This window comes from Vibrio sp. J2-3(2022) (assembly GCF_021725735.1).
In the GTDB taxonomy this organism is placed as follows: Bacteria; Pseudomonadota; Gammaproteobacteria; order Enterobacterales; family Vibrionaceae; genus Vibrio; species Vibrio diabolicus.
The window spans coordinates 807403-865073 of sequence record NZ_JAKKCK010000001.1 but is presented as its reverse complement, the minus strand read 5'-3'; the positions used below and the strand labels follow the sequence as shown (position 1 = coordinate 865073).

At 42.0% G+C, this 57671-nt stretch carries 53 protein-coding genes and 3 pseudogenes (2 of these 56 only partly in view); 39 read left to right on the top strand and 17 right to left on the bottom strand.

The window, feature by feature from the left end; genetic code table 11:
- The 5 genes in view from L3V27_RS03745 to L3V27_RS03725 are tightly spaced (at most 11 nt apart) and all read left to right on the top strand, a layout consistent with a single transcriptional unit that may run on beyond the window.
- On the top strand, positions 1-2042 hold the 3' portion of the coding sequence (locus L3V27_RS03745) for a DNA methyltransferase (RefSeq protein WP_193280004.1). The gene continues 1339 nt to the left of window position 1, outside the view; 2042 of the gene's 3381 nt are visible here — the last part of the coding sequence; the start codon falls outside the window, past its left edge; its stop codon occupies positions 2040-2042.
- Positions 2035-3840: a DUF262 domain-containing protein gene (locus L3V27_RS03740; protein WP_065090482.1), complete on the top strand. Its 1806-nt coding sequence runs from the start codon at positions 2035-2037 to the stop codon at positions 3838-3840. The genes L3V27_RS03745 and L3V27_RS03740 overlap by 8 nt, the downstream gene beginning before the upstream one ends.
- A complete protein-coding gene (gene pglZ, locus L3V27_RS03735) occupies positions 3840-5882 on the top strand; it encodes a BREX-1 system phosphatase PglZ type B (protein WP_180208767.1) in 2043 nt (680 codons plus the stop codon). The genes L3V27_RS03740 and pglZ overlap by 1 nt, the downstream gene beginning before the upstream one ends.
- Entirely contained in the window at positions 5882-6598 is a 717-nt protein-coding gene (locus L3V27_RS03730) for a zeta toxin family protein (RefSeq protein WP_005376178.1), read from the top strand. Before pglZ ends, L3V27_RS03730 begins: the two co-directional genes overlap by 1 nt.
- An 11-nt stretch (positions 6599-6609) precedes the next feature.
- A complete protein-coding gene (locus L3V27_RS03725) occupies positions 6610-6777 on the top strand; it encodes a hypothetical protein (protein WP_005376180.1) in 168 nt (55 codons plus the stop codon).
- Between the two features lie 58 nt (positions 6778-6835).
- On the opposite strand, the gene L3V27_RS03720 is transcribed toward L3V27_RS03725, so the two are convergent.
- The 4 genes from L3V27_RS03720 to L3V27_RS03705 all read right to left on the bottom strand — a co-directional run bounded on the left by L3V27_RS03720 (position 6836) and on the right by L3V27_RS03705 (position 12074).
- Complete coding sequence (locus L3V27_RS03720) at positions 6836-8695, bottom strand: DEAD/DEAH box helicase family protein (protein ID WP_180208768.1); 1860 nt, start codon at positions 8693-8695, stop codon at positions 6836-6838.
- Between the two features lie 56 nt (positions 8696-8751).
- Positions 8752-10737, bottom strand: coding sequence for a DEAD/DEAH box helicase family protein (locus tag L3V27_RS03715; protein WP_218955777.1), 1986 nt, complete (start codon positions 10735-10737; stop codon positions 8752-8754).
- A gap of 237 nt (positions 10738-10974) precedes the next feature.
- Positions 10975-11412: a hypothetical protein gene (locus L3V27_RS03710; RefSeq protein ID WP_180208769.1), complete on the bottom strand. Its 438-nt coding sequence runs from the start codon at positions 11410-11412 to the stop codon at positions 10975-10977.
- Positions 11413-11588: 176 nt separating this feature from the next.
- The gene (locus tag L3V27_RS03705) at positions 11589-12074 is read right to left on the bottom strand and encodes a hypothetical protein (RefSeq protein WP_180208779.1); all 486 of its coding nucleotides are present in this window, start codon (positions 12072-12074) and stop codon (positions 11589-11591) included.
- A 277-nt stretch (positions 12075-12351) separates the two neighbouring features.
- On the opposite strand from L3V27_RS03705, the gene L3V27_RS03700 reads away from it, so the two are divergent.
- Positions 12352-12681, top strand: a complete 330-nt coding sequence (locus tag L3V27_RS03700; protein WP_180208770.1) for a hypothetical protein — start codon at positions 12352-12354, stop codon at positions 12679-12681.
- Between the two features lie 33 nt (positions 12682-12714).
- Positions 12715-12984 (top strand): hypothetical protein, encoded by a 270-nt coding sequence (locus L3V27_RS03695; protein ID WP_086715067.1) that lies wholly within the window; start codon positions 12715-12717, stop codon positions 12982-12984.
- 115 nt (positions 12985-13099) lie between these two features.
- Here L3V27_RS03695 and L3V27_RS03690 read toward each other — a convergent pair whose 3' ends face one another.
- On the bottom strand, positions 13100-13891 hold the full coding sequence (locus tag L3V27_RS03690; protein ID WP_180208771.1) for a metallophosphoesterase: 792 nt from the start codon (positions 13889-13891) through the stop codon (positions 13100-13102).
- 597 nt (positions 13892-14488) lie between these two features.
- On the opposite strand from L3V27_RS03690, the gene L3V27_RS03685 reads away from it, so the two are divergent.
- The 4 genes and pseudogenes from L3V27_RS03685 to L3V27_RS03670 all read left to right on the top strand — a co-directional run bounded on the left by L3V27_RS03685 (position 14489) and on the right by L3V27_RS03670 (position 18368).
- A complete protein-coding gene (locus L3V27_RS03685) occupies positions 14489-16828 on the top strand; it encodes a hypothetical protein (RefSeq protein WP_193280002.1) in 2340 nt (779 codons plus the stop codon).
- Between the two features lie 253 nt (positions 16829-17081).
- Positions 17082-17196 (top strand): annotated as a pseudogene (locus L3V27_RS23410) (IS5/IS1182 family transposase); the annotation flags it as partial.
- A gap of 95 nt (positions 17197-17291) precedes the next feature.
- The gene (locus tag L3V27_RS03675; RefSeq protein WP_005376200.1) at positions 17292-17432 is read left to right on the top strand and encodes a hypothetical protein; all 141 of its coding nucleotides are present in this window, start codon (positions 17292-17294) and stop codon (positions 17430-17432) included.
- 168 nt (positions 17433-17600) lie between these two features.
- A pseudogene (locus tag L3V27_RS03670) lies at positions 17601-18368 on the top strand (IS5 family transposase).
- Positions 18369-18547: 179 nt separating this feature from the next.
- On the opposite strand, the gene L3V27_RS03665 reads toward L3V27_RS03670, so the two are convergent.
- The 3 genes and pseudogenes from L3V27_RS03665 to L3V27_RS03655 all read right to left on the bottom strand — a co-directional run bounded on the left by L3V27_RS03665 (position 18548) and on the right by L3V27_RS03655 (position 20760).
- Entirely contained in the window at positions 18548-20251 is a 1704-nt protein-coding gene (locus L3V27_RS03665; protein ID WP_237311048.1) for an FAD-dependent oxidoreductase, read from the bottom strand.
- A gap of 123 nt (positions 20252-20374) precedes the next feature.
- Positions 20375-20503, bottom strand: a pseudogene (locus L3V27_RS03660) (pyridine nucleotide-disulfide oxidoreductase); the annotation flags it as partial.
- Between the two features lie 71 nt (positions 20504-20574).
- Complete coding sequence (locus L3V27_RS03655; RefSeq protein WP_012842250.1) at positions 20575-20760, bottom strand: DUF2892 domain-containing protein; 186 nt, start codon at positions 20758-20760, stop codon at positions 20575-20577.
- 178 nt (positions 20761-20938) lie between these two features.
- Between L3V27_RS03655 and L3V27_RS03650 the strand changes: the two genes are divergently transcribed.
- The 5 genes from L3V27_RS03650 to L3V27_RS03630 are packed head-to-tail and all read left to right on the top strand — an operon-like array spanning position 20939 to position 26553.
- Positions 20939-21247: a metalloregulator ArsR/SmtB family transcription factor gene (locus tag L3V27_RS03650; RefSeq protein ID WP_012842251.1), complete on the top strand. Its 309-nt coding sequence runs from the start codon at positions 20939-20941 to the stop codon at positions 21245-21247.
- Between the two features lie 28 nt (positions 21248-21275).
- Positions 21276-21695, top strand: a complete 420-nt coding sequence (locus L3V27_RS03645; protein ID WP_005394547.1) for a YeeE/YedE family protein — start codon at positions 21276-21278, stop codon at positions 21693-21695.
- A gap of 10 nt (positions 21696-21705) precedes the next feature.
- Entirely contained in the window at positions 21706-22164 is a 459-nt protein-coding gene (locus L3V27_RS03640; protein WP_237311046.1) for a YeeE/YedE family protein, read from the top strand.
- A gap of 28 nt (positions 22165-22192) precedes the next feature.
- Entirely contained in the window at positions 22193-25501 is a 3309-nt protein-coding gene (locus L3V27_RS03635; RefSeq protein ID WP_237311045.1) for an efflux RND transporter permease subunit, read from the top strand.
- Positions 25498-26553, top strand: a complete 1056-nt coding sequence (locus L3V27_RS03630) for an efflux RND transporter periplasmic adaptor subunit (protein WP_012842254.1) — start codon at positions 25498-25500, stop codon at positions 26551-26553. The genes L3V27_RS03635 and L3V27_RS03630 overlap by 4 nt, the downstream gene beginning before the upstream one ends.
- Positions 26554-26638: 85 nt before the next feature.
- On the opposite strand, the gene L3V27_RS03625 is transcribed toward L3V27_RS03630, so the two are convergent.
- Positions 26639-27505 carry an endonuclease/exonuclease/phosphatase family protein gene (locus L3V27_RS03625; protein ID WP_176319484.1) on the bottom strand — a complete coding sequence of 289 codons (867 nt, stop codon included), beginning with the start codon at positions 27503-27505 and terminating at the stop codon, positions 26639-26641.
- 309 nt (positions 27506-27814) lie between these two features.
- On the opposite strand from L3V27_RS03625, the gene nrdD reads away from it, so the two are divergent.
- Both nrdD and nrdG read left to right on the top strand, forming a co-directional pair.
- Complete coding sequence (gene nrdD / locus L3V27_RS03620; protein ID WP_176319483.1) at positions 27815-29935, top strand: anaerobic ribonucleoside-triphosphate reductase; 2121 nt, start codon at positions 27815-27817, stop codon at positions 29933-29935.
- Positions 29936-30019: 84 nt separating this feature from the next.
- Positions 30020-30490: an anaerobic ribonucleoside-triphosphate reductase-activating protein gene (nrdG, locus tag L3V27_RS03615; RefSeq protein ID WP_005394529.1), complete on the top strand. Its 471-nt coding sequence runs from the start codon at positions 30020-30022 to the stop codon at positions 30488-30490.
- A gap of 84 nt (positions 30491-30574) precedes the next feature.
- Here the strand turns inward: nrdG and L3V27_RS03610 are convergent, their stop codons facing one another.
- Positions 30575-31960, bottom strand: a complete 1386-nt coding sequence (locus tag L3V27_RS03610; RefSeq protein WP_237311043.1) for an MATE family efflux transporter — start codon at positions 31958-31960, stop codon at positions 30575-30577.
- 120 nt (positions 31961-32080) lie between these two features.
- Between L3V27_RS03610 and L3V27_RS03605 the strand changes: the two genes are divergently transcribed.
- From L3V27_RS03605 to L3V27_RS03595, 3 genes are all read left to right on the top strand, one after another.
- Positions 32081-32938: an AraC family transcriptional regulator gene (locus L3V27_RS03605; RefSeq protein ID WP_029802109.1), complete on the top strand. Its 858-nt coding sequence runs from the start codon at positions 32081-32083 to the stop codon at positions 32936-32938.
- 155 nt (positions 32939-33093) lie between these two features.
- Positions 33094-34281 (top strand): amino acid aminotransferase, encoded by a 1188-nt coding sequence (locus L3V27_RS03600; RefSeq protein ID WP_168187765.1) that lies wholly within the window; start codon positions 33094-33096, stop codon positions 34279-34281.
- A gap of 11 nt (positions 34282-34292) precedes the next feature.
- Positions 34293-34976 carry an ATP-dependent zinc protease gene (locus L3V27_RS03595; protein ID WP_167427514.1) on the top strand — a complete coding sequence of 228 codons (684 nt, stop codon included), beginning with the start codon at positions 34293-34295 and terminating at the stop codon, positions 34974-34976.
- A 113-nt stretch (positions 34977-35089) separates the two neighbouring features.
- Here the strand turns inward: L3V27_RS03595 and L3V27_RS03590 are convergent, their stop codons facing one another.
- Both L3V27_RS03590 and L3V27_RS03585 read right to left on the bottom strand, forming a co-directional pair.
- Positions 35090-35626, bottom strand: coding sequence for a hypothetical protein (locus tag L3V27_RS03590; RefSeq protein WP_005394515.1), 537 nt, complete (start codon positions 35624-35626; stop codon positions 35090-35092).
- Positions 35627-35779: 153 nt separating this feature from the next.
- Positions 35780-36154 (bottom strand): NirD/YgiW/YdeI family stress tolerance protein, encoded by a 375-nt coding sequence (locus L3V27_RS03585; RefSeq protein WP_237311041.1) that lies wholly within the window; start codon positions 36152-36154, stop codon positions 35780-35782.
- A gap of 155 nt (positions 36155-36309) precedes the next feature.
- On the opposite strand from L3V27_RS03585, the gene L3V27_RS03580 reads away from it, so the two are divergent.
- From L3V27_RS03580 to modC, 4 genes are all read left to right on the top strand, one after another.
- Positions 36310-37761: a cobyric acid synthase gene (locus tag L3V27_RS03580; protein ID WP_237311039.1), complete on the top strand. Its 1452-nt coding sequence runs from the start codon at positions 36310-36312 to the stop codon at positions 37759-37761.
- Positions 37762-37830: 69 nt separating this feature from the next.
- Positions 37831-38586, top strand: coding sequence for a molybdate ABC transporter substrate-binding protein (gene modA, locus L3V27_RS03575; RefSeq protein ID WP_085343792.1), 756 nt, complete (start codon positions 37831-37833; stop codon positions 38584-38586).
- A 27-nt stretch (positions 38587-38613) separates the two neighbouring features.
- A complete protein-coding gene (gene modB / locus L3V27_RS03570; RefSeq protein ID WP_046875453.1) occupies positions 38614-39300 on the top strand; it encodes a molybdate ABC transporter permease subunit in 687 nt (228 codons plus the stop codon).
- Positions 39300-40406: a molybdenum ABC transporter ATP-binding protein ModC gene (gene modC, locus L3V27_RS03565; protein WP_237285139.1), complete on the top strand. Its 1107-nt coding sequence runs from the start codon at positions 39300-39302 to the stop codon at positions 40404-40406. Before modB ends, modC begins: the two co-directional genes overlap by 1 nt.
- A gap of 71 nt (positions 40407-40477) precedes the next feature.
- On the opposite strand, the gene L3V27_RS03560 is transcribed toward modC, so the two are convergent.
- Complete coding sequence (locus L3V27_RS03560) at positions 40478-40915, bottom strand: DUF3069 domain-containing protein (RefSeq protein ID WP_005394495.1); 438 nt, start codon at positions 40913-40915, stop codon at positions 40478-40480.
- Positions 40916-41188: 273 nt separating this feature from the next.
- On the opposite strand from L3V27_RS03560, the gene L3V27_RS03555 reads away from it, so the two are divergent.
- Positions 41189-42148, top strand: a complete 960-nt coding sequence (locus tag L3V27_RS03555; protein WP_167427511.1) for a diguanylate cyclase — start codon at positions 41189-41191, stop codon at positions 42146-42148.
- A complete protein-coding gene (locus L3V27_RS03550; protein WP_047009190.1) occupies positions 42145-43137 on the top strand; it encodes a Solitary outer membrane autotransporter beta-barrel domain in 993 nt (330 codons plus the stop codon). Before L3V27_RS03555 ends, L3V27_RS03550 begins: the two co-directional genes overlap by 4 nt.
- 24 nt (positions 43138-43161) lie before the next feature.
- Here the strand turns inward: L3V27_RS03550 and L3V27_RS03545 are convergent, their stop codons facing one another.
- Positions 43162-44400: a GGDEF domain-containing protein gene (locus L3V27_RS03545; protein WP_237311038.1), complete on the bottom strand. Its 1239-nt coding sequence runs from the start codon at positions 44398-44400 to the stop codon at positions 43162-43164.
- 254 nt (positions 44401-44654) lie between these two features.
- Here L3V27_RS03545 and L3V27_RS03540 point away from each other — a divergent pair, with 254 nt between their 5' ends.
- From L3V27_RS03540 to L3V27_RS03495, 10 genes are all read left to right on the top strand, one after another.
- Positions 44655-45023 carry a late competence development ComFB family protein gene (locus L3V27_RS03540; protein ID WP_005394489.1) on the top strand — a complete coding sequence of 123 codons (369 nt, stop codon included), beginning with the start codon at positions 44655-44657 and terminating at the stop codon, positions 45021-45023.
- A 41-nt stretch (positions 45024-45064) separates the two neighbouring features.
- Entirely contained in the window at positions 45065-45346 is a 282-nt protein-coding gene (locus L3V27_RS03535; RefSeq protein WP_005394488.1) for an HlyU family transcriptional regulator, read from the top strand.
- A 435-nt stretch (positions 45347-45781) separates the two neighbouring features.
- The gene (locus L3V27_RS03530) at positions 45782-47338 is read left to right on the top strand and encodes a Re/Si-specific NAD(P)(+) transhydrogenase subunit alpha (RefSeq protein WP_005394487.1); all 1557 of its coding nucleotides are present in this window, start codon (positions 45782-45784) and stop codon (positions 47336-47338) included.
- Between the two features lie 8 nt (positions 47339-47346).
- Complete coding sequence (pntB, locus tag L3V27_RS03525; protein WP_005394484.1) at positions 47347-48723, top strand: Re/Si-specific NAD(P)(+) transhydrogenase subunit beta; 1377 nt, start codon at positions 47347-47349, stop codon at positions 48721-48723.
- 155 nt (positions 48724-48878) lie between these two features.
- Entirely contained in the window at positions 48879-50333 is a 1455-nt protein-coding gene (gene vxrA, locus L3V27_RS03520) for a sensor histidine kinase VxrA (RefSeq protein WP_005394482.1), read from the top strand.
- On the top strand, positions 50308-50970 hold the full coding sequence (vxrB, locus tag L3V27_RS03515) for a response regulator transcription factor VxrB (protein WP_005394480.1): 663 nt from the start codon (positions 50308-50310) through the stop codon (positions 50968-50970). The genes vxrA and vxrB overlap by 26 nt, the downstream gene beginning before the upstream one ends.
- A gap of 6 nt (positions 50971-50976) precedes the next feature.
- Entirely contained in the window at positions 50977-51858 is an 882-nt protein-coding gene (locus tag L3V27_RS03510) for a DUF2861 family protein (protein WP_005394478.1), read from the top strand.
- A 60-nt stretch (positions 51859-51918) separates the two neighbouring features.
- Positions 51919-53040, top strand: a complete 1122-nt coding sequence (locus L3V27_RS03505; protein WP_046875459.1) for a conjugal transfer protein TraF — start codon at positions 51919-51921, stop codon at positions 53038-53040.
- 42 nt (positions 53041-53082) lie between these two features.
- Entirely contained in the window at positions 53083-53244 is a 162-nt protein-coding gene (locus L3V27_RS03500; protein ID WP_005394474.1) for a YoaH family protein, read from the top strand.
- 929 nt (positions 53245-54173) lie between these two features.
- Positions 54174-54563, top strand: a complete 390-nt coding sequence (locus L3V27_RS03495) for a universal stress protein (RefSeq protein WP_046875460.1) — start codon at positions 54174-54176, stop codon at positions 54561-54563.
- A gap of 102 nt (positions 54564-54665) precedes the next feature.
- On the opposite strand, the gene L3V27_RS03490 is transcribed toward L3V27_RS03495, so the two are convergent.
- Both L3V27_RS03490 and L3V27_RS03485 read right to left on the bottom strand, forming a co-directional pair.
- A complete protein-coding gene (locus tag L3V27_RS03490; RefSeq protein WP_012842272.1) occupies positions 54666-54878 on the bottom strand; it encodes a hypothetical protein in 213 nt (70 codons plus the stop codon).
- A 306-nt stretch (positions 54879-55184) separates the two neighbouring features.
- Positions 55185-56024: a LysR family transcriptional regulator gene (locus tag L3V27_RS03485; protein WP_226420670.1), complete on the bottom strand. Its 840-nt coding sequence runs from the start codon at positions 56022-56024 to the stop codon at positions 55185-55187.
- Positions 56025-56105: 81 nt separating this feature from the next.
- Between L3V27_RS03485 and L3V27_RS03480 the strand changes: the two genes are divergently transcribed.
- Positions 56106-56462 carry a hypothetical protein gene (locus tag L3V27_RS03480; protein ID WP_203342491.1) on the top strand — a complete coding sequence of 119 codons (357 nt, stop codon included), beginning with the start codon at positions 56106-56108 and terminating at the stop codon, positions 56460-56462.
- A gap of 459 nt (positions 56463-56921) precedes the next feature.
- Entirely contained in the window at positions 56922-57092 is a 171-nt protein-coding gene (locus L3V27_RS03475) for a hypothetical protein (RefSeq protein WP_237311036.1), read from the top strand.
- A 359-nt stretch (positions 57093-57451) separates the two neighbouring features.
- Here the strand turns inward: L3V27_RS03475 and yciH are convergent, their stop codons facing one another.
- Positions 57452-57671, bottom strand: the 3' portion of a protein-coding gene (yciH, locus tag L3V27_RS03470) for a stress response translation initiation inhibitor YciH (protein ID WP_012842285.1). The gene runs 92 nt beyond the window's last position; the window shows 220 of its 312 coding nt (coding positions 93-312); its start codon lies beyond the right edge, outside the window — the gene reads right to left on this strand; it ends in the stop codon at positions 57452-57454.

The following is a 57671-nucleotide window of genomic DNA, read 5'->3' as shown; positions in this document are numbered from 1 at the left end:
AAGCGAGTGTCGAAGCAAAGGCTACCGCCCAAGGCTTAGCTTTAGCTGCTGGTTTACTTTCAGGTTCCTATCACTGGGTGGTGACTAATGTTCCTTACTTGGCCAGTGGTAAACAAAGCAAAGAACTTAAAAGTCATTGTGAATCAAATTACCCTTTAGCGAAGACTGACCTAGCGACTGTATTCCAGCAACGATGCTTAGAGTTGGCTTTGCTGACTTCGGTAGTTATTCCTCAGAGTTGGATGTTTCTTGCTAGCTTCAAAAATTTACGAGAACTTTGGCTCAAAAATGCTCAATTCGAATCTATTGCACGACTAGGTAATCGAGCTTTTGAAACTATTGGTGGTGAAGTTGTAAACGTTGCTTTAGTCACTATGAGTAACGAACCATCCAATAAAGGTCATCGATTTTTAGCGCTCGATGCTTCGTCCGAAGCTAATCCAACAAGCAAAGCTACTTACCAAAAGCTGGGCGATATATTACTGCTAGCCCAAGTTGAACAGCTAAACAATCCAGATAATATTATTCGCTTAGAAAGTAGTGATGAAATTAGTTATCTGTCCGAATATGTGGATTCTTATAAGGGGTTGGATACTGGTGATATGCCTCTGTTTATTCGCCAGTTTTGGGAAGGTAATGTTGGCTTTGGTTGGGAGTTTTTTGGAGACACCGTAACAGAGTCAATCCACTTTGGTGGAATGGATAAGGTGATTCTTTGGGAGAATGGTGAAGGGAAGCTATGTTCATATGAAAAAGCAAATATCAGAGGTAAAAATGCATGGACGCAACTAGGTGTCAATGTTGCTCAGATGGGGGAGCTAGGTGGCTCACGATATATGGGGTGGCTGTATGGGGTCAATTCGGCTTCCTTGATACCGAAAAAAGATGCTTTCTACCCTGCAGTTTATAGTTTTATTCAGTCTGATGAATATAAGCTTGAGGTGAGAAAGATAGATCAGTCCTTAAAAGTTACAAATGCTACGCTAGTTAAGGTTCCATTTGATTATGAACTATGGGAAGGAAGAGCAAGAAGTAAATATCCTAAAGGCTTACCTAGTCCATTTACAAATGACCCAACTCAATGGATTTTCCATGGTCACCCCTGCGCATCAGTCATTTGGGATGAAGAGTCTAAAACGACTGCCGTAGCTAAACTGCGCGAAGATGACACTGTACTCCAAGTTGCTGTCGCTCGTTTACTCGGTTACCAATGGCCTGCTGAACTTGATTCTGAAATGGAACTTGCACCAGAAATGCGTGAAGTAATGAAGAAGAACACAGACTTTGCTGGCTTGATTGATGATGACGGCATTGTTTGTATTCCAGCTGTACGTGGTGAGAAAACAGCGGCTAAGCGTTTAGAAGCTATCTTACACAAAGCCTACGGTGACGAGTGGACAAGTTCAGTCGAGCAAAACCTACTTAAAGCAGTAAAAGCGAAAGATCTTGAAAGCTGGTTGCGAGACAAGTTCTTTGACCAACACTGTAAGTTGTTTCAACACCGCCCATTTATTTGGCAAGTTTGGGACGGGTTAAAAGATGGCTTCTCAGCACTGGTTAACTACCACAAGCTTGATTACAAAGGGCTTGAGCGCCTGATCTACACTTATCTAGATGACTGGATCAGTACCCAAAAACGCGACATCGCTGACGGCAAAGATGGTGCCGACATTCGTTTAACTGCGGCCGAAAACCTCAAAAAACAACTGGAAGCTATCCTAGAAGGTGAAAAGGGCTTGGATATATTCGTGCGCTGGAAACCATTAGCAGAGCAACCGATTGGTTGGAACCCAGATTTGAATGATGGGGTACGCCTTAACATCCGTCCATTTATGCTAGCGAAAGACGTGGGCAAAAAAGGCGCAGGTGTACTCCGTGGCAAGCCAAACATCCACTGGAAAAAAGACCGAGGCACAGATGTCGCTTCCGCTCCATGGTTTGACCTTGGGCCAGTCTACGGTGAGAAAGAGGGTAGTCGTATTAACGATCATCATTTAACGCTGGCAGAGAAGAAAGCGGCTAGGAAACAAGCGAATGATTAAGTCGGTAGAAAACTACGCGGTTTCTGCCTTGTTTAGCGTAGATGAGAAAGTCATCTACGCTATCCCTAGGTATCAGCGTGAATACACCTGGGGTAAATGGCAGTGGGATACATTATTTGAGGATTTGCTCGACAATGATCCAAGTTACTTTTTAGGTTCTATTATCTGTATCAACCAAAGTACTGACGCACTAGCCGTACAATCATTGGAGCTGGTTGATGGTCAACAGAGAATGACTACTCTGTCATTGCTTAAAGCAGCCATATACTCGTGCTTCAAGAATCTTGACGTAGAACTTGAATTTGAACAACAACTCGAACTTCATAACTTGAAGCACAAGTTGATTTTGAAAAGCAACGCAGATCAGACTCGTATTGTGCCGCAGGTTCAAAATAGCAATCAGCAGGATTATTTCTGGGTATTAAATCAAGCGGGCGTACTGAAAGAAGCCGACTACCCATCAAATGCGGGTAATCGGAGAATTGTTCGAGCTTTCCGACATTTCTGCTCTCGAATTGAGGAATATCTTCAAGAATCAAGCGATAGAGTGTCAGCGCTAACATCTCTAATAGAAAAAGTGAATACTGCAACTTTAGTCAAGATTGAGGTGGCAAGTCATTCTGATGCGTACACATTGTTTGAATCATTGAACAATAGAGGTGTACCACTTACCGCGATTGATCTTATTAAAAACAAGCTCCTAGCTAAGCTTGAAAGTGATGATGAAGGCCAAATTGACAAGCATTTCAATAATTGGATGAAGGTATTAGGTTACCTCGGTGATGATTATGGCGTTCAGGAGCGCTTTTTTAGGCAATACTACAATGCGTTTAAGCCTAAGTTGAAAGACATAGTTAGTGTTCCTGTTGCGACTAAGTCGAACCTGATGCAAGTCTATGAGAAGCTTATCTCACATGACGCAGAGACATTTCTTGCTAAGATGATTAAGCATTCTGAGCTGTATGCACAGATCATTTGCCATAACCAGGTTCCAGAGCAACCAAGGCTTTCTTATTTGCTTGAAGATTTAGAACGTGTTCAAGGGGTGCCTTCTTATCTGCTTCTGATGCTGCTTTTTGCTAAGCAAGAAAAGCTAGGGTTGTCATTTGATCATTTAGAAAACATCACCAAGTTATTGATTGCTTTCTTTGTTAGACGTAATACAACCGACAGACCTGCCACTCGCGACCTTACTCGAATCTTTATGGATTTGACTGGGGTAATACCAACCCTTCAGGGTGATGAAATTGTTGATGCGGTGGCGATGAACTTAAGCCGAGTTAGTGCTGATGACGAAACATTTAAACGTGATTTGTCAGGCAATTTATACGCAGATAATAAGTCTGTGTGTCGTTACGTGTTGTGTGCTCTAGAGCAGGGGCGGATGACACGAGAGACGGAGCGCAATTTGTGGGCTGTTAAAGGTAAGCAGTTTGTCTGGACTATTGAGCATATCTTCCCGCAAGGAGAAAATATTCCTCAGTGCTGGGTCGATATGATCGCACAAGGTGATGAGGCTTTGGCGAAGCAGTATTTGGAAACACACGCTCATAAACTCGGCAATCTGACTATTTCTGGGTACAACAGTACGCTTGGAAACAAAAGCTTTATTGAAAAGCGAGATAGACAGGACAAGAAAGGCAGCCCTGTGGGATACAATAATGGTTTGTACCTCAATGCTGAGCTTGCTAAAGCTGATTCATGGTCGGTCGAGCAAATCGACAGTCGAACGCAAGATCTTGTGCAACAGATTTTACAGATGTACCCGTTACCAATTTCGAACAAAGAAAGGCTTTAATGTTAGTCGTTAATTATTTAATCGAGCAGTTACGAAACTCAGCAACTTTTAATAAGTCAGTTCAAGTAGCACCAGCCGCTATTTTGTGGACAGACATTGATTGCCAATGGCAATCTGCAATGCCATACATCAAACAGCAATTGCCTGAATTAATTGAACTCGGTGAATACAAACCAGAAGAGCGTACAGGCCCAGCGATTTGGGTTAAGTGTGCGATTGCTGCAAAACTAGAAGAGTGCAAACTACCAGAAGATAAAACGCCAATCATTTATCTTCCTGGCGTTGGGCGAAAAGATTTGCGAGCTATTGAGCAATGCCCTGAGTATTTACAGCCGTTGGCTGAGCTGCAATACCGTGGTTGCTGGTGGGCGTATAACACGGCTGGACGTGACTGGTCTGTTGGCTCGTTTCTAACTAACCCTAAAGTAGGTCTAGAACTCGACCTTGCAAAAGATACTAAAACCCAAGAAGCAATACTGAAGGTTTTGCCCGATCTACTAGAAACCCCAGCAACGAAGTTGATGGGTAAAAAGTTAGAAGCGGAAGATTTCTACTCTATTGTTCTAGATGATCCTATCAAAGACATTTTGGGATGGTTAAACAACCCAACCGAAAAAGCTGAGCAATGGCAAGGCAGTAAGTGGGATATTTTCAGCCAGTCCTGTATATCAAGGTACGGTTTTGAACCGAGCGAAGCGAATACAGCACTTGCTCTAGAGTTGCTCTGTGATGCTCAAGGTGAGTGGCAAGGCGTATGGGAGCGATTTGAAGAGACAGCAAGTAACCTCCCTGCACTGGTGGACCGTTTAAAAACAGTAGTACCATCGGGACTTGCTTTTGAAGCACAAAATTATCTATCCGAAAATTTGCGTGATGAGTCCGTTATTGAAGACGCATTTAAGCAAATAGCGGGCAGTAATCGTGATAACCTGAAGCAGACGTTTACCACATTGTGGAATAACCAACAATCTCGACAAGATTGGATCTGGTCTCAACTAGGCTTTTCACCTTGGTTAGACATTTTAGAACAAGTTATGATTGTTCTTGAGCATACAGATATTCCATTCACTTCGGGTTCTCCTATGGGCATGGCGGAGTTGTATACCAGCCGCTTTTGGCAGGCTGATGCGGCTGTGCTGAATGCGATGGCAAAAGCAAAAGATATTCACCATCAGAAGTTGGTTGCAGATGTGCTGGCTGTCATTTATACACCGTGGTTGGAAAGGGTGGCGCTTAACTTCCAAGATAAAGTCCGATTGAATGGTTACCCTGGAGATAAACAGTTAAAAGAAACATCAGCAAACTACTCTGTTGGTAGCCAAGTGATTTTCTTTGTTGATGGCCTACGTTTCGATACTGCTAAGCAACTGGAGAACAAACTTTCAGCTATTGATGTAAATACCGATCTCACTTCTCAATGGTCTGCGCTCCCGTCATTGACAGCAACAGCCAAAGCCGCAGTAACACCGCTGGCTGATTTGCTCACGGGTTTAGAGGATAACGATGACTTCATTCCAGCGTTAGCGAGCACACAAGCGTCTTTTAGTAGTCACTACCTTAAGAAGTTACTTGCTGAGCGAGGCTGGCAATACTTAGATGGCCTTGAAACAGGAGAACCGAATGGTTATGCCTGGGTGCAAACAGGAGACCTAGATAACTTAGGTCACAAGCAACAGTTAAAGATGCCACAGTACATCGAGCAGGTGCTGGATGATGTGGTGGCACGAATCCGAGGTCTATTGGACGCAGGGTGGAAGCGAATCAAAATCGTAACTGACCACGGCTGGCTATGGGTGCCAGATGGCTTGCCAAAAGGTGAAATTCACAAGTCATTAGGAACAAACCGCCAACGTCGCTGTGCGATATTGAAGAGTAATGCTCAATACGATGGTTTAGTCGTACCTTGGTTCTGGAATCCGAGTGTTTCTATCGCGATGGCTCCTGGCATCTCAGGCTATGTGTCGGGTGATCACTATAATCACGGTGGTCTGTCATTACAGGAGTGCTTGACGCCTGTATTAAACGTTAGGAACGCTCAGTAATGTCATTTCAAGAAGAGCAGATCACAGAAAAAGCGATTAAAGAAGCCAAGAAGCTCAAAAAGAAGCTAGCAAAAGAAATGGTCGATCACTTACCTCAGGAGGAGTCTGCTGTGTCGGTTTTCATGGCGGGTTCTCCTGGTGCAGGTAAGACCGAAACGGCTCGCAACATGATTAAGACCTTCAAGAAGGAGTCTGGCGTAGATCTTGTTCATATAGAAAATGATGAGTTACGCAAGGTGTTTGAGGATTACGACGGAATAAATTCTCCCTTATTTCAAAGGCCTGCTACTCTTTTAGTAGAAGCGATTCATGATAGAGCATTAAAAAGGGATGTGAGTTTTATATTAGACTCTACGCTCTCTAGTCTTGAAAAAGCCAAAGATAACATCCAGCGTTCTTTAAAACGTAATCGCTATGTTCTTATAATCTTTGTTTATCAAGAGCCAGAGCAGGCTTGGTGTTTAGTTAAAGCAAGAGAGATCGTCGAGGGAAGAAGGGTTCCTGAAGAAGTATTTGTGAATCAGTTTATGGAGTCACAAAGAGTAGTCAGTGAGTTGAAAAAGCTTTTCCAAGATCAAGTTGATATCATTTTCATTGAGAAAAACATTGACGGAAGGAACGAAAGGCCTCATTTTAATGTAAGTGATATTGACGCACTTCTGCGTAAAAAGTACAATCGCGAGTCCTTAGAAGCCATCGTTGGCTTAAATAAGTAATGGAGGGTAGGATGTTCACTACAAAGCGTGAAAAGGTAAAATCAACCCCTTTCTCTGAGTTTGTGCGTAACGCTTCTTCAGGTGAGAAACGTAAGTTTTTTGATAAGGTGGTTAAAGAAACCATCGAAGAGCAGAAAACAATGATAGCGAAAGCTAAGCAGCACGATTGTCACTGTTAGGCAATACTTCAACTAGTGTATTTAAAACAAAGCCGCGAACATCGCGGCTTTGTTGTACCTAGAAGACACTGTTATGTCGTATGCGGGAGGTTTGGACTTCGTGGTTAATAGGTTGGTTATCATCAAAAACCTCTGATAATGCTCCTCTTTGGTAAAGTACGATCAGGGTGTTGTTATCATGTTCTGCACCTAGTAGCCCACAAATTTCTTCCAGATCATCCGAATCTAAAGAACGCTTGAAAGCGTCCATCTGACCAGAAAGGTTATAAGTACTAAATATACTCGCCATAACTCGCTTATCTTCAGTTTTTTCGCCTCCACCAGGGTTTACTATCTGGTTAAATGCCACTTTCTCACCAGAATTTAACCGAGAAATAAAGTTTAATGTTCTCGATTTTGCACAGCTTTGAGTGCCATCGTCATAAGTGGCACCGTTTACCCACTGCGCCTTTATCCAGTTCTGGTGTTCGCCACGCAAAGCGCGGTTTTTCTTTCTGTAAGGCCCATCTTCACCGATTAGCTCTTTACGGATTAATTTGATGGCGTCTAAGAGTTCTTGATCAGTTGTATACACAGAAAAATCGAAGTCAGGCTCTTTTAGTTTTCCTGGAACGACCAAATAACGTTTTGTTAAATAAGACTTGGTATCGATAACCTTCTTTTTTACTTTAGTTTCGCATGTGGGGGCTATTATGGTGCCACGATCAAAGCCCTTGACGTCATAGCGAGAGCAAATTTGTTCGAATAGCTGATGCAGCCCATCAAACTCGTGGCTATTGTGGTTTGACTCTAAGTGATCAAGTAGCTCACCATAGGCTCTGACAGCATCTAGGTTAGTGTAGTGCTTTGCTGTTGTATTCTTGTGGTAGCCACAAGCACGACCAATATTAGCTTGTACAACCGCTGCAATATTAGCAATCGTGCTATCCCAAGAGTTGATAAGTGTTTCTTTCATCTCTTGACCGAAGTTAACGCCAGCCCTAAATCCCGCGACAGTGATTGCTATCAGCTTATCATCAAATAATGCAGCAGTTTCGTATTCACGCTTAAAGTCATCAATAGAGCAGAGTTCATGATCTTCGAGACCTACTAGTTTTTGACCAATAATATGTATTTGATGTGGCTCAATACCATTAGAGAGCAAAACATCTCTTGCAATTTTTGCCTGACTGCTAGGTACTCGAATTAATGACCAACCAGAGCCTTCATGTTCTTTGATTTGCCGAATAAAACGATTTCTCAGTAAAGAGCTTTCACAAAAGTCTCGTGAGTTTTCATCAAGCTTAATGATCTGGTTGCTCCGATGCATTTGCCTAATACCATGGTACTCGTCACTTGTTTTGTGAAAGACTAATGAAGTATTAAAGTTGTGGCGGAGTATCGAGTCCGCACCAGCCGCATATAGCGCACTAAACGGAGTTGCAGAGACAAAGGCAACATTGCAGTGGCGGTTGTCATGCTCAAGGTAATTGAAAACCTTGTCGTATCGCACGCTATCACTGCTTGAACCATAGTGGCACTCATCAATAATGATCAGTTTAGGAGCTTGAAACTTGAAGTGTGTCTTTAGTGCGGATTCAAAATTTGTAAAATTACTGACGACCACGTTTTTGCTAGCAGACAGGTCTTGTTTGGCCTGCTCTTGAAGCGCAAGGTCCGCCATGGTTACTAAATATAACGTGTCTTTCAGACATTTCCTGTCGATTATCACTTCATCTGAAAGCGAAAGTCTTTGCATGCAAGATAGGGCAAGTGCAACCCCTGATTTACCAGATTGCATTTCCGCAGCAATGACGACTGCTCTAGATCCTGCCTTAAACTGGTTGAATGCTTGTTGTGCCGCTTCACGCTGATGTAGATACGTATTATTTGAGATTGTATGCTCAGTAAGTTTGCGGTGCTTATCAGAATTATTCATGGTTAGTACCGAAAATGGGAGCTAACAAGCCCCCACTAAGATTAGTTGTGTACAGGTTAGGTTTTATCTGAAAAATGAGATTCATCGCTTAGATCTCCAGATTTTTCAGGCAATTCATTATGCTGTTTCTTTGCGATAGAACGCTCGATATCGTATTCACCACGCTTGTAGAGTACAAACATAGTGTCGTCTCGCTCGATATCGAAATAATCGCACATGTCATAAACCTCTTCTAAGGTCATGATTTTTTTTTCAACCTGGCGACGAGAAATGTTGTATATGCTGAATATGGTCGCTGTAACTAGCTTGTTTTCTGATAGTTCGCCTGAACCAGGAGCGACAACACGGTTAAACTCAAGATACTCACCGTTGTCGAGCATTGTCGTGTAGAGCTTTGCTTTCTCTTCCTGAGTACCGTCTGCATGAGCTTTTTCAGGATTATTGTAGCTATCACCATTTACCCATTGAGCTTTTATCCAGTTCTTCTTTTTACCACGCATCGCTCTATTGCCTTTGACACTTGGCGCTCCTTTGGCAGTAAACTCATTGCGAATTATGTCAATAGCTTGAAGAAGGTGTTTGTCTCTGGTGTATTGCGTAAAGTCCGCTTCGTCATCCAATAGTTTGGCTGGTACAGCGATATAACTGTCTGTTCGATAGGTTTCAACATCACCGATAGGTCGTCTACGCTTGTATTTGATCGTTAAACCAACATCTAACCCATTGACTTGATACTCTTGACACACATCTTCAAAGAACTCTTTTAGTCCATCAAAGTCAGATGCAGCTTCCTCAGAACAAGTTTTCTCTAAGTGATCCAAAATAGATGCATAGGCTTCTGTTGCATTTAGGTTCGTAAAGTGTAGTGATGAATTATTACCGTGGTAACCACAGGCACGACCTATGTTGGCTTGTACGACTGCTGCAACGCTAGCAACAGTGCTATCCCAAGTCGAGATTAAATTGTTTTTCATCATAGCACCAAAGTTGATGCCAGCTCTTGCTCCAGCAACCGTGATTGCAATTAGCTTATCCTCAAAGATAAGAGCATCATCAAACTCACGTTTAAAACGTTCAATACTGCAATGCTCATCTTCAGGGACGCCTGAAAGAGAGTTTCCCAGAATATAGACAGAACTCTCGTCGATGCCTTGGCTGATCAAAAACTTTTTTGCATCCATTGCGAATCCAGCGGGAACTCGGACTAAAGACCACCCCATACCTTCGTGAGATTTAAATTGCTGGATAAACTCGTTACGTTCTGGTGAGTCAACTAGGAAGTTTTTAGTGTCTTGCTCGAGACCTTTAACTTTGCCACTTTTCAGCATTTCACGGACACCATAATATTCATCGCTGGTTTTGTGGAACACTAATCGAGTGTTGAAATCACGCCTCAAAATAGAGTCTTTAAGTGCGTTTTGAGCGGCTTCTTGAGCCTCAAGAATAAGAGCTTGATCGTCATCACATTCGGCTTCTTCCTGAATTTCAATCGCCTCTTGATATTCAGTTTCGGCTCCATAAAGAGCGCCGAAAGGAGTTGCTGAAATGAATACAACTTTACAGCTATCGTTCTCTTGTTCAAGGTAATCAAAGATCTTGCTGTATCTGACAGCGGATACGTTTGAACCGTAGTGACATTCATCAATGATGATCAGCTTAGGCGGATTACCTTTAAAGTCATTCTCTAACGCTTTTTCAAAATTAACAAAGTTACTGACGACTACATTCTTCGCCAATCTCAGATCAGCTTCGGCTTGTTCTTTTAGTGCGGTATCGGGCATGGTGACTAAGTAAAGCGTATCTTTAAGCTGCTTGCGATCACAGATATCGGTGTCACTTAAACTGAGTCTTTGTAAGCAGCATAGGGCTAGAGCTATTCCTGATTTACCAGCTTGCATTTCAGCCGCCGTTACCACTGCTCGAACGTCGCCAATAAAAGCATTAAATGTTTTTGTTGCTGCATTGACTTGGTGGGAGTGAAGAGCATCGCTTTCTAGTATCGTATGAACCATATGGCGAAGTTTGTCTGCTTGAGTTGTCAACTTTCCTAACCTAGTTTGTACTAAAAGAATAGTTGCATATTATAACGTATTAAGCGTGTTTTGGTGAAATACAACGCGGTCTTTAAGGGGGAAAGGTCAGGGGATGATTTTATAGGCAGGGAAGTGAAAAATCGTGAAGTTGAGGTTAAGGTCACAACGTTTAAGATTGATACTGAGTGATTAAAAAAAGCCAGTGCGGATGCACTGGCAAAATCGATGGGATGAGGAAGTGCATAATTATAATGATGAACGTTGACTTAATCGACAAAGCCACTCTTGTAATGAAAAACAATTTGAAATGATTCTTTCAGAATCAGATAAATCATCATTGAAATAAATCTTTAACTGATTATCTTCGCAATGTGTTTTCATGAAGTTCGATTTGTTCATCGTAAACACGACATCTAGAATGTCATCAAAACTCTCAACTTGATGAAGAAAGCGATTTGATAAACGCCCAGATAAAAGACTTCTATCTTCTGAGTACTGATGTGATAAACATACAAGTGTATGGGCTTGAGCGAATACAACAAATAAATCAATGGGGTCTTGAAAATGAACTGTTCGAGGATGGTGTTTTAATACACTGAAATTTAAGGTAACAAGAGAACTGGCGTCAACATAGTTAGGCTGTGGTGACAGTGCTTTTTGATTCTTAGATATAGCAAAACTCATAAATTAATCCTTAATAAATCAAACCTCCCCAAAAAAAAGATTTAATGTTTAATTTATTATAGATTAATTTAAATGCGTAAAATTGGGGCTTAAATTACACAATTACAAAGCTAATGCCTTAATTAGTAATTGTCAAATGTTTTTGAATCGAATGTATGAAGCCTGTTTTTATCAATTTAATCTTCAGCGTATAGCTCTTCGTAATCGATAAGGTGCATGTTTCTATCAATCCTTTTTAAGTCCTCAAAAGCGAAAAGTTTCTTTGCAAGACGAATAGTGTCATAAGGTTCAGTTGTGTTAGCCATTATTACTTCATGGCTATGAGGAACATGCACAAACTCAATGCTGCCAAATCTAGTCTTATAAAACCCCGACTTCCCAGTTGTGCCGAGAATTAAAACCATTGGAATTTGGGAGATAACACTCCAACGTGATAGGGCATCTTCGAAAGAGATGTAACACAGTTCGCCTTCTCGCAGTGACAAGGCTAGTTTGTCAAAGAAATCAGGCGGCAATGTCGAACGCAAGTAAACAAATCGCTCTAAATCAATACTGACAATGTAGCCATATTTTGCAATGATCTGCTCAATATCATCACTTCTAAAGATTGAGCAGATCTCCTCACGTTTATAGATAAACTTTTCTGTACGCCGATACTGCATTTCGAAAATCATTTTCAAGATGGAACTCCTTACATTAAAAATGATTAAAGTTATTGGCTTTAGCTACATTATTCTATGTTATGTTTAATATTAACACAACATTAAGTTGATAGAGCCATATAGTCATAACTACAGGTGGTTATATTTTTTTTGGAATTTAATAATTAAATTTTTAATTATTAAATTAAGGGGAATATAAAGTTTTAAAATATTCTTTACAGAGGGGGTTAATTATGGTTAATTAAAGTTGTTGGTTTTATTTTTAATGGATATAGTTATGAGTGTTGAACTGAAAAATAAGAAAAAAAGAAAGTATCATTACATCAATAAAAGAAGTGTTGAAATTGTTTCTGATAAGAATGTCGATAATAATATTTTATGTATTTCAGATGAAGAAGCAATTTTTAAAGCTAATTCATTAACAGTTGAAGATCAACTCGAGCGCTTTAGGTATTCTGCAACTAAAGAAAAGTCCGTTACCAACAATTTATATCAGCAAAGTCCGAACCAAAAGGAGTCTCGTGTTCCTGGGCTATATGGTTGTAACAGGTATAAATCGAGAAGAAACGTAGCGACTGAAACATCAGAAAACTTCGTATTCTTTTAGACAGATAAACTCATAAAAGCCGAAGGTGAATGCATGAATAAACAACATCAATGTGAACGCATGCCAGAAGAGGTTGTTATCTATTTCACTGATCATTACACATCAGATCGACAATGGTTTCTATTCATTTCAGAAACTGCAAAAGAAAGAGACTTGGAGCTAAGCACGGAAATCAATAATGTGGGAGAACTTTTATGGCAAACGGCGTTTAATATTCGCTTTTGTCCTTATTGCTCGGAAAAACTCGATATGAACAATGGGGAGCCTCACTTTCATAAAGCAGTGAACTACAAACTGGTTTAAACAATAACAGAGTGGTTCAGCCCTATTTCAGATAATCAATGCGAAATTCATGGAAAGGTGTAGAAGAGGAAACCAACCAGGACTTGCATATGGAAAGTATGTTGTTATTTAGCGGTTAGAGGGTATAAGCTTTCTTAGAAAGTAATCCACTGCTCAAGCGGACAGAGCCTTTGGGGTTACAAATTAAGGTGGTATTACCGTCAGCGATGACTTTCTCTACAGCATTATGTTGATGTCCAGCCACCCAAAACCTCGCTCTTGAAATCAAATCATTACTTAGCCCTGCTTGGTAATAGGGAGTATAGACACTGTTGGCATTTACTTCTGAGGCGAAGGCTTCTTTAGAAGGAAGATGATGTGAAACAACAAGATCAACTTTTTCTGGTAGGTTCTTAACGAACGATTTGTACTGCTCTTCAATCATTGAGCTGTCAATAAACTTAATGTCGTTCATCAACTCAGAATATGCTTCTACAAGCTCGGCAGAGTATGTATGGATAGGAAACCAGAGCGTTCCACCAAAGATAGTGAATCCTTCCAACTCAATCGATTCATTATTCAAAAAGAACAGGTTTTTAGTAGTATCGCTATGAGCCTTAAGCTTTACTAGTACTGAACTCGTATAATCTTTGATAACGCCAGATTTGGTAATGGATTCGTCGCCAAGGAGTGCGCTTTTTTTACAGTAGGATTTACTTTTATTGCTATACCATTCATGGTTTCCAGCAATGATGATGACTGTTTTAAAGTGGCGGCAAAGTACATTCTTTACGTATGCTATGCCTGAGAGACCGTTCGCCGTGTCACCTGCAACGATCAAAGTAGCTTCTTTATCGAAGTCATGCCAAAAATCACGTCGTATTCCGTGTATGTCGAGATGTAGGTCTGAGACAACGTAAAACTTCAAACTATCATGGCCTTAAGATTGATTGACTACTTCATATTACATTGGTCATTGGGATTAGAGAAGTGAGTATATACGCTAAGGCACTTCTATCAGTTACTTGAAGTGTAATTTCTGGCCATAAAACAGTTGAGCACGGATACGACACAGAGCCTACCTATCGTTTCTCGCTGCGCAGCTGCGTCAAGTCAGCACAGCGAAGCTGTGCAATACCAAATGGTGGGATGACGTCAGCTATGCACTTATCGTCAAATTTATATATTCACGTAAAAAGTGCATAGCGTAAAGGAAGCGGGAGAAATGAGGAAACACAGTTGGGCACGGACACGACACAGGGCTTACCTATCGTTTCTCGCAGCGTAGCTGCGCCAATAAACATGGAGTTGCTGTACTACTATAAGGTTAAGGGGTCACAAGTCGTCATTCATTAGAGACTTGTTACTATGACAATCAGTCGGGAATTCATGTAATATGTTAGATTTACAAAGCATTTTTATTTTAATAGGACAGTTGGGTGAAGGTACGGAACAGTGTCATTCACGATAAGGTATCTCGCTTTGATTGATAGTAATACATCAATTTTCATATGATTATAATTTAATGGAAAACAGTAAAGAGTATTTCTCATTACATGGAAATAAAAAATGTAATGAGTGCATCATTGTATTATCAGATATGCTTCCAGAATGGGCTATGTACGATAATCGAAGAGTCATACATATTAAACATGTTAATGATATACAAAGAGTTTTAGAATATCATAAACGAGGTCTTATAGTTAAAAATTGGTTGAAAGCGATTTATATCTCTGATGAAAAAGTCTCGTTTTCAATGTTTAATAATTTTTTTATTTATAAAGAATCAAATATATCCAATATAAAAAGCATGCTCTTTCATGATCTTGATGGAAACGTAATATTTGAGTTTTTAAGTAACCCACTTATTGAAGACATAACTTTTAATTACTATTTATCTGTATATAAATTTTTGACAAGGCATAATGCATCGAACTTTTGCACATCAATGGCTATGTTGAAAGCTAGAAAATCTGTAAAAGATCAATTTAGTCAAGAAGATATAGATAGTGCAATTGCATTTTCATTAGATCTAGATTTAACCTCAGTTGTAGAGATTAAAAGAAAGTCAGCCGAAAATTTTGTTCATCATATAGTTGATGAGTCATTGGTTTTTTCAAAAGAAGTGACTGATCCTGGTTCTTTTATTTATTTTGAAGGTGCAATTAATGGCAATAGTGAGTTGAATATCCTATATTTAAAACGTTTGCGAGGTATGGGGCGAGGGGACTTGTGGAAGTTTATACCTGATATTACTCTATTAAAATCAGGTACAGGTAGTGGTAAAACTGATTTGGCTCTAGACGTTGTTATTCATGCTCATCGCATAGGAAAAAAAACATCGATAATTTCAAATTTGAAGTCGGTAATTCAGTCTTATGAGCATAGGCTACAAGAAAAAGTCAGTCAGTTAATGGTAGAATTAGAGCCTTGCCATATTATAACATCAGAAGCAGTTCTCTATGAAATTGAAGAAAGTAAACATATTGCTACGACATTAAAATCATTAAGTAAACCGCATATTATAGATTCTGTGATGTCATCAGATATAATTATTATTGATGAGGTGGAAAAAGTTTTTGAGGCATTATATTCAAAAAGTAATAGCTATATAGACGAACGTGAAAAATCTATAGTTAGAGAATTACTTCAATATTCATTAAATGACCCTAATACGAAACTGTTGTTAATGGACGCGGATATTACTAACAAAATAACAAAAAATGTCATCAAAAGCTTGTTAAAGCTTGAAAGAAACGTATTACTTGCGAACGCATATAATTCTTGTCTAGAACATGATTTTGGGTCTATAGAGGTATCTCTTTTAAATGGAAGTCATGAAAAACAAACTATCATTGATAAAATCCAAAATGTGAATGAGAACTGTTTTGTATTCTCATCTTCAAAAGATAAAGTTGATGCTATCTTAAGAGAATCGGGATTTTTTAGTGATGATGGCAATGTAGATTATATAAGTGCCTTGGATAACAAAATACTCGTTATTGTGGCAAGCAAATTTTTGAAAGGACGCCATGAAGAGGCTGTCGAAAAATTTATCCGTAGCCCAAATACGGAAATATTTAAGTATCATACTGTTATATGCAGTCCAGTTTTAAAAGAAGGCTTCAGTATTGAATCGAATTACACGGATACCGTTTATTGTTTATGTGATAAAATTCTGACGCCTAAGGAAATAATACAGTCTTCTAGACGATTACGGAAAGCAAAGAAGATCCGATTTGGCATTTTTGGTCTATCTACACCGAGCACGTTAGACCATAATAAATATAATAATTCTCCTGAGGATTGGATAGAGTCTAGTATCGAATTTAGAAAGAAAGTGCTGATTGATAATTTTTATGATGCTCTTAAACTAACCTTAGCTAAGTTGAAGTTCAATATTGTTGAAGATTCATTTGATAATTTACCAAGTGGTTTTTATGGTAAGAAAAAAAATCCTCACTTTGATAAAGATGTGTTAGAAATTATCAGGACAGGGAGAAGTATTGGTCAGTTAGGCTCAGCAATTGAGAAAACTAAACTCGATGCAGCTCTACTCCTTCGAAGTATACTTAAGGTCGGTTTAGTTCAAGACTTTATTATTATCTCTAGCAGAGAAGAGTATAAAGGTAAAAACTTTCATGGTTCATTTATAGGTATAGATAAGGAACTATATAACCATAGAAGCATCATCAATCATATTCTTCCAAATAAACTCAAAATTTCTGAACGTAAAGATGAGAATATAGGCCAAGCTAAAATTACAAGGAATATTAAAAATATATTCCAAGCGCTTGGTTTTAATTCTAAGAGAATTGACTCTGGAAAGTCTTACAAATTTACCTATATGGAAGAGGATAAATAGTAATTTTTAAAATGTTTATCTTATAGACATACAAGGGATAATTAGGATTTTGATTTTCACTAACACTAAAAAATTAACGTCGAAAGTGCTTTTCCGATTAACTGAATCCTTTTCAACTGAAATAGTATCTTAGCTAATCAATCGCGCTTTTTTAACTACTTGTCAGCAAAAGGGCGCGTTGCTTAAGTCAGTTAAAAAAATTCCCAACCTAGCGATCAGCTCCTTTGTTATGGTTAGAACGCTCGGTGTTGATGTGGGTAAAGTGAAAAAGAAAATAACTAACTGGGGAAAGTAGAATAAGACGGTGTAAACGTGGTTCAGTTACGTACTATATAGATGACTCAGCCATAGATGCATGGCAATGTAAAAATGGTAAGTGTGGTTATTACTAAAGCATATATACGGGGGCTTATATGAAGCATAAAGCTAAAAGGAGTAACAGTACTCAAATGACAGTGATATTGTGCTAACAGAGTTTCTTGACTTGCTTGAGCACGATATTTCGAACTACCAAGATAAGATAGTTGAAGGAACAGCGACCTATAAAAACGAACTTGAAGAGATCATCGGTGACTATCAAGTTGAGCTGGACGGTAAGTATTAAGAAGAATCTTTATTTGCACCTGCACAGCATAAAGCTGTGCTATCTAAGCGGAATATTCCGTAGAAAAGAGGTATTGCTGTCGTGGCTAGCTCAGTACTGTTCAAGACTTAGGACCTATCTCAATAGGTGTTGTTTGAGTTAAATCAACACCTATTGAAAACACTGCAAATGAGTTCAACACAATACCTAATCTCCGATGCCCTCTGGGAAAAAATAGAGCCGAGACTTCCCGTCCACAAGACTAACAATCCTCTAGGTACGCATCGAAGACGAGTCGATAACCGCGATGCGATGAACGGCATTTTTTGTTCTCAGAACTGCTTGTCAGTGGAATGCATTTGTCCCTCTAGCTCTGCGCATCGCCGCTTTCTAGAGTGGCGAGATGCGGGAGTATTTGAGCGATTTTGGCAAAACGGTCTGGTTTACGGTGGAGTTGATTGGCGTTCTCTATCAGTGGATGGGGCTGTCCCCCTTAGCTGGCTCAAAAAACAGGAAAGAACCCAACACACAGAGCGAAACAAGGAGTAAAACGTAGTTTGTTGACGGATGCGAATGGATTGCCACTTACCGTAGTCAGCGATGGTGCCAACGTTCACGATATCAAATTGGTACTTCAAACTTTAGAAGCATTAGAGTGTTATTGACCACCTTTACAAATGCCACTGTATCTAGACAAAGGTTATACAGGCCAGTGGTTACATGTGAACTGGTTACTTTGAACTACATCCCTCATGTTCAATCCGAGTATAAGAGGCTGCGAGGTTAAAACAATCTGATGATTTTAAGGCTCATCGTTGGATTGTGGAGCGAACCCATAGCTGGTTAAACCGCTATCGTAGATTACTTGTTCGTTGGGAGAAGAAAATAGAAAACTACGATGCCATGCTGCATTTTGCTTGTGGCCTCATTGTTTGGAATAAATCCCTTTATGGATAGGTTCTTAGTAACCTGGTCATCTGTTTTTTCTGAAGAAAATTGAAGGTGGAGAGGTGTACCCAAATCTTACAATTAGTTGACAAAATTGCTAGTGCCGATTTTACAGCACAGTGGACAGACTATTAAGGTATACAACAGCCAGCGATCAAAGTGCTGGCTGTCAATTTTGTTAATAGTAATTACATTTTTGAATGAAGATAGGTTCGATAACCGCCTATTAGATTACGAGCTTTGTAACCATTGTTAACTAACTGACGATAGGCAACGTTACCACGTAACCCAACTTGACAGTAAATCACAATCTCTTTGTCTTTTGGTAGCTCGTTCATACGATGACGTAATTGGTCAACAGGAATGTTGATTGCACCTTCAAGATATCCTACCGAATCAAGTTCACCTGGATTACGTACATCAAGAAGGACCTGGTTTTCAGACAATTTATCGATTTCATCATAATGAATCGCAGTCGCGTCACCTTTGATGATGTTGTTTGCGACAAACGCAGCTTGGTTGATCACATCTTTTGCACTGCCGTAAGGAGGCGCGTAAGTCAACTCCAGATGTTGCAGTTGTTCGACCGTCATGCCAGCTCGTTGTGTAACAGCCATTATGTCAATTCGCTTATCAATGCCATCTTTACCAACCGCTTGTGCGCCTAAGATCTTACCAGCCTTTGGATCGAACAACATCTTGAATGAAACGACTTCAGCGCCAGGATAGTAGCTTGCATGGCTTGCGGTGTGGACATAGACTTTTTCGTATTCCATACCTGCTCGTTTTAGCTGTTTTTCATTTTTACCCGTTGAAGCCACAGCAAGGTCAAAGATCTTACAAATTGCCGTACCTTGTGTACCTTGATAAGTCTCGCTACGACCTAGCATGTTGTCGGCTGCCATACGACCTTGACGGTTGGCTGGACCCGCTAAAGGAACAAGTGTCTGCTCGCCAGTGACAAAATCTTTTTCTTCAACTGCATCACCAACAGCGTAAATTGAAGGATCGCTGGTTTGCATGTATTCATTAGTGTAGATACCACCAAGCGTCCCAATTTCTAATCCTGCTTCTTTTGCTAATTTAGTTTCTGGACGAACACCAATAGCCATAACCAGGATGTCGGTGGTTAGTTTTTCACCGTTATTAAGCGTAAGAACCAATTCACCTTCTAAGTGTTGATGTTTCTCACTCTCACCAGCATCCACGCTAGCCACATGTTCATTTGGAATAAATTGTACAGACTCAAGAGCAACGCCCAATTTAAGGTCGATCCCTTTTTCACGGATTTCTGCGTGAGCAAAACCTGCCATTTCACGGTCAACAGGTGTCATGACTTGCTCTGCCATTTCAAGCAAAGTGGTTTTAATACCCAGTTGGTGGAAGGCTTCCATTACTTCTAAACCAATGAAACCGCCGCCTACAACCGTGGCGTGCTCTGGCTTGTTCATCTGGATCGTTTTAATGATGCGATCCATGTCAGGGATATTACGTAGTGAATGAGTCAACGGATTATCCAGACCAGGGATTGGTGGAACGATAGGGCCTGCACCTGGGCTAAGTAATAGGAAGTCGTATGTTTCTTCGTATTCTGAGCCATCAAGAAGATTTTTTACTGTCACTGTTTTGTCTTGACGGTTTATCGATACCACTTCATTCATTACACGAACATCAACGTTGAAACGCGCTAAAAAGCTTTCTGGTGTTTGTAGCAATAATTTACTGCGATCTTTGATGTCGCCACCGATGTGATAGGGAAGGCCACAGTTAGCAAAAGACACGAAATTACCTCGTTCGAACATAATAATTTCTGCATCTTCACTTAAACGACGAGCGCGGGCTGCTGCTGATGCTCCGCCAGCTACACCACCGACAATGAGAATTTTGGTCATATAGACACTCCAACTTAGCGAGTAAAAAACAAACAATAATACACTCGAAAACAAGTGAATTTTTGTTTGTTTTTAAGATTATATTAGGAGCAGTGCTAAATTATTTTTAATGTCGTCAATCATACAGTTGACTAATGAAACGAATGGGCCACGTTCAAACATGATGATTTCGGCATCTTCGCTTAGACGACGAGCACGCGCCGCCGCAGATGCACCACCTGCAACACCACCGACGATTAAGATCTTAGTCATTTTTAACTCCAAGTTTTAGGGCGAACTGACCTTTCACGAATAGCCAGTGTGAAAGGTCACTACGCTCTAGATTATCTAAAACCAAATTTCTTTAAAAAATAAGCAGCAGGGCAGATTCCCGTGTAAGCACTTTGAATAAGATTAACGCCGATAAACACGGTGAACCAAATGAAGTTACTGTGAACGAACACGGTTAGTATGACCGAGATCAATACCATCGTGCCTGCAAAAATTCGTACTGCATTTTCTAACGTCATAACTCTTCTCCTTCGTACTCTCAAACTGAGAACGCCATCCTTTGACATTCATCACTATAATTATCTAAATTAGAAATGTCTAATGTTAATTTATCTAAATTCATGATTGCTAATTTAGCGTTGACTAAATGTTTTGTTTTAGTAATATCTAATTTAGTTTTTAATGTAGAGGTTAGTCATGAGCTATACAGATATGGATGTAGCAGCAATGAAAGGCAATGCCAATGAAGCTGCTGATCTCCTAAAAGTAATGGCACATCCGGAAAGGCTAATGGTGTTGTGCCAACTGACCCAAGGTGAGGTTGGTGTTGGGGAGCTGCAAAAGAACTCGTTCCTTAGCCAATCCGCCTTTTCACAGCACTTGACGGTGCTTCGCAAACACAAATTGATCAAGGCTCGTAAGGCATCACAGCAAGTGTTTTATTCGTTGTCAGAACCGAGAGTTGAGTCATTAATCAAGGCGCTTCATAGCGTTTTCTGTAACTAATTCGTAGCTAAGATTTTAGAGGTAAATAATGTTAAACGTTATTCCATGGGAATCGTTGTTTGGTGGCATTTTGTTAGGGATCTCCGCCACTATATTGTTGTTGGTTAACGGGAAAATTGCCGGAATCAGTGGAATTATGAATGGCATTATGTCACCGAAAAAAGGCGATTATTCGTGGCGACTGCTTTTTGCGGTTGGAATGATAGCTGGTGGCTTGATTAGCGTTCTGATGTTGGGCGTTGCGGTTCCTAGTACCGCGAACCTTTCTTTAGGGATGGTGATTGCCGCTGGTTTATTGGTAGGAATCGGAACCAGACTGGGTAACGGATGTACGAGCGGACACGGCATTTGTGGCATGGGCCGTTTGTCTAAGCGCTCTATTGTGGCGACCTGTGTATTTATGGCTGTCGCTGGCCTAACGGTATTCGTTCGACTTCACCTAGTTTAAGAGAGATTCCATGAACAAGACTATTTTTCGTTTTTCTGCTCTTTTGAGCGGTGTGTTGTTTGGGTTGGGCATGGCGGTGTCCGGCATGATCAACCCAGCTAAAGTCATTGGATTTTTAGATATTTCTGGCAGTTGGGACCCAAGTTTGGCTTTTGTGATGGGCGGCGCACTCGCGGTATTCATGCCAAGCTATTTTTTAATCATCAAGCCGAGAAAACAATCAGTTAGCGGTGAAGCGTTTTGCACACCAACCAATAAGTACATCGACGGACGTTTGTTATCTGGTGCGGCGATCTTTGGTTTAGGTTGGGGTTTGGCAGGTATTTGCCCCGGCCCTGCGGTTGCGAGTCTGGCATTAGGCAACGTGAGCATTGTGGTGTTCTTCCTTGCGATGTTAGTTGGATCTCTGTTCGCGAAAGCGATCATTACTAACCGTAACGCAAAGAAGATGAAAACTGCGAACGCGTAAACAATCAATCTGATATGGAGGGGAAAGGATGCCCGACAAACTAAAGCGAAGTTTTGTTCAGTCTGTGATGAACAGCTTTTTCCCTCCTATCATGATCTTGCTCGCGCTTGTGGTCGGTGCTGCGGCCTTGTGGTTGACCCCGAAAGAGGAAGATCCACAAATCGTTGTGCCGATGGCAGATGTACTGGTTTCGGCTCCCGGACTAAGCGCTTCTCAAGTCGAAAATCAAATCACTGAACCATTAGAAAAGCTTGTTAGCCAAATCTACGGTGTGGAATACGTTTATTCCTCGTCCATGGAAGGTGCTGCGCAGGTAATCGTTCGTTTCTATGTCGGCGAAAACCGCGAAGATGCTCTGGTTAAGCTGTATAACAAACTCTATTCCAACCAAGACAAAGTTCCTCCTTCTGTCACTAACTGGCTTGTAAAGCCTGTTGAGATCGATGATGTACCCATTGTTGTTGCCGCAATTTATTCCACCGATCCAGACATTCTTGATCGTCATCAGTTGAGACGTATTGCTGACCAAGCCACGTTAGGTATTAAATCATTGGATGCCACCAACAAGGTGGAAGTGATTGGCGGTGAGCCGAGAAAAATCCAGATAGAGCTTGATTCTGTTGCGATGGCAAACTTCAAAGTAACCATCGATGACCTCGAACAGGCCATTCAGCTCAGTAATAGTAAAACTCAAGGCAAGAACGTTCGCGTAAACGGGCAAAATTACACATTGGAATCGGGACGGTTTCTGACTAACGCCGGAGAGGTTGGCGATCTTGTTATCGCGGTGCTCAATGGCAAACCCGTTTATTTGAAAGATGTTGCGCGCATTTACGATGGTGAAGGTGAGGCAACATCCGATACTTGGTATCGCGATAAAAACCACGATGAAGCATACCCAGCGGTGTTCATTTCTGTCGCCAAACAAAAAGGCTCGAACGCGGTTAACGTATCTCAGTCTGTTCGGGATAAACTGGCGGAGCTTCAATCCGAGCAGTTTCCTCCACAAGTTCAAGTTGCAGTCATTCGCGATTATGGCGAAACGGCGAACGCAAAAGTAAACAATTTGGTATCAAGCCTTGGCATTTCTATTCTAACGGTCGTGGTGTTTGTCGGTTTGTTTCTAAACTGGCGAAGTGCATTGGTGGTCGGTATCGCGATCCCGATTAGCTATGGCGCCGCGCTCGGGATGGACTTGGCATTTGGCTATTCCATCAACCGCGTCACACTCTTTGCATTGATTTTGGCGCTAGGTTTGATCGTGGACGATCCTATCGCCAGTATCGACAACATTGAACGTTACCTCAAACGCAAAAATCTGACACGAACCAACGCGATTGCTCTCGCCATGGCAGAAATTCGTAGCGCTTTGCTGATGTCGACGGTCGCGATTGTGATCGTGTTTACGCCGATGTTTTTTATCACTGGGATGATGGGGCCTTACATGGCGCCACTGGCGTTCAACGTTCCGATCAGCGTTATCTTTAGTACCGTTGTTGCGTTTATGATCACGCCTTGGCTTGCCAAGAAGCTACTCAAAGGTGCTGAGGAAAACGGCCACTATGACATCCAATCTTCGCCGATGTATCGCCTGTATCGCGGTGTGTTAATTCCGCTACTGGAAAGTCGCAAGAAAGCGTGGCTTTTCCTCGGTTTGGTTGCCTTGTTGTTCGTCTTGGCGGCATTGTTGCCAGCACTTCGCTTAGTTCCACTCAAGTTGCTGCCTTATGACAATAAGAACGAGTTCCAATTGGTATTAAACATGCCAGAGTCTTCTAGCTTTGTGGATACCTCTAACGCGCTGTCGAGCTTTACGGACTATTTAATGACGGTGCCGGAAGTGACAAGTGTGTCGGGCTTTGCAGGCACCGCTTCCCCAATGGATTTCAACGGCATGGTGCGCCACTACTTTATGCGTAGCGAACCATACCAAGGCGAGCTTCGAGTCGTTCTTGCAGAGAAGAATCGCCGCGCAATGCAATCACACGAACTGGTGACACGACTCAGGGCGGATTTAGAGCAGATTGCAGATAATTTTGACGCTGACGTGCAGCTAGTCGAAGTGCCGCCAGGCCCGCCTGTTATCGCCACCATTACGGCAGAAGTTTACGGTGATGAAGCGACATCTTATGAAGATCTGATGATTCAAGCAGAGAAAGTCGCGGATAGGCTTCGCAAAGAACAGTTGGTTTCTGAGGTGGATACCAGCAGCCAAGGTGATTTAGAAACGTGGCAGTTCATCGTTGATCAAGAAAAAGCGGCGCTGTCTGGTGTTTCTGTTGCTGATATCAATAACACGCTTATTACCGCCGCGAACGCCAAAGTGCTCGGTTATATCGCCGATCCAAGAGAAGTGGCCCCATTACCTATCGAAGTGCAGCTCCGACGCGAAGACAGAGATAACCTTAATCAACTAGAGCAACTTTATGTGCGAGGCCGTCCTGGCATTGCAAAAGTAGAATCCAATGGGGCTGTTGTGGATGCTCCTCAGCCTATCGTGCAGTTGTCTGAAGTCGGTCATTTTGTGAAACGCGCAGCGGACAAACCTATTTTCCATAAAAACCTCAAGCCTGTTGTGTATGTCTACGCCGAGGTAGTTGGGCGTGTTCCGGGTGAAGTGATTGCCGATGTGATGGCTGACCAAGATACAACTCACGCGGAAGATGTGCATCGTCACTGGCAAGAGCGCACTTACTTGAGCAATGGCGCTGGTGTCACTTGGAGCGTGCCAGACAACATCGAAGTGGTTTGGAGTGGTGAAGGGGAATGGAAAATCACAGTGGACGTATTCCGCGATTTAGGCATTGCTTATGGCGCTGCGTTACTTGGCGTATTTGTGGTGATGTTGATTCAAACTGGTTTACCTGCGGTATCGGGCATCATCATGCTGGCGATACCTCTGACCGTGATTGGGATTATGCCGGGGTTCTGGATTTTGAATGTGTTAAGCAGTGATATCGGTAATTACCCGAACCCGGCTCTGTTCACGGCGACCGCGATGATCGGCATGATTGCGCTAGCAGGGATTGTGGTGCGTAACTCACTCGTTTTGATTGAATTTGTTCAGCAATCGCTGGCTGAAGGTCGTAGTTTACATGATGCGTTGATTGAATCTGGTGTTGTTCGTATGCGGCCAATATTGCTGACCGCGGGTACAACGTTACTGGGTAACGTCGTGATTACGCTAGACCCAATTTTTAACGGTTTGGCTTGGGCAATCATATTCGGTATTACCGCCTCGACCATCTTTACGCTGCTTGTGGTTCCGGTGGTTTATAACCTTGCATACCAAAACACCAAAGGACATGGATTACCTCAGATGGAGGAAGAGCAATGAAATTAGATACCAAATGGTTAGGCGTGATTCTGTTTGCCATACTCGCGCTTCTTTTTCTCTATATGGCTGGTTTTTTTACAGAAAAGTTGCCGACAGAACATGACGCGAAAACCAACCAGATTGATGTAAATAACGCAGAGACACATCAACTGATGTTAACCAGCGAATCGGTTGTTCGAGAGTTTCCGGGCGTCGTCGTTGCAGAGCAGCACGCCGATATCGCGGCACGGTTAACGGCATCGGTGATGGAGGTATTGGTGAAGGTTGGCGATAGAGTGAAGCAAGGAGACGTGTTGGCGCGGCTAGAAAGCGATGATCTCGATGCGCGAGTTCGTCAAAGTGAGCAGGCTTTATCCTCTGCACAAGCGCAGCTCAATACGGCGAGAAAGGAGTTTTCTCGTGTCAGAGCGCTTTTAAACAAAAAACTGATCCCTCAATCGCAATTTGACCAAGCGGAAAGTGCGTTGCAAACCGCGCAAGCCAACTTCAATAAAGCTCAGGCGGCGGTCTCTGAGGCGGAAACGACCTTTGGCTACAGCATTATTACTGCGCCGTTTGATGGCTTGATCACGCAAAAGCCCATCAACAAAGGTGATACTGCGACGCCGGGGGCTTTGCTTTTATCAATGTACAATCCAAACTCGTTGGAAATAGAAGTGAACTTTGCTGAGTCTGTCATGCCTTATGTGACTTACGATAAAGAAGTGGACGTTGTTTTTCCGTCTTACAACCTCAACGCGCAAGCGGCTGTAAAAGAAGTGACGCCGTCGGCAGATGCCAACTCGCGCAGTTATACCGTAAAGCTTCAATTTGAGCCGCTAACGGCTATCTATCCAGGTACATACGCCAAAGTCGCGTTGACCTTGACCGACGATGTTGTACTTCGCGTGCCAAAAGAGGCGGTTTACCAAGTTGGTCAATTGGACTACGTAAAAGTGGTGCAAGACAGCGGTGAGGTAGAAACTCGACTTATCCAGCTTGGAGAGTTGGGGAGAGTGCGAACGGGGTTGAAGCAGGGTGACGTCGTACTGCTGAATCCAAGATCGCTTTGATAGAACGGTTTCTCTCGTCTAATCAAACGTCTATCTAACAAACAACATAAAATAGCCCAGCATGATGCTGGGCTATTTTGTTCGTTCAGTTAAGCGTTACCGTCGCGTTTACAGGGCAATGGTCACTCAGTTTGTAATCCAAAACATCTTGTGAACTGAACAGCGTTTGATGTGCGTTTTTCGCTTTTATTTGCGGGCTAACAATAATGTGATCAATCAAAGAGCGGAATTGGTGTGTTTTTCTTGGGTTCTTATTTGAGCGAACCTTGCAATCCGCTTTGGTATCTCGCGTTACCAATTGTGCATCGTTACCGAGCGTCATGATCGCCCACAGCCAATCACGTTGATAAGACAAGTTGTGATTGAAATCGCCCATTACGGCGTACTGCTGCTTTTTCTTTTCTCTCTCGCTCATCCATTTCGCAAGTGCTTCTCCTTGTTGGCTCAGTGTTTGGCAATTGCGGTTGTTTTTGTATGCTCCGCTGCATCCTGCTTTTAGATGCACAGAGAGCAGGTGAAGCTCGTCCTTTTGGTTTGGGTTAACGACGATGTAGCTGGCAAAGCGCAACTTGCTATTACCACGCGTGATTGAGAAGTCTGCTGGGTCAGACACTTCAATGTCTTTGCGCACAGCAAAACCGGTGTACTGGTTGGTATCAGAAAACTGAAGGTGCTTATTGTTTGATTGAGCTCGATCAGAGAGGTAAATCGCGTAGCCATCGCCTACGGCTTTTTGAACGGCGGCTTTGGAGTCGACCTCTTGAAAGGCGATGATGTCGGCTTGAGTTTTATCCACATATTGATTGAGTTTGACGAAATCGTCACTGGTTCTCGAAACCTTACCTCCATCTATAGACAGCCATTCTATATTCCAACTGGTTAAGTTGATGGAGTTTTGAGCAAGTGACGTTGAACTAAAAATTAATAAGGCAGTAACAAATAGTGATCGCATATTGGCTTGTTTCACTCCTGGATTTTAGCGTATTCCTTTCCAACCTTTATCCTATAAGCGCTCTAAAAAAAGCAAGTAGATTTCGTACCAATTTTGCAATTTTCATGGTTTTCTTCGCAACTGAGATCAGTACCAATAAGATCGATTTGTTCTTGTCCGCTAGCCGATCTTTATTGATCAAAATCAATGTTTTCAAGTGGTGCTTTTCGTTAAATACGCCACAATATATTGTGTTAGCAGAATAAAAAATAACCCCATATAGTGTGTTTGTGGATAACTCTGTGAGTATGCTGGGGTAAGGAGAAGAAAGTGAAACCAATCGTAATCAAGCGTGACGGCTCAAGAGCTCCGTTCAACAGGGATCGTATCCAAGCAGCAGTTGAAGCGGCAGCGGAAAACAAGGATAAAGATGTCGCCATTTATGCTCTTAATGTCGCTCTTGCTGTCGAGTTACAGCTAAAAGATCACGATGAAGTTCACATCCATGAGATTCAAGACTTAGTCGAGAATGAGCTCATGCAAGGTCCTTACAAGGCCCTAGCACGTTCTTACATTGAATATCGCCATGACCGCGACATCGCGCGTGAAAAGCAAAGTGCACTAACTCGTGAAATCGAAGGCTTGATTGAAGAAAGTAACCTTGATTTGATCAACGAAAACGCGAACAAAGACGGCAAAGTTATCCCAACTCAGCGTGACCTTCTAGCGGGTATCGTGGCGAAGCACTACGCGAAAACGCACATCCTTCCTCGTGATGTGGTTCAAGCACACGAAGTGGGTGACATTCACTACCACGATCTGGATTACGCACCATTCTTCCCGATGTTTAACTGTATGCTTATCGATTTGAAAGGCATGCTAACGCACGGCTTCAAAATGGGTAATGCAGAAATCGATACGCCTAAATCGATTTCAACTGCGACCGCAGTAACAGCGCAAATTATTGCTCAAGTGGCTAGCCATATTTATGGCGGTACAACCATCAACCGTATCGACGAAGTGTTAGAACCTTACGTCATCACGAGCTATGAAAAGCATTTAGAAATCGCGAATGAGTGGAACATTGCTGAGCCAGAAGAGTTCGCTAAAGCTCGCACTGAGAAAGAGTGTTACGACGCATTCCAATCGCTAGAGTACGAAGTAAACACACTACACACGGCAAATGGTCAAACACCATTCGTTACGTTTGGTTTTGGGCTTGGTACAAGCTGGGCGTCTCGTCTTATTCAGCAATCTATTTTGAAAAACCGTATCGCTGGTCTTGGCAAAAACCGTAAAACCGCCGTATTCCCTAAATTGGTGTTCGGTATTAAAGACGGCCTAAACCACAAGGCAGAAGATCCTAACTACGACATTAAGAAGCTTGCACTTGAGTGTGCTTCAAAACGTATGTACCCAGACATTCTTAACTACGACAAAGTCGTGGAAGTAACGGGTTCATTCAAAACACCGATGGGCTGTCGTAGCTTCCTAGGCACTTACGAAGAGGATGGCGAACTTATCCATGAAGGTCGTAACAACCTTGGTGTAGTTAGCTTGAACTTGCCACGTATCGCGCTTCGCGCAAAAGGCAGCGAAGCGAAGTTCTATGAACTGCTTAATGATCGTCTACGTCTTGCTCGTAAAGCACTAGAAACGCGTATTTCTCGTCTAGAGAACGTAAAAGCGCGCGTTGCCCCAATTCTATATATGGAAGGTGCATGTGGTGTGCGCTTGAAAGCGGACGATTCGATTGCAGAAATCTTCAAAAACGGCCGTGCATCAATTTCTCTAGGTTACATTGGCGTGCATGAAACTATCAACGCGTTGTTTGGTACTGAAGCGCACGTTTACGATGATGCCGTATTGCGTGAAAAAGCGGTCGCGATCATCAAACATCTAAAAGATGCGGTGAATCAATGGGCTGACGAAACTGGCTATGGCTTTAGCTTGTACGCAACACCAAGTGAAAACCTATGTAGTCGTTTCTGCCGCATCGACACCAAAGAGTTTGGTTTGATTGAAGGTGTAACAGACAAAGGTTACTACACCAACAGCTTCCACTTGGATGTTGAGAAGAAGGTTAACCCTTACGACAAGATCGACTTCGAGATGCCTTACCCAGAAATCTCAAGCGGTGGCTTCATCTGTTACGGTGAGTTCCCGAACATGCAACGTAACGTAGAAGCGCTAGAAAACGTGTGGGACTACAGTTACACCCGCGTTCCTTACTACGGAACTAACACTCCGATTGATGAGTGTTATGAATGTGGTTACACCGGCGAGTTTGAATGTACAAGCAAAGGCTTTACTTGCCCAAGTTGTGGCAACCACGATTCAACCAAAGTATCGGTGACACGTCGCGTATGTGGCTACTTGGGCAGCCCAGATGCACGTCCGTTTAACTTCGGCAAACAAGAAGAAGTTAAACGTCGAGTGAAACACCTATAAGGTTAATTACCACTCGATTCAACACTTTGAAAATCAACCTGCTTTAGGTTGATTTTCTTTTTCGCGATAACAAAGAGACACATTATGAACTACCACCAATATTATCCAATTGACGTTGTTAACGGACCGGGTACGCGCTGCACATTATTTGTGTCGGGCTGTGTACATCAGTGTCGTGGCTGTTATAACCAGTCGACGCAACGCTTGGATTCGGGTGTGTTGTTTACGCAAGAAGCGGAAGACAAGATCATCAATGACTTGAATGACACGCGCATTAAACGTCGCGGTTTGTCGTTGTCGGGCGGAGATCCGCTTCATCCTGCTAATGTGCCTCATATTTTAAAGATCGTGAAAAGGGTGAGAGAAGAGTGTCCCGGTAAAGACATCTGGGTTTGGACAGGCTACACGCTGGCTGAACTGGATGACGCGCAAAGAGAAGTGGTGCAATACATCGATGTTTTGATTGATGGTAAGTTTGAACAAGACAAGAAAGATCTCAATCTCGAATGGCGTGGCAGTTCGAACCAAATCATTCATCGCTTTACGGATATTTAATCAAGCATTCTCCAAACATAAAAAGGGCTCACGCGTGCATAACGGGTGAGCCCTTTTGGTGTGAGTTCGTTAGTGTATTTTCAGTTACGCTGTCACCGTTTGGTCATCCTCGACCATATTATTTATCCAACGTTTAGATTGGATACGATAAGTCGTCAGTACGCCTTTCACAAATTCTTCAGCTAGCAGAGACATCAAGACAAAATGCAAAGGCAGCCCGAGTACCATACCAGTGTAATAGGTAAGGGGAATACCAATAGCCCACTGACCGAACGTATCAATAAAAATGCTGTAGCGAATATCTGCGCCACTCTTTAGTACGCCGCCAATCCCTACCATGTTAAACACTCTCAAAATCATACCCAGCGCCATGACTAAGCATACGTTAAGTGCCATTTCTGCATCGGTTAATGGGCTCAGTACCAATAGATGATGAATCAAAGGCGAGCTCAACCACACCAGGAAAAACAGTAAGGTGGCTAAGATTGCGCTGGTTAACACATACCACCACGCCGTTTTCTCGACCCGATCATAATGTTTTGCGCCAATATCATTCCCAAGAAGAACGGATGCAGCGACCGCAAATCCCATAAAGGTTGAAATCAGTACACCTTCAATCGGTGATAAGAATGAGATGATCGCAAGTTCTGAAACGCCCAATTGACCATAGATGATGCTGTAAACGATCAGCCCACCAGTCCAGAGCGCATCGTGGACCAACATGGGTAGAGAAACCTTAAAGTATTTTTGACGATACTGCTTTAAACGGCCTTGCGCCCAGTCGAATTTGGTCGGAATCAGGTATGCATAGCGTTTACAGAAAAAGTAAATCAACACTGCTGTTTGGAAAAATCGAGAAACAAAGCTGCCAACGGCTGCACCAAATACGCCCCATTGAGGGAAGCCGAATAAACCGAAAATCAAAACATAATTAAGCACGACATTCACGACAATCGCGGAGATACTAACGTTGGTTGCCAGTTTGGTTTGGCCTACGGAGCGCAATACCGCTTCTATTGGCACCACTATCGCGGTTGCAATAAGACTAAAGCCCGTAACCACAAGATAATCACGTGCATAAGTGATGTATTCAGGATCGTCTGACATGAAAGAGACGATCTCTTTATCAAAAATCGCATAAAGAACAATAAACGGCAGCGTCACTAGAATGGAAATAAACCAAGATTGCGCCAGTGTTCTGCGGATTCCTGCCAGGTTCCCTGAGCCGTAATATTGAGAAGCCAGCACCGTTACTGCACCGCAAAGACCGAAAATGACTGCAAGGTTAAAGAAAAAGATGCGGTTTCCGACACCGACTGCAGCCGTTGCGGATTCGCCGAGTTGACTCACCATGAAAATATCCACGACGCCGAGTAACGCAAAAAGCATGGATTGAAGTGAAACAGGAAGGCCAATCTCAATCAGCTTTTGCCAAAATGCTTTATCGATGTATTCGCGTGTTAAGAGCATCGCATTTCTCCTTAAAGATTAATGCGAGTAGTTTATCCCTATGATTTGGCGGTGTATTTTTCAAAGGCATCCAAAACCTTTGTAAAACTCTCCACTAGTGTATATGTGAGCCAATAAATCATGGAAGATAAACAAGAACGCTACGCGATTTCAGAAAAAACCTATCAAGAGTTTATTGATCACAGTCGAGTACTGGCATTGGAGGAGAGAGGCATTGTGCAGTGCGGAATTGCAACCTGTCGTGACTTCTTCTCTGTTTATCGTAAAAACCAAAAAAAACACATGCTGCTTTACACCGTGCGCGGTAAAGGTTGGTTAGAAAGTGGGGCGTGTCGATATGATTTGGAGCCTGGCTCGTTGATCACGGTGCCAGCAGGTGTTGAAAACGGTTTTGGTATGGAAGAGGAACTCTGGCAGATCGCATGGCTTTTTCTTGCTCCTGATAGAGCATGGCCAATGATAGAGAGTAATATTAGTTACCAGCTCACATCTGCACCCGAGGTGATGTATGCGTGTATCCAAACGTTGTTACGCAGTATTAATCTTCCTATTGATTATGGTGGTGCGGTTGGTGCACATAGCGTGGCTCAGTTAGAGCTGATGTTAAACATGCCGCCCTCAGAGTCGATATCACGCAGCCAATTGAGGCTTCGGCGCGTATTCGATCTTGTCCAGCGTCAGCTGCATAAGGATTGGAGTGTCGAGCAAGTGGCAGCTTTATATCCATGTTCGGAGCCACATTTGCACCGTCTGACTCAAAAGCAGTTTGGTCGAAGCCCGATGGCACATTTAACACGTATGCGCATGGAATACGCTGCTAGGTTACTTCGTTCAACAGAATGGCCGATTCAACATATTGGAGAGATAGTCGGATATCCAACTAGTGCCAACTTTAGTACACGTTTTAAAGCGTGGTCGAGCATGACGCCAAGAGAATTTAGGAAAAACGGAAGAGTGGATTGGTATATTGAGGAGTGAATCGTTCTTTTTATAACCGATAGAGCGCACAAAACTTATCGTAACCCAGAATTTTGTTCTCTAATTGATGAAATAAGTGAAAAATCATTTCGCCATTTTTTGCGATGGTGTTAACGTGAGGTTCGGTACTTGAATTTCAAAGGGTTATGACTTTCATGTTTTCTAATCTCCCAACTCCCGTATTAGATCCTATTTTATCTCTATCCGTTGCATACCGTAACGATGACCGTCCAAACAAGGTTGACCTTGGTATTGGCGTCTATAAGAACAGCGCAGGCGAAACGCCGATCATGAAAGCCATTCAAATGGCGCAGGATGTCGTTGTTGAAACTCAAAAAACCAAATCTTATGTTGGTCTTGCGGGTTGCGAAGAATTTAATAAAAGCATGATCGATTTGCTACTGACGGGAACGTCAGCAATAGATCGTGTTGCTGCCATTCAAACGCCTGGTGCAAGTGGTGCGCTGCGTATGTTAGGTGACCTGATGAAGGTCGCACAGCCAGATACGACGGTTTGGATTTCAAACCCTAGCTACGTAAACCATAAACCAGTGATGGAAGCGGCAGGTCTTAAAGTTAAGTTCTACCATTACTTTTCTCCAGAAACGAAACAAGTAGACACAGCAAAAATGATGGATGATCTTGCGAAAGCAGGGCCTTCTGATGTTGTATTGCTGCATGGTTGTTGTCACAACCCAACAGGCGCAGATATCGATTTTTCTGCTTGGCAAGCCATTACGGAATTGTCACAGAAGAACGGTTTCACCCCATTTGTTGATATTGCCTACCAAGGCTTTGGTGATGGCTTAGAGGAAGACGCAAAAGGGCTTCGCTTCATGGCAGATAACGTTGAAGAGATGTTAATTACGACGTCATGTTCGAAGAACTTTGGCCTATATCGCGAGCGCACAGGTGCGGCGATTGTCGTTGGTAAGAACATGCAAGACGTGGCCAACGCAAAAGGCAAGCTACTTACGTTAGCGCGTTCTACTTACACGATGCCACCCGATCATGGAGCGGCTTTGGTTAAGACGATTCTTCAAGATGACAACCTGACTTCCGTTTGGAAGCAAGAGTTGAGTGAAATGCAACATCGTTTGGTTAGTCTTCGTCAAAGTTTGTGTAACGAATTGAGAAACAACCATAATACCGATCAATTTGACTTCATTGAGGGTCACAAAGGCATGTTTACTGTGCTAGGCTTTAGTGAAAACCAAATGGCGCAACTGCGTGAAGATTATGGCATTTATGGTGTTGGCGATGGTCGAATTAACATCGCTGGACTTACCGAAACTCATATTCCATACGTAGCGGACGCAATTAAGAAAGTATCTCAAGCTTAATTGGAGTGTGGATGAAAAACTGGAAACTGATTCTGCCGCTTATGATGAGCGGCAGTTTAATTGCTTGTACGTCAACTCAAACGACGCAGGAACCTGCTGAGCCTGAGTCGCCGAAGGTCGAAGAACCTGTCAAAGTAGAGCCAGAAGTGAAACCAGAGGTTGATCCAACGCCTGAGGTGGAGCCTAAGCCTGAAGTAAAACCTGAGAAAAAGCCCGAGCCAAAACCGACAAAACCAGCCAAAGTGACAAAGACACCAGACGGCATGTTGATTCTTGGTTCTGAAGAGTGGGTTTACGTTCCTGAAATTGATCAAACCTTCAAAGCTAGGGTTGATACAGGGGCGACAACATCATCAATTAGCGCGACAGACATTGTTCCGTTTGAGCGTGATGGTAAAGATTGGGTTCAGTTTAAGATCGACTTGGGCGATAAAGAAACTAAAGAGTTTAAAGTACCTGTAGAGCGCTGGGCTAAAATCAAGCAGTCATCGTCAGAAGAGGTGGATAAACGAGCGGTAGTAAAAGCGTATATTACCGTCGGTGACCACAAAGAAAAGACAGAGTTTACGTTAGCTGAGCGTGGGCATATGAAGTTTCCAATTTTACTTGGTCGAAGCTTTTTTAGAGATATCGCCGTTGTGGATGTATCGAAAAAGTATGTCCAAGATAAACCTAAAAAATCCGGCAAAAATTAAAGCCTTGTTACTAGTTCCTGCTAACAATCGGTACTTAACAAAAATGGCCTCCGAAACCGGAGGCCATTTTTATTGAATCACACACTTATTAATGCAACTGCTTAGTTACTTAATTAAAATGCAAAACGAGCAGACATCACAATTTGTTGGCCATAGACACCATTATTTTTGAAATCCGCGCCAAGTGATAGTTGCTGAGTAGAGTGGAATCTTGCGCCAAAATTATAAACGGTATTGGAATCGTCGTTATCCATTATTTGACCGATACGTGCATGTAGCTCAACATTTTGCATGAACCAAATACGAGTACCAATATTCACCTCAGTGCGCCACTCGTCACCCACTTTATCACTGCCGTTTTCTTTAATGTTGTGTACTAACATTTGGCCATAAATATCTGCAAATTGGCCTGCTGGGCCGTTAAAGCCAATACCACCAGCAATGTCCCAGTCTCCGCTGAATTCACTGTCTGCGCGAGCAATGAAGTGGGTGTTTTCCGTAAAGTAGGTATTGAACTCGCCACCAAATGTACCAGGGCTAGTGCCCATGCGAAATTCCATCGTGTTGTAGTTGAAATTATTTGCATGTGCGGAAAGTGGCAAAACAGCGCACAAACCAAAGGCTGCAACCTTTAGAGCTTTACCTAGCATGGTGTCTCCGGGCAAGATGATTAAAATGAACAAAAAAATGGTCTGCAAAAAGCAGACCAAGATTGATAAAGCTATCATTTTAAGTGCTTGCCGTCACCATTTAGCTGTAATGGCCACCACATCATGCTGATATCCAAAGCAAGCGGGGTTGTTTTACATGATCACCAGTTGCTCGACTTCAATTTCTGGCTTATTTCCGCCTTCAAATTCACCAAACAGACGGACTTTAGTCGTGTGATCAATCGGAGAGTTTAGTCGGATATCGTCATCCAGTTCGACCATGACTTCACCGGAACCATCGCTAAAGACAAACTTATCCGCGCGAACTTGACGTAATAAGTTACCTTCAACGACTACATCTTTTTCAGTAAACATATTGGAGTCGTTTAGCAAGGCGTCCAATTTTTCCACAGTGACAGGACCATTAAACTGCAAGTTTGATTGGTTTTGAGCGTGATCTTTCGCGAATGCGATAGAAGGAGCAATAACTAAGGCGACGATTGTTGCGATAATTGTATTCTTTTTCATGTTACATCCTCATCGGTTTGTTTTGATGGGTTCATTAAAACAGAGCTTGTTTGAACCAATGATGATTTCAACATTCATATTCTATTCATTTGCTTGAGTAAGTGGGGACGATGACGTTATGATTGTTCATCTTCCTCTATTCCTTACAAATGTTCATGAAATCAGCGATCCCATCTTTAATGGTTCAAGGCACCACTTCGGATGCCGGAAAAAGTGTCCTTGTGGCAGGTTTATGCCGTGTATTAGCGAGAAAAGGGATAAACGTTGCCCCATTTAAGCCACAAAACATGGCACTAAATAGTGCGGTAACCAAAGATGGCGGTGAAATAGGTCGAGCTCAGGCAGTTCAGGCACAGGCGTGTAATATTGAGCCAACCGTGCACATGAATCCGGTTTTGATTAAACCCAATAGTGATACAGGTGCTCAGATCATTTTGCAGGGCAAGGCAATTTCCAATATGGATGCGGCTGGTTTTCATGATTACAAGAAAGTGGCGATGGATACGGTGTTAGATTCCTTCTCCCGTCTGACTCAAGAATTTGATTCGATCATGATCGAGGGCGCAGGGAGTCCTGCTGAAATCAATTTACGAGAAGGCGATATTGCGAACATGGGTTTTGCGGAGGCCGCTGATGTTCCGGTGATCATTGTTGCTGATATTGATCGTGGTGGTGTATTTGCGCATTTGTACGGAACACTCGCGTTACTTTCTGAATCTGAACAAGCGCGAGTAAAAGGATTTGTTATCAACCGTTTTCGAGGTGATATTCGTTTATTGCAATCGGGCCTCGACTGGCTAGAAGAAAAAACAGGCAAACCTGTACTCGGCGTGCTTCCTTTTCTTCATGGTTTGAATTTAGAAGCAGAAGACGCGATCACCGCGCAGCAAGAGTTGCACTCTGAGGTAAAACTGAATGTCGCTGTGCCTGTTTTAACCCGGATTAGTAATCATACTGATTTTGATGTGTTGCGATTGAATCCTGACATCAATCTACGTTATGTAGGCAAAGGCGAGAAAATAGATAAAGCCGACCTTGTTATTTTGCCTGGGACCAAATCAGTTAGAGACGACTTAGAGTATCTAAGAAGCCAAGGGTGGGATAAAGATATCTTACGTCATATTCGTCTTGGTGGAAAAGTGATTGGTATCTGCGGTGGCTACCAGATGCTTGGAAACTTGATTGATGATCCAAATGGCGTCGAAGGCCAGCCTGGTCAAAGCGAAGGGCTTGGCTTACTAGACATCACCACGACGCTAACTAACAGCAAACAGCTTACAAATACACAAGCACAGCTTTCTCTTAATGGCAAAACAGCCAATGTAAAGGGTTATGAAATCCACGTAGGACAAAGTGAAGTGCAGGGCGTTCAACCTCTTACATTGAGTTCCGATGAAGCAGAGGGGGCTATCAGCAAGTGTGGCCAAATCATGGGAACCTACCTTCACGGGTTCTTTGATGAGGCAGATGTCTTAAGCCTGGTGTCAGAATGGGTAAACGGCACTCAAATCAAACAACAAGACTTTGAAGAGTTAAAGGAGCAAGGAATTAATCGTATTGCAGATGCGATAGAACAATATATGAACCTTGATTTTTTGTTTAAATAGCACATTAACTGATTGAACTTTCTACCCAAATAACCAGTTCTTTCGCTTGCCTTGTATTGGAGTTTCTCTATGAAAGCATGGAAAACGCATGCTTGCCTCGCGGCAATATTAAGCATTTCATTTTCAGCTAACGCAGCTACGAACCTCAAAGTGTATGCGGCGTCTTCGATGACGAATGCGATCGACGAAATCGCACAAAACTTTGAAGAAAAGTATGACGTTTCTATCACTCCCGTTTATGGTGGTTCTTCTTCTATCGCTCGACAAATTATCAACGGCGCACCAGCGGACATATTTATTTCTGCGAATACAAAATGGATGGATTATTTGGTCGATAAAGACGTTATTTCTCGTGACAATGTCACAAGCTTGGTGCGCAATAGCTTAGTGTTGATTGCGCCTCAGTCTTCAGAATTAACCTCATTTAACTTCTCTGATGCAACAGCATGGGAAAAGGCATTGCATGGAAATCGCCTTGCGTTAGGAAATCCGACGTCAGTGCCTGCTGGTATGTACGCGAAAGAATCACTGACTACACTGGGTGTATGGAAAGAGATTCAAACTCAAATCGCACCAGCAAAGAATGTGCGCCTAGCTTTGGCGTTGGTTGAACGTGGGGAAGCACCTTTAGGCGTGGTCTACAAAACCGATGCGCAGTTAACCGACAAAGTCAAAATTGTTGGTGAATTCGCGAGTGATACGCATGCGGCTATTGTTTATCCGGCTGCGGTTGTGAATGATTCTACTGAGTCCGAGCAGTTCTTCCAGTACCTAAAATCGGACGAAGCCGCACGCGTTTTTGCTCAATATGGCTTTCAGCAATAAACCGGCTTTCAATTATAGGAACGAAGCGTGACAGAACTGGAATACCAAGCCTTAATGTTAAGCCTCAAAGTGGGCGCGTACGCAGTACTTTGGCTCATTCCTCTCGGCGTTTTTCTTGCTTGGCTACTTTCTCGAAAAACGTTCTTCGGTAAATCGATTCTAGATAGCTTAATTCATTTACCACTGGTATTGCCGCCAGTGGTTATCGGCTATTTGTTGTTGGTTTCTCTTGGGCGGCAAGGGTTTCTTGGCAAGTGGCTCTATGAACATGTAGGGCTAGTCTTTAGCTTTAATTGGAAAGGAGCAGTAGTCGCTTGTATTGTGGTGGCCTTGCCTTTGATGGTTCGGTCTGTGCGGTTAAGTTTAGAGAACGTCGACCCAAAACTGGAACATGCCGCTTCAACGTTAGGCGCTTCTCCTTTAAAAGTTTTTCTCACCATTACGTTACCACTGACCATTCCCGGAATTATTACTGGGACGATGCTGTCCTTTGCTCGTAGTCTTGGTGAATTTGGGGCGACGATCAGTTTCGTCTCTAACATTCCGGGAGAGACCCAAACGATTCCACTGGCAATGTACAACTTTATTGAAACGCCAGGTGCGGAAATGCAGGCGGCTCGCCTATGTATCATTTCTATCGCGTTAGCTTTGTCTACATTAATGATCTCTGAATGGCTAAATCGCAAAGCGGCAAGTCGATTGGGTGCGAAGTAATGACGATTAAAGTTCAATTTAAACAAATGCTTGGTGATACTGATTTCGATATCAAACTTGAGTTACCTTGTAACGGAATTAGCGCTTTGTTTGGGCGATCTGGTGCGGGAAAAACCACGTTAATTAATATCATCAGCGGATTAGTTGCACCAAAGCAGGGACATGTTGCGATTGGTGATCACGTTTTGTTTGATAGTGAACAGGGGGTCAACTTACCAACACACAAGCGCGGCATTGGTTACGTGTTTCAGGATTCGCGTTTATTTCCTCACTATTCGGTTCAAGGCAATTTGTTGTATGGCGTTAAAGAAAAAGATGACGAGTACTTTGATGCAGTCACCGAACTCTTGTCTATCAAACCGTTACTAAAGCGCTTCCCGATCTCACTGTCTGGTGGTGAAAAGCAACGTGTTGCGATTGCGCGCGCATTACTATCAAAACCCAACTTGCTTTTGATGGATGAACCACTTGCGTCGCTTGATATGCCGAGAAAACGTGAGGTGATGCCATTTCTGGAGGAATTGTCGGATAAGGTTAATATTCCGATTATCTATGTCACGCATAGCCTGCAGGAGATCTTAAGGCTCGCTCAACACCTCGCTATTATCGATCAAGGTAGAATTACGAGTTCAGGTAAGCTTGAAGACGTGTGGGCTTCTCATGCGATGCGTCCATGGCAGTCTTTCTCGGATCAAAGCAGCTTATTTGAAGGCCGAATTGCTGAGCATCATGAGCGCTATGCGCTGACTTGTGTCAGCCTTGCACCTAATGCATCACTATGGGTGCAAAAGATTGATGGTGAGCCAGAGACGCCAATTCGCTTACAAGTGCGTGCCAACGACGTTTCTATTACGCTAGAGCAACCTAAGGCGACTTCTATTCGAAATATCCTGCCTGCGACTGTCGATTCAATCGAGGTGTTTAACGCGGCTGATGATAAACAGAGTATTAATGTATCGCTAAAGCTAGATGAGGGATGTTATTTGTGGGCAACGATAACACCTTGGGCGCTTGATGATCTCGACTTAAAGGCAGGTGATAGTGTATTCGCACAAATTAAAGGTGTCAGTGTCACGCAGAAAGACGTGGCATTAGCGCCGCATTAATCATTTAAAGCTACGCACGCTTAATGATCAAAAAAGGCCGCAAACGCGGCCTTTATTTTGTCGGAAAAACGTTATTTTGCGAACACTTCTTTGAATTCGCGTTTAAGAAGTGGGTCGCGACGTGCTTTCTTAAGTTGCTTAACCATGTCTTTCACGCAGTTGTGAAGCACATTATCAAGTAATTGAGCGCGGTATTCTTCTTTATCTTCATCTGTCATGTTTTCTGGCAGATTAAGAGTAGGGAATTCTTCCATCACGTTGATACCAGCAAATGCTTGGCCAACAGAAACTAGAGCATGAAATTGCTCGAAGTTATCTAGAATGTTCTGAGCACTTGCAGGCATTTCGTCCCAAGACTCACGCACTGCTTCTTCAGACACTTCATGGATAGAGGTAACCATTTCGAACATTTGCTCTGGAACTTCGTCAAACTCAATAACTTTACGTAGTTCAGGAGAAATGGTTGCTAGATCGATTTTTTTGCTTTCGCTGTTAGTTGCTTCTGACATGGTGTGTCTCTCATTACAAAAAGGCGGGAATATTAATACCAAATGCATCAAATAGCTATACCCATGTGTCCGTAAGATGACCAGAACACGTGAGTTTATTGAACTAACGTTCGTTGGTCATGTTTTGGTAGGGCAATTTTCAGTGTAATCGTTATAGACAATTGATTCCGTGATATTTAAACAAAAATATAGCACTTAATTATGAGTCGAATGCAACAACTCTTTGAGTATGGTATATGTTTAATAAAGACAAAATAAGAAATGGAACGCGTTATGCAACCGACAGGGACATCAATGCGAATCCTCCTGGTTGACGATGTTCAGCTAGATAGGATGCAGTTGGCTATTCGTCTTAAGCAACTTGGACATATTGTAAAAGCGGTGGGTAGTGGGCTAGAAGCACTAAACACCTACGAGAGTTTTGATCCTGAACTGGTATTACTCGATATATCGATGCCAGATATGAACGGTTTTGAAGTCTCTCTTCATATCAGAGAAACCTTTCCCGACTGGATCCCAATAATTTTCCTGAGCAGTCACGAAGAGCCAGAAATGATTGCAAAAGCCATAGAGGCCGGCGGTGATGATTATTTAATTAAACCCGTAGATAAACTCGTACTGAACTCTAAGCTTATCGCAATGCAGCGTATTGCCCATATGAGACGAGAGCTTAAACAAGCGACAGCTCAGTTGGAGAAAGTGAATCAACTTTTGACTCAGCAAGCGAATGAAGATGGCTTAACCAAACTCTATAACCGTCGTTATATCGATCATAAGTTAGAATCGATGGTTGCATGGCATGGCCGTCACAACATGCCAATGGCTTTGATTTTATTGGACGTCGATTTTTTCAAACCCTTTAATGATAATTACGGTCATATAGAAGGAGATCGTTGCTTGCAAGCCATTGCGAACCAACTTAAAGCAACATTTTGTCGCTCTGGCGAATACGTAGGGCGTTATGGCGGAGAAGAGTTTGTGGTGTTACTGGGTTGCACAGACGCCCAAACCGCAGAGAGAGAAGCAGAACGTATACAAGAGGCCATGTATTTTCTGGATTACCCACATGAGTATTCTAGTGTGTCCAGTAGAGTGACAGTGTCACAAGGTGTTTTTGTTTTTCAACCAACGGGAAAAGAGCAGCAGTCTGATTTGTATGCGACGGTGGATAGAGCGTTGTATACCTCAAAGTCTTTAGGAAGAAATACACATACGGTGGTAAATACAAGTTGAAACAAGCTGTTATCAATAGTTACGCCTTAGCTACACTGTCACTTTTCTCATTATGTTCTAAGGCTAATTCGATTCAAGATCAGATACAAAAAGAGTATGAAAGGAACTTTGCTATTGGGATCGTTCTGTCAGATAGCGATGTCTTTACGGTAGGATTTCATGATTTCGATCCGAACGAATACTTCAACATAGATAACGAAGACATTGGTACTCAAGATTCGGTTGATCTCAGAAAGAAGATCGCTGTGTCAACGCTACCATTTAGTTTTGATTTGTTTGAACAAGAGGGAATACAAACTCACTACCTATTAAATGGCCGAGTTTATGCCTTAAGTACAGAGCAAGATGTGTATGTAGACCAAAAAGGACAGATTCCAGATAAAAGTAAAGAGTTAGTCATGGGCGGATATATTGAGTTTGCTGGAGAAAAACACCTCACAGACAAACTAACGCTTAGTGGCGCAATCGGCTCACACTTAATGTACTATCAAAACGATTATAGTTATCGTAGTAATGCACTGAATGACCTAAAACCATTTCTAGAAGGTGTATACCTAAACACCAGTGCTTGGGCCGTTGTTGGAGAAGTCAACACAAAGCTCAAATACCTAGAGCATGAATCGTGGGGGAAATGGTACCTCTGGTCGGCTCCTCACTATTTTTATGGCACTGGCTGGGGTAAAGCAAATAATGGTGATATTGGCAATCCGGAAGGCTGGTATTGGGTCAATGGAATAAAGGTGTTTTATGATTTTACCCACATTGGAGATACTGTGCAGTCAGTGTATTCGAGCTTCAATCGAGTTGATATTGGTGGTGATACAAGAAAACCCATGAATACTGTACACTACTACGAAGCCAGTGTTGGATGGTTAATGACACCACCATTTGACTCCGATTGGATAGATAATATCGGGATCGGATTAACGATCAATTATGGCAGTGCGTTAAAAGGAGGAAGCTTAGTCTTGTTCTTTAATCAAGATTAGTCAGCTAACTTTCGCTCAGGGGTATTAATGAAGCCTCACGCAATTGCGTCCAGCTTTTTTCGCTTTGTAAAGCGCTTCGTCTGCTAACTTAATCACGTCCTGAGGTGCTTGCCCGTTTTTGCTGTCGGCCGCTCCGAAACTTGCGGTAACAAAGACCGACTTTCTCCTCGAACTGTCGTTACCACGCTTTTTTTGGCCTTGTTTATGGTTATCTGGGCGAGATTCTTCATCACGCAAAATCATCTCATACTCTGCGATGGCTTTACGTGCTTCTTCTAAAAACTCTTTACACTCATCTGCGTACTTGCCTTTAAAGACGATGGTAAATTCTTCTCCGCCAAATCGATATACTTTTGCGCCACCGGGAGTTTTAGTTAGACGCGAAGCGACCATTTTTAATACGTCATCACCCGTATCGTGACCGTAGGTATCGTTAAACTTTTTAAAGTGGTCAACATCAAGCATTGCGATCGTGAACTTTTTGCCCATGTGTTTTAAGTCAAGGTCGAGTGCGCGCCTACTCGGGATCCGCGTTAAGCTATCTGTGAAAGCCAATTGATGGCTGGCAGAGGCAGCATAAATAATGATAAGCAATCCCGTTAGGGTAAACATGGTGCTAGATATGTATTGCACATCAAAGAAAATGAACGTCGCGGACGCCAGCACCATTGCAGAGTAGGTCATAGCATGGATGATTTCATTCTTCTTTAAAACAAGAATTCCGAGGAAGCAGACAATACCCACACAATATAAAACTAGAATAAAAGGTAGTTTAGAAACCGTAGGTACGATAAATAAAATGCCGCTTGTCCATTGTTCAAACCCACCTTCAACGTAATACGCTAACGTAAGGTAAGACCAAAGAACGAACATCGTTAACATCAAGAGGTAAGTAAACATGGCTCTTGAGTCGAAACCGTCTTTACTAAACAAAAATACCGCAAGAAAAGAAACAGGAAGTAGCGTGGCTAAAATGGTCAGCTCAAGTAAGGCTGTACCACTTTGAAGTGGAACTTGTAGCCTGTGCTGTATCACGAAATAGGCCAGTAACGTCGCTAAGCACACCATTGACTCCCGACCTTGCTTAAATGAATAGCAAAGGAGCAGTGCACAGCCTAACAGTATGTACGGCAAATTTGCGGCAATACCCCAGTTTGACTGAGTCATCTGAATGATGTTGTTCATGCTCGAACTCACTAATCCCAGCAACATAAATGGGAAAAGGAACCTAAAGCCTGATGAAGTCATTGATGATGAGGACATCTATTACAAATTGCCTGAAAATAGTTGATTATATAATTGGTTAGGTTAAGCGTTTCATCAATATAGATATTAATCTGCTATCGATTTTCATGCTTCGAGAACTAGCAAGAATACGTCTATTTGCTCATTTTCCCAAGTATTTTGGGAGACATTACGACAAAAAGAGAGAGATTGATTAAATTAAGAGCAATCAATAAGTTGTTATAAACAAGTCGTTGCTATACTTGTTTTCATAGATCAAGGGAGATTTGCCAATGCAGATAAGTTCAGATGTGCATAACTACATGGAAACACTTGTTGGACAAGTGCTCAGTTTGCCTCAGTTTGTAGAGCAGTATGACAACGAGCAGCTCGCAGATATCGCGTGCCTTGCACTTATTCAGCTTAAACCTGTCTATATTCGTCATGATATTGATTTTTTATCTTCGCTTCCGGAACAAAAGCTCACCCAATTTAAGCAAAGTGCGGATATCGCGGTGAAGAACGCGGCAGAAATGGTGAAAGAAGACCGGCGTAAAAACCGAGATCATGATGTACCTGTAATTTTTACCCATACCAGTTATGATGAAGACAAAGAATTGGACTGGTATGAAAAACCAATCCTCAATGTCAATATTAAGTGATACAAACTTAATCTATCGATGAGCTTACCCAAGGAGGAACCGTGGGATTTTTTTCGCGTTTGTTTGGTGGTAGTGAAAAAACTGCTGAAGTAAAAACTGTGGAACCAGTTGAGTACAAAGGTTTCCTTATTTACCAAGAGAGCCTTTCAGAGGGTGGGCAATACCGCATTGCTGGTCGAATAGAAAAGCAATACGACGATGAAGTGAAAACGCATCGATTTATTCGTTCAGACTTGCTCGGCTCGGAACAAGATGCCAATGAACTTATGTTGAAGAAATCTCAAATGTTTATCGATCAAATGGGCGATAAAATCTTCGACTAACAATTCACCGCAACTTGATTCCAATCATCTTAAAAAGAGCCATTAGTGTATATGCTGATGGCTCTTTCTTTTTTAGAGCTTAAATGTTTGTTAAGTCAGCATTTAATTATGATCTGGTTAGACCTCAGTCTAGTAAGGCATGGCGTTGTTATTTTTCGTGCTCAGAGCGACAATCATTCATTACTTAGCGTTATATGTAATGAAATTTAGTATTTAAATTACAAAACACTTGAAGTAATGAGACGCGTTCGATACAAACAGAATAATAACAGGGCTGTTAGTCAAGGTGTTATTGTGCAAATGGGTGGCCCCAAACACCATCTTTCGTTTGCAATTGTCTTGCGTGGTAAACAGATAGAAATAAAAAAGAGTTAGAGTAGAGCGACGCTCTGTTTTGGGACTAATTTATTGATATGTATACAAGGAGTATGCGTTTTGCAAATCGGTGTACCTAAAGAGATACTTGCGGGTGAATCGCGAGTAGCTGCATCGCCGAAGTCGGTTGAGCAGTTAATAAAGTTGGGATTCGATATCGCGATTGAATCCCAAGCGGGGGTGCTTGCGAGTTTCGATGATGCTGCTTATGAAGCTGCTGGTGCGAAAATCGTTTCTAGTGAAGAAGTTTGGGCATCTGGTCTTATTCTAAAAGTTAATGCGCCAATCGTAGATGAAGAACAAGGCATTGACGAAATCGCACTACTACAAGATGGTGCAACACTTGTTAGCTTTATTTGGCCTGCTCAAAACGCAGAGTTGATGGAACAACTTTCAAGTAAGAACATTAACGTTCTTGCCATGGATTCTGTTCCTCGTATCTCTCGTGCACAAGCCTTAGACGCGCTCTCTTCGATGGCTAACATCGCTGGGTATCGTGCGGTTGTTGAAGCAGCTCATGAGTTTGGTCGTTTCTTTACGGGTCAAATCACGGCTGCCGGTAAAGTACCACCAGCGAAAGTATTGGTCGCTGGTGCGGGTGTGGCTGGTTTGGCTGCGATCGGTGCTGCGGGTAGCCTAGGGGCTATTGTTCGTGCATTTGACGTTCGCCCAGAAGTAAAAGAACAAGTTGAGTCCATGGGAGCAGAGTTCCTGACCGTGGATTTCCAAGAAGACTCTGGTTCAGGTGACGGCTACGCAAAAGAGATGTCCGATGACTTCAACAAAAAAGCGGCAGAGTTATACGCAGAGCAAGCAAAAGATGTTGATATCATCATTACAACGGCACTAATCCCTGGCAAACCTGCTCCGAAGCTGATCACCAAAGAAATGGTCGACAGCATGAAAGCGGGCAGTGTCATTGTTGACTTGGCAGCTGCTAATGGCGGTAACTGTGAATACACAGTGAAAGACCAAGTTATCATGACAGATAACGGCGTAAAAATTGTTGGTTACACTGACATGGTCGGCCGTTTGCCAACGCAATCTTCTCAACTTTATGCGACAAACCTTGTTAACCTTCTAAAACTGCTGTGTAAAGAAAAAGACGGTAACATCAATATTGATTTCGAAGATGTTGTTATCCGTGGTGTCACCGTGGTTAAAGAAGGTGAAATTACATGGCCTGCGCCACCAATCCAGGTTTCAGCGCAGCCGCAAGTGAAACAAGAGCAACCTGCGAAACCAGAGCCTAAAGTAGAAGAACCTACCTCTCCAACGAAGAAGATTATTGGTGTAGCCGCGGCAGTAGGTGCTTTTGCTTGGATTGCATCGGTTGCGCCGGCAGCGTTCCTTTCTCACTTTACTGTATTTGTTTTAGCTTGTGTTGTCGGCTACTACGTGGTTTGGAATGTTACCCATGCACTTCATACTCCGCTTATGTCGGTAACGAATGCTATCTCCGGCATTATTGTGGTTGGTGCATTACTGCAAATTGGGCAAGGTAATGGGGTCGTTTCATTCCTATCCTTTATTGCTGTATTGATCGCCAGCATCAATATCTTCGGTGGTTTCACCGTCACCAAGCGTATGCTTGAAATGTTCCGCAAAGATAAATAGGAGTTACAATGTCTGCAGGATTAGTACAAGCAGCTTACATTGTTGCTGCATTATTTTTCATCATGAGTTTGGCGGGGCTTTCAAAGCAAGAGTCCGCTCGTAATGGTAACTACTATGGTATCGCAGGTATGACGATCGCGCTGATCGCGACGATCTTCAGCCCTGATGCTCAAGGCTTTGGGTGGATCATTATTGCGATGGCGATAGGTGGGGCGATCGGTATTTTCTATGCGAAGAAAGTAGAAATGACCGAAATGCCAGAACTGGTTGCGATACTGCACAGCTTTGTAGGTTTAGCTGCGGTTTTAGTTGGCTACAACAGTTACCTTGATGCGCCAGAAGCCGCAACTCATGCTGAACATGTTATCCACCTTGTAGAAGTATTCTTGGGTGTTTTCATTGGTGCCGTAACCTTCACGGGTTCAATTGTTGCATTTGGTAAGTTACGTGGTGTGATTTCTTCTTCGCCGCTTAACCTTCCTCACAAGCACAAAATGAACCTTGCAGCGGTTGTGATTTCTACGCTTCTTATGATCTACTTCGTAAAAGCAGATGGCAGCATGTTCGCTCTGATTGTGATGACACTGATTGCGTTCGCGTTCGGTTACCACTTAGTTGCTTCAATTGGTGGTGCTGATATGCCAGTTGTTGTTTCAATGCTGAACTCATATTCAGGTTGGGCAGCAGCAGCAGCAGGTTTCATGCTCGCAAATGATCTATTAATCGTAACAGGTGCGTTGGTTGGTTCTTCAGGTGCGATTCTTTCTTACATCATGTGTAAAGCCATGAACCGTTCGTTTATCAGTGTTATTGCTGGTGGCTTTGGTCAAGAGATTGTAATTTCAGGTGACGAAGAGCAGGGCGAACACCGCGAAACAACGGCAGAAGAAGTCGCTGAAATGCTGAAGAACTCAAAATCAGTAATCATCACTCCAGGATATGGTATGGCTGTAGCGCAAGCGCAGTATCCAGTGCATGAAATTACTGACGTACTTCGTTCAAAAGGTATTGAGGTTCGCTTTGGTATTCACCCAGTAGCAGGTCGTCTTCCGGGACATATGAACGTGTTACTTGCTGAAGCGAAAGTACCGTATGATATCGTTCTTGAAATGGATGAAATCAATGATGACTTCGCTGAAACAGATACCGTACTGGTTATCGGCGCTAACGATACGGTAAACCCAGCTGCTCTTGAAGATCCGAATAGTCCGATTGCTGGTATGCCTGTACTGGAGGTTTGGAACGCGAAAAATGTAGTGGTATTCAAGCGTTCAATGAATACTGGTTACGCAGGTGTACAGAACCCACTGTTCTTCAAAGAAAATACATCAATGCTATTTGGTGATGCGAAGGAAAGTGTTGAGTCTATTTTTAAAGCACTCTAACCATTCTTGATTTAAAACTATACAGGGTCAGCAATCGCTGGCCCTTTTTTGTTCCGTTTCAATGTTATAGTAATGCAAATCCTTCTGTTAGCAGATGTCAATTGCTTGTAGATTGATGTATAGTTTTGGCTAATGTAACAAGTGACGGTAACAGTTTGATTAAAAAGTTTTTGCTCGGTTTTGCAACTGTATTGCCGCTTTTTTCGGCACCTGCATTTTCCGATTCACTACCAGAAAGAATAGATACGTTTACAGAGCTATTTAATTATGAAGTAGCTCTTAAATCGTATGATATTCGTATTCTGCAATCAAATTATCCTACCAAGTTACTTGCGCCAGATTCGCTTCTGCCGCAAACGTCTGACTATCCGTTAAAAGATATACAACAGCTTTACAGCTTAGCGAATACTTGTCGTGGTAAATTGCCATTAAGTCCTTTAATTACTGAGCCGTTAGTATTTACAAGAGCTATCTGTAAAGGGACGCAACTGACACCACGTTGGTTTTCGCGTAGTGGGCTCATTCACCCTGGTGGTGGGACTTATGCTGCACGCTATGTGGATAAGTATCCAGAACTCAAACCCAAGCTTGCTCAATACATGCATATTAAAGAGCGTGACAATGAGGAAGGGGATGAGTTGTTAGAAAGCTTGAAAAACATGGACGACGACGCCATTAATGCTTTGATTGCAGGCGCGAGCATGTTTATCGAAGGTAACGAACTTTGGTTACGACGTGGTGACCGTTACTTTGTTTTCGAGAAAGATATCTGGGAAGAAAACGTCGCTAATGCGGGTCTGTCGTACGCTCTAGCGTCTCAAAGTAAAAGTTGTTTTGTTAAACGAGGCAATATTTGTTGGGATGTAGAAGATCACTCACAAGTTTTGCGGATCAGTATGATCATACTGGTAATCGCAAATATTCTTCTAGTGATTGGTTGGGCTGTATACCGCTGGAATAGTAAGCGAGAAGAGCTCCGTAGTAGAATGCTTGTATTGCAAATTTTAACGCATGAGCTCAGAACACCGATTGCATCTCTATCACTGACGGTTGAGGGCTTTCGCCGAGAATTCGAGCATCTACCTGAAAGCGTATATGACGAGTTTCGCAGATTGTGTGAAGATACACGTCGTTTGCGTCAATTGGCAGAAGCGAGTAAAGATTATTTGCAATCTGATAACCAAATGCTTGCAACAGACTGGGTTCCGTCTGTCGCAGACTGGTTAGAATTTAAGATCGAAGAAGAATTTGATAGTGCCGTGCTTTTCAACATCAATGAAGATGTGGCTGCTAAAGTTAATGTGTACTGGTTAGGAACTTGTATCGATAACTTGCTTCGTAATGCGCTTAAGTACGGTATTGCACCAGTTGAATTGGATGTTTCAACTAGTGAAGAAAAAATAGTATTCCAAGTCCGAGATGCTGGTGGCCTAACGGCTAAAGATTGGGCAAATTTGAAGAAACCGTTCGTCAGTAAGAGCGGGTTAGGACTTGGGTTAACAATCGTTGAATCTATGGTAGGCCGCATGGGCGGAAAAATGTCCCTGATGGGACCACCTACAACCTTTATATTGGAGATACCTTGTGAAACAGACACTGCTTCTCGTTGAGGACGATAAAAACTTGGCTGATGGCCTGTTAGTAAGCCTGGAACAAGCAGGATATGAGTGTTTACATGTGGAACGTATTGCAGACGTAGAACCACAATGGAAAAAAGCTGACTTGGTTATTCTCGATCGCCAACTCCCAGATGGTGACTCTGTACAATGTCTCCCAGAATGGAAACAGATTAAAGACGTACCAGTTATCTTGCTAACGGCACTTGTTACCGTAAAAGATAAAGTTGCAGGCCTTGATTCCGGCGCGAACGACTACTTAACGAAGCCTTTTGCTGAAGCGGAACTCTTTGCGAGAATCCGTGCACAGCTACGAGCACCGGATTCAGCAGAGCAAAGCAGCGCTGATAAAGTGATCACAAAAGACTTAGAAATTGATCGTTCAACTCGTGAAGTTACCTATAAAGATGAGCTAATTACGTTAACTCGTACAGAGTTTGATCTACTGTTATTTTTAGCGTCGAACTTAGGTCGCGTGTTTACTCGTGATGAGCTACTTGACCACGTTTGGGGTTATAATCACTTCCCAACAACACGTACTGTGGATACGCACGTATTGCAGCTTCGTCAAAAACTGCCAGGACTGGAAATTGAAACACTTCGCGGTGTTGGCTACAAGATGAAAGCATAAGTCATAATGAAAACACTACTCCCCGTAGTTCTCTCATTAGCGTTAGTGAAACCAGTCCATGCAATGGACTGGTTTCAAACCAACACGCCTTTAACGCAGGCACATCAACACTTACTTGAAGATGATCTTGCCGGTATGTTCAACTCTCTTGTTGAACTGTGGCAAACGGAACCAAGTAAAGATTTGACTCCTCATCTCAATGACCTTCTTGGTCAGTCACTATCTAAAAACTGTGGCAAGTCTCTCACTGGTGTAACGCTGCCTGAATGGATAAGTGGCGTGAACGTTATTCGTCAGACTATCCAAAGCCCTGGGCGAGATACATTTAGGTTAGTGATCAAGCTAAGAGCTACAACTGACATCGAAAATATTTCATTTAATCGATGGGTGGATGATTCTATATCCGCAGACAGTTCATTCAGTTATGAAGAACAGCCGAGCGGTACGGAATTAGCCAATGAGCGTAGTTATTCGAAACGCTATAACCTCACGGGTAAGCTTGAAGCAGGCTTGTATCACTTAACTATTGTTTCTAAAGATAAACAAGAGTATCGAACTTGGGTAATATTAGGAGATTCCAATTCTTCGCAATATGTTCGTTGGACATCTAAAGAGAATTGGAAAGTAGAAAAGAGCGCACTTCGTAATCCCCATTGTCCATTACCGCAACTTGAAGTTGGTTTATATGACTACATTGATGGTCAATACGAGCAAATGTGGAAAAAGACGTACGAGTCTAACTATCCCAATTCACTAGAGCTTGCGGGTGTCCCAAATGATAGATACGTGCTAGCAGTGAGTATCAACAGTCGTCGTTGGCAGGGCGATATAATTGTTGAGCAAGCTCAAACTATTAGCCGAACCTATGATCTTTCCCAAGAAGAATAGTTAAAGAAATACCATTTGTGCCGATAAAGGTTCAGGAAGAACCAAAATCACAAGTGTAGTATGAAAACCAAATATAAAATTCTAGCCACCTCAGTTGCCACCACACTTTTCGCAAACGTTGCTTCGGCTGCCACTTATGCGATAGAAGCTCGTAGCGATGCGATGGGTGGCGTTGGTACGGTATCAGCAACTTATCTGACTGCTCCTTTTTTCAACCCCGCACTTACTGCAATTTATCGCCGAAACGACGATGCAGGAATGATCGTGCCAAGTTTTGGTGGTAACTACGATGATCAATATGATCTTGTCGATGAAATCGAACGCATCAGCAAATTGACCGATGTCGATGAAATCAAAAAATCGATGAATGCCATAGATGGAAAAAAAACTGACTTTGATCTTGGTGGCGTTGTCGCTATAGGTATTCCTAATAAATTTTTATCTGCAACTGCTTACGGTAAGTTATACACTGAATCATTCGTACAACCAAAAGTAGATACGTCAGGTACTAATCCGTTAGACGATAGCTACGTACAAGGTGTTTCTATTGGTGTTGCTGAAGCAGGTGTATCACTTGCTAAATACACCAACTTTATGAATCAACACCTTTCATTTGGTGTTACGCCTAAACTTCAGCGTATTTATACGTACTCTTACGCCACGAGTTTTCAGAATTTCGATACCAAAGACTTACGTGAACATGAGACAGCGGAAACGATGTTTAACTTGGATGCGGGCGCGCTTTGGTTCTTTGGCCCATATCGTGTCGGTATTTCAGCAAAAAACTTGATCGGAAGAGACGTTAAAACAAAATCGTTCATGTATGGCAGTGATACGATAAAATCATACGAATACAGCATGCGTCCCGTATATACGGTCGGGGCAGGGGTTGTTGCCGATTACTTTACTATGAGTGTCGACTACGATCTTAATGAAGAAAAACGTTTTTCATCCTTTGATGATAATACACAAATGATTCGAGCTGGTATTGAATTTGATATCTTGCGTCAAATGGCATTGCGAGCGGGTTATATGAAAAACTTAGCTCGAAGTAGCGACGAAGGTACCATTACTGCAGGTATTGGACTGTCTCCACTTAAGTTGATCGAATTAGATATTGCTGCTCAGTACACGAACGAGAACGCAATGGGGGCATCCATTAATTTCCTTGCGACCTATTAATTGAATCGTTATAGTCTGCTCCTCAAAATGAGGAGCTTTTTTATGTTTGACGATTTACCCCCTCTATCTCACCAAGAGCAACAACAAGCTGTAGAGAAAATTCAAGAATTGATGGCGAAGGGCACAAGTACAGCAGAAGCCATCAAAATTGTTGCCGAACAAATTCGATCTGAGTACGCAGAAAAACAACAGCAACAAAACTAATTAATTCATATCAGGGCTTTGGCCCTGTTTTTTTTTGGTCTCATATTATCCTCAAATATTTTCACACCTTAACGTAGTTACGTCGTAACGTTATTTCTATACCATTCAATTTATTCAACTCCCTCTATTCTGTACTAAGCAGTTAGTAAAATTTTACTTGTTTAAGTTAACCTTGATGCGTTCTGGCTTGAACGGATATGGGGTAAAATGCTATTTTTAAATTAAAATAAATAAATTCAGCAACTTACGTTGGTTTTTTGTCTTGTGTTTCTATTTTGGTCATGTTTTTTGTGTAATTAAATTACAAGGCGGTTATTGGGCCTGTTTTCAAGTAGAGGATTATGCTGAAAAGACAAAAAAGACACGTTGTAACAGAAAAATAAAATCTGAATATAGTTATATAATTGACCTTATAGAGACAGTAAGTGCTCGCAGACGTATGTCGGTTTTAGGTTGAACATAGGAGTGTTGGACTCTGTTTTAACTCTAAATCTTGTCTTTAATTCAGTGTTGTCTATGAAAATAGCTCTTAATCTTGATCGATGGATTACACGAAGAAATTACTTATTGCCAAGTGGTTTTACTAAACTAGGCGACGTTGTAATTAGGAATATAAAACAAGCTGCAATAGAAATTGACAGGATTTAGAAGCGTAGTGACAGTGTAGCGTGGGTTTGTTTGCGTTAGTTACATAGTTATGTACATCCTAAGGAGGGAGAACAAAATGGGCCACATATCAATAACCGGTTCCTAAGTCACTAGTTGACTTCACGAGCCTTCAATGGCTATTAGATAGCTGATCGCTCGGCTGTTTCCACATTCTTATATCAAACTCCCATATTTTCATGAAATATGAGTTTAGACATTGCATTCGCTCTTAGTGAACTAGACTTACTATAAGCACATGAAAACTAACTAGGAGAGAAAGAATGAGTTACAAGCACGTTTTAGTCGCTGTTGATTTATCTCAATCTAGCCAAGTCGTTATCGAAAAAGCAATAACTCAAGCAAAGAACTCGAACGCCAAACTTTCATTCGTTTATGTGGATGTTGATCGTGTGATCATGGAGCCGAAAGAAGAACAAAAGTTGCAAAAGGAGCTACAAGAACTCGCTGATAAATGCCTATATCCAGTACACGAGACGATGGCAGTTATCGGTGACCTTCATATCAAATTGTCGGGAATCGTAAAAAAAGAGGGAATAGACCTAGTTGTCTGCGGTCATCATCATAATTTATTGAGCCGTTTCTTTTCATCGGTACCAAAGGTAGCGAATGAGGTTGAAGCGGATTTATTGATTGTTTACTTGGATGAGTGACAGTAACGCAGGTTTGTGCCACATCTTTTGTAATCCCGTTTTTCGCATATTAAAAAGCCGAACGTTTGTGTTCGGCTTTACGTATGATTGACGACAAAATAATTAACCAGGAATGGCAGAAGCCTCTTGGGATAAAATAGATGCAGACTCTGCGTTTGACTGCAAATCAAAATGCACGTTAACTTGCACACCTTCTCGCTCAAAAGTGACATCATCAAAATCGGTCATAGCGATTTTGAATCCATTTCTAGCAAAAAAGCCAGTCACCATAGTTCGCTGCTTAATTTCTAGTGCAGACGCGAGTAGCTTATCCATGGCATTCTCCTTGGTTATTGTGGGGATATGGGTAGAAGATACACGCAGAACGGTATGAAATCAATTTAATATAAAGCTGCTTTCGATTAAATTTTTAATGTAAGTCAATCTATCGTTTAACCCACGTGATTTATTCCACGCAAAGCCTTGATAATGAAACGGTATAGCATCTCATGTTGTGATAACAAGCATAAAGTTGGGGATTTTCATAAATGCCTAACGAGGCTCTTTGAAACAATACGTTACAAAGCTTCTCGCTAGATCTCATGAGTTATCAAAGGAAAATTATAAACCTGAAAAGCCATCCTAAAGTGATTCATTTTTCAATATTTTTGATAACTCAGACCTAATAAAAGTAGATATTTCAGCTAGCTTTCTTGGTAAAGGGTTTTGATAAGGGTAGGCGATATACATGGAGCGTTCTATATCAAAATTTTGTGAAATTTGGATATTGTTATCTATATGGTTACTTTTTACAAGGTAATTTGGAATGACGCCAACCCCAACCCCCTCAGAGACAAAGTTTATTAAAATAGAGGTGTTATCAACTTCGATAACGTCAGTGTACTGCTTTTTAATTGATTCCTTATTCGAGTGATTCTTGTAGATTAATAGCGTGTTGTTATTGGCATTGTTAACTGTAGATATTAAAACATCGTTATAATCACCGATTTTATGTGCAATCAGAGTGTCATCAATAATATTATTAAGCCTAATCGCTAAATCTACATTGCTTTCTAATAAATTCTCAACATTGTTACTTGATGATATTTCAAAGTTCACTGCTGGATATCGTTCTTGTAAGCCTTTAAGAACAGAACCAAAAATAGAAGAGGCTATAGAGTTGGGCATTGTAATTTTAAACTTTCCATTAATGCACTCACTCAACGAGCTAGCTCTGTAATTCAACTCCTGCAAGCTCTCTAACGTTTTGATGGCAAGCTCTCTAATGCTTTCACCATGATCAGTTAAAACGAGTTTTCTTGTTGTCCTGTGGACGAGTGTTACACCAAGTTGTTTTTCTAATGCCGCTAACTGCCTGCTGACTTGAGCTTTCGACTTTCCAAGTTCTTTTGATGCCTCTGTAAGAGAGAGGTGTTTACAAATGGCTGCAAAGCAGACCAGCTCATTGTTCATCAATTCCATGATTGTTACCTTTTTGCAACTCTGAGTCACGTTGTCTTTTAACGGGAGGGAAAGTATAACTTGCATCAACGGAGGGGGACAATGATATTTAAAAGCCGTCATGAAATAATGGCAGACTACTATCTTAATAAAACCATATTGGATATTAAGTTAAACAAATATCCTGAAGAAATTAACTCAATCGACTTAAATAACGAAACGGAAAATTTAAAAATAAAAATTCTCTCTCGTGAAATTACTAAGTTAGATTCAGGTGATTTAATTGTCGATTGCGCATCATTGATAATGACTCATTCAAAATCGACAAAAGCAATAATAAAGATCGAACTTGAAAATAATTCTTTAAATTATAAAGTTAAAAATGTGAGAATATTTAAATATGAAGACTGCAATACAAAATTCGAAAAGATCTGTTTATCAGAAAGGTACATTGTATAGAATAATAAATAATATTAGTGCTTTGTATACAAAATCGTTAGTAAAATTATTTGGTGAAGAGTTGAGAATCCATCATTGCAAACATAAAATTAATGTAAGAACCACTAGCGAGTTGAGTGAACATATGAAGAAAGATCTAGGTATAGATTGAACAGTAGAGAGTTTACATCTAATGGATGCCTTGTTCCTATAAAGCTAATGTAATAATTACACTTTTGGGGATGAAAAATACGTGCCCATAAGTGAGAACATTGAATTTTCTCATCCTTTCGATAACTTAAAACATAAGTTATCGAAAGGATATAATGAGCAGTAAATTTGCAGACAAAGGCTTTAAGCAATCGTTAGGTTGCTTATCTGATATAACTTAAACACTAGCTCATGCCCAGCTGAGTTAGTATCAGAACTTCAAGAACGCCAGCAAAAGATCTTGTTAACTCAGAAAATTGCAGAGAAATAATGGAATATCCAATCCAACTGTTCGTCTACTTGAATGAGCAAGATGCAGAACAAACGCGTATAGTGTCGAACGTAATCAAAGATACAAAGATACAGTGCAGGAACTTAATCAGCTACACGGTTTTAAAGTTGATGACTGGTTCTTATCAAGTGGTCGCTGCGGTGAAATAAAAGTTCACGGCCCATACAAGACAGCTGATGAAGCTTGCAAGGCCGCAACAGCCAAATACGGTGTCACTAAGCTATTATCGCCACTGCTAACCTTCTAACTCCAAAGTGCGTATTATGTATATTATGTTAAATTGAATGTGCTCGTACGCCAAATGTTGCCAATGAGCGCTCCTATTCCCCTGTGAATTTGAAAGTTAAAGACTTTAATGTGAGTATTAAACACAATGGCTATTTACCATAAAATAGCTAATATCGATCTATCAATCTGCGATTGCTTGTTCTTCAATTAGCGTATTACTTACTAAAATAAAAAATGGCGTCTATTTTTAGACGCCATTCTGAGTTTTCGTGAATGTAAATTAACCACCGGCTAATTTGACTGTCATGCCTTTCTTTTCAAGATGCGCTTTGATCTTGTCTCTAGCATCACCTTGAATTTCGATATTGCCATCTTTTACCGAGCCACCACAGCCGCAGACTTTTTTGAGTTCTGCAGCCAATAATTTTAAAGGTGCATCATCCAAGTCTAAACCTGTAACGATGCATACACCTTTACCTTTACGTCCTTTCGTTTGTCGC

Excerpts from the sequence above, each read along its gene's own strand:
- L3V27_RS03705 (WP_180208779.1), bottom strand. The coding sequence starts at position 12,074 with ATGCAGTATCGGCGTACAGAAAAGTTTATCTATAAACGTGAGGAGATC.
- L3V27_RS03505 (WP_046875459.1), top strand. The coding sequence starts at position 51,919 with ATGAAAACCAAATATAAAATTCTAGCCACCTCAGTTGCCACCACACTT.
- L3V27_RS03650 (WP_012842251.1), top strand. The coding sequence starts at position 20,939 with ATGAGCTATACAGATATGGATGTAGCAGCAATGAAAGGCAATGCCAAT.
- modC (WP_237285139.1), top strand. The coding sequence starts at position 39,300 with ATGACGATTAAAGTTCAATTTAAACAAATGCTTGGTGATACTGATTTC.
- pntB (WP_005394484.1), top strand. The coding sequence starts at position 47,347 with ATGTCTGCAGGATTAGTACAAGCAGCTTACATTGTTGCTGCATTATTT.
- L3V27_RS03485 (WP_226420670.1), bottom strand. The coding sequence starts at position 56,024 with ATGGAATTGATGAACAATGAGCTGGTCTGCTTTGCAGCCATTTGTAAA.
- L3V27_RS03580 (WP_237311039.1), top strand. The coding sequence starts at position 36,310 with ATGAAATCAGCGATCCCATCTTTAATGGTTCAAGGCACCACTTCGGAT.
- L3V27_RS03685 (WP_193280002.1), top strand. The coding sequence starts at position 14,489 with ATGGAAAACAGTAAAGAGTATTTCTCATTACATGGAAATAAAAAATGT.
- L3V27_RS03625 (WP_176319484.1), bottom strand. The coding sequence starts at position 27,505 with ATGCGATCACTATTTGTTACTGCCTTATTAATTTTTAGTTCAACGTCA.
- L3V27_RS03475 (WP_237311036.1), top strand. The coding sequence starts at position 56,922 with ATGGAATATCCAATCCAACTGTTCGTCTACTTGAATGAGCAAGATGCA.
- L3V27_RS03610 (WP_237311043.1), bottom strand. The coding sequence starts at position 31,960 with ATGCTCTTAACACGCGAATACATCGATAAAGCATTTTGGCAAAAGCTG.
- L3V27_RS03555 (WP_167427511.1), top strand. The coding sequence starts at position 41,189 with ATGCAACCGACAGGGACATCAATGCGAATCCTCCTGGTTGACGATGTT.
- L3V27_RS03695 (WP_086715067.1), top strand. The coding sequence starts at position 12,715 with ATGAATAAACAACATCAATGTGAACGCATGCCAGAAGAGGTTGTTATC.
- L3V27_RS03720 (WP_180208768.1), bottom strand. The coding sequence starts at position 8,695 with ATGAATAATTCTGATAAGCACCGCAAACTTACTGAGCATACAATCTCA.
- L3V27_RS03630 (WP_012842254.1), top strand. The coding sequence starts at position 25,498 with ATGAAATTAGATACCAAATGGTTAGGCGTGATTCTGTTTGCCATACTC.
- pglZ (WP_180208767.1), top strand. The coding sequence starts at position 3,840 with ATGTTAGTCGTTAATTATTTAATCGAGCAGTTACGAAACTCAGCAACT.
- L3V27_RS03640 (WP_237311046.1), top strand. The coding sequence starts at position 21,706 with ATGAACAAGACTATTTTTCGTTTTTCTGCTCTTTTGAGCGGTGTGTTG.
- L3V27_RS03500 (WP_005394474.1), top strand. The coding sequence starts at position 53,083 with ATGTTTGACGATTTACCCCCTCTATCTCACCAAGAGCAACAACAAGCT.
- L3V27_RS03495 (WP_046875460.1), top strand. The coding sequence starts at position 54,174 with ATGAGTTACAAGCACGTTTTAGTCGCTGTTGATTTATCTCAATCTAGC.
- L3V27_RS03645 (WP_005394547.1), top strand. The coding sequence starts at position 21,276 with ATGTTAAACGTTATTCCATGGGAATCGTTGTTTGGTGGCATTTTGTTA.
- nrdG (WP_005394529.1), top strand. The coding sequence starts at position 30,020 with ATGAACTACCACCAATATTATCCAATTGACGTTGTTAACGGACCGGGT.
- modA (WP_085343792.1), top strand. The coding sequence starts at position 37,831 with ATGAAAGCATGGAAAACGCATGCTTGCCTCGCGGCAATATTAAGCATT.
- L3V27_RS03590 (WP_005394515.1), bottom strand. The coding sequence starts at position 35,626 with ATGCTAGGTAAAGCTCTAAAGGTTGCAGCCTTTGGTTTGTGCGCTGTT.
- L3V27_RS03480 (WP_203342491.1), top strand. The coding sequence starts at position 56,106 with ATGATATTTAAAAGCCGTCATGAAATAATGGCAGACTACTATCTTAAT.
- L3V27_RS03710 (WP_180208769.1), bottom strand. The coding sequence starts at position 11,412 with ATGAGTTTTGCTATATCTAAGAATCAAAAAGCACTGTCACCACAGCCT.
- L3V27_RS03490 (WP_012842272.1), bottom strand. The coding sequence starts at position 54,878 with ATGGATAAGCTACTCGCGTCTGCACTAGAAATTAAGCAGCGAACTATG.
- L3V27_RS03540 (WP_005394489.1), top strand. The coding sequence starts at position 44,655 with ATGCAGATAAGTTCAGATGTGCATAACTACATGGAAACACTTGTTGGA.
- L3V27_RS03635 (WP_237311045.1), top strand. The coding sequence starts at position 22,193 with ATGCCCGACAAACTAAAGCGAAGTTTTGTTCAGTCTGTGATGAACAGC.
- L3V27_RS03560 (WP_005394495.1), bottom strand. The coding sequence starts at position 40,915 with ATGTCAGAAGCAACTAACAGCGAAAGCAAAAAAATCGATCTAGCAACC.
- L3V27_RS03700 (WP_180208770.1), top strand. The coding sequence starts at position 12,352 with ATGAGTGTTGAACTGAAAAATAAGAAAAAAAGAAAGTATCATTACATC.
- L3V27_RS03595 (WP_167427514.1), top strand. The coding sequence starts at position 34,293 with ATGAAAAACTGGAAACTGATTCTGCCGCTTATGATGAGCGGCAGTTTA.
- L3V27_RS03545 (WP_237311038.1), bottom strand. The coding sequence starts at position 44,400 with ATGTCCTCATCATCAATGACTTCATCAGGCTTTAGGTTCCTTTTCCCA.
- L3V27_RS03740 (WP_065090482.1), top strand. The coding sequence starts at position 2,035 with ATGATTAAGTCGGTAGAAAACTACGCGGTTTCTGCCTTGTTTAGCGTA.
- L3V27_RS03510 (WP_005394478.1), top strand. The coding sequence starts at position 50,977 with ATGAAAACACTACTCCCCGTAGTTCTCTCATTAGCGTTAGTGAAACCA.
- L3V27_RS03665 (WP_237311048.1), bottom strand. The coding sequence starts at position 20,251 with ATGACCAAAATTCTCATTGTCGGTGGTGTAGCTGGCGGAGCATCAGCA.
- L3V27_RS03585 (WP_237311041.1), bottom strand. The coding sequence starts at position 36,154 with ATGAAAAAGAATACAATTATCGCAACAATCGTCGCCTTAGTTATTGCT.
- L3V27_RS03730 (WP_005376178.1), top strand. The coding sequence starts at position 5,882 with ATGTCATTTCAAGAAGAGCAGATCACAGAAAAAGCGATTAAAGAAGCC.
- L3V27_RS03655 (WP_012842250.1), bottom strand. The coding sequence starts at position 20,760 with ATGACGTTAGAAAATGCAGTACGAATTTTTGCAGGCACGATGGTATTG.
- L3V27_RS03600 (WP_168187765.1), top strand. The coding sequence starts at position 33,094 with ATGTTTTCTAATCTCCCAACTCCCGTATTAGATCCTATTTTATCTCTA.
- L3V27_RS03605 (WP_029802109.1), top strand. The coding sequence starts at position 32,081 with ATGGAAGATAAACAAGAACGCTACGCGATTTCAGAAAAAACCTATCAA.
- L3V27_RS03725 (WP_005376180.1), top strand. The coding sequence starts at position 6,610 with ATGTTCACTACAAAGCGTGAAAAGGTAAAATCAACCCCTTTCTCTGAG.